General features: G+C 60.7%; 52 protein-coding genes and 1 tRNA gene (2 of these 53 cut by a window edge). 17 read left to right on the forward strand and 36 right to left on the reverse strand.

Annotation, left to right across the window (positions count from 1 at the left end; translation table 11 throughout):
• The 5 genes from sufD to GOB82_RS05200 form a co-directional block, all read right to left on the reverse strand.
• Positions 1-662 carry the 5' portion of a Fe-S cluster assembly protein SufD gene (sufD, locus tag GOB82_RS05180; RefSeq protein WP_166120585.1) on the reverse strand. The gene continues 616 nt to the left of window position 1, outside the view, so 662 of the gene's 1,278 nt are visible here — the first part of the coding sequence; it begins with the start codon at positions 660-662; its stop codon lies beyond the left edge, outside the window.
• Positions 659-1,435: a Fe-S cluster assembly ATPase SufC gene (sufC, locus tag GOB82_RS05185; protein WP_166120588.1), complete on the reverse strand. Its 777-nt coding sequence runs from the start codon at positions 1,433-1,435 to the stop codon at positions 659-661. The genes sufD and sufC overlap by 4 nt, the downstream gene beginning before the upstream one ends.
• 13 nt (positions 1,436-1,448) lie before the next feature.
• Positions 1,449-2,939 (reverse strand): Fe-S cluster assembly protein SufB, encoded by a 1,491-nt coding sequence (gene sufB, locus GOB82_RS05190; RefSeq protein ID WP_166120591.1) that lies wholly within the window; start codon positions 2,937-2,939, stop codon positions 1,449-1,451.
• 4 nt (positions 2,940-2,943) lie between these two features.
• A complete protein-coding gene (locus GOB82_RS05195) occupies positions 2,944-3,408 on the reverse strand; it encodes an SUF system Fe-S cluster assembly regulator (RefSeq protein ID WP_166120593.1) in 465 nt (154 codons plus the stop codon).
• 143 nt (positions 3,409-3,551) lie between these two features.
• Positions 3,552-4,850 carry a DUF445 domain-containing protein gene (locus GOB82_RS05200; protein ID WP_377791802.1) on the reverse strand — a complete coding sequence of 433 codons (1,299 nt, stop codon included), beginning with the start codon at positions 4,848-4,850 and terminating at the stop codon, positions 3,552-3,554.
• 133 nt (positions 4,851-4,983) lie between these two features.
• On the opposite strand from GOB82_RS05200, the gene GOB82_RS05205 reads away from it, so the two are divergent.
• Complete coding sequence (locus tag GOB82_RS05205) at positions 4,984-7,773, forward strand: phosphoenolpyruvate carboxylase (RefSeq protein ID WP_166120599.1); 2,790 nt, start codon at positions 4,984-4,986, stop codon at positions 7,771-7,773.
• Between the two features lie 493 nt (positions 7,774-8,266).
• On the opposite strand, the gene fusA is transcribed toward GOB82_RS05205, so the two are convergent.
• From fusA to GOB82_RS05225, 4 genes are all read right to left on the reverse strand, one after another.
• Positions 8,267-10,354 carry an elongation factor G gene (fusA, locus tag GOB82_RS05210; protein ID WP_166120602.1) on the reverse strand — a complete coding sequence of 696 codons (2,088 nt, stop codon included), beginning with the start codon at positions 10,352-10,354 and terminating at the stop codon, positions 8,267-8,269.
• A 215-nt stretch (positions 10,355-10,569) separates the two neighbouring features.
• Positions 10,570-10,875 carry a 50S ribosomal protein L28 gene (rpmB, locus tag GOB82_RS05215; protein WP_166120605.1) on the reverse strand — a complete coding sequence of 102 codons (306 nt, stop codon included), beginning with the start codon at positions 10,873-10,875 and terminating at the stop codon, positions 10,570-10,572.
• Positions 10,876-10,989: 114 nt separating this feature from the next.
• Entirely contained in the window at positions 10,990-11,292 is a 303-nt protein-coding gene (locus tag GOB82_RS05220; RefSeq protein WP_194300378.1) for a hypothetical protein, read from the reverse strand.
• 94 nt (positions 11,293-11,386) lie between these two features.
• Entirely contained in the window at positions 11,387-13,213 is a 1,827-nt protein-coding gene (locus GOB82_RS05225; RefSeq protein WP_166120608.1) for an ABCB family ABC transporter ATP-binding protein/permease, read from the reverse strand.
• A gap of 127 nt (positions 13,214-13,340) precedes the next feature.
• Here GOB82_RS05225 and GOB82_RS05230 point away from each other — a divergent pair, with 127 nt between their 5' ends.
• Positions 13,341-14,234 (forward strand): NUDIX hydrolase, encoded by an 894-nt coding sequence (locus GOB82_RS05230; RefSeq protein ID WP_166120611.1) that lies wholly within the window; start codon positions 13,341-13,343, stop codon positions 14,232-14,234.
• Between the two features lie 27 nt (positions 14,235-14,261).
• Here the strand turns inward: GOB82_RS05230 and GOB82_RS05235 are convergent, their stop codons facing one another.
• The 3 genes from GOB82_RS05235 to GOB82_RS05245 are packed head-to-tail and all read right to left on the reverse strand — an operon-like array spanning position 14,262 to position 21,947.
• Entirely contained in the window at positions 14,262-17,210 is a 2,949-nt protein-coding gene (locus tag GOB82_RS05235) for a [protein-PII] uridylyltransferase (protein WP_166120615.1), read from the reverse strand.
• Between the two features lie 50 nt (positions 17,211-17,260).
• Entirely contained in the window at positions 17,261-19,924 is a 2,664-nt protein-coding gene (gene mutS / locus GOB82_RS05240) for a DNA mismatch repair protein MutS (RefSeq protein WP_166120619.1), read from the reverse strand.
• Positions 19,925-19,970: 46 nt separating this feature from the next.
• A complete protein-coding gene (locus tag GOB82_RS05245; RefSeq protein ID WP_166120621.1) occupies positions 19,971-21,947 on the reverse strand; it encodes a tetratricopeptide repeat protein in 1,977 nt (658 codons plus the stop codon).
• Between the two features lie 126 nt (positions 21,948-22,073).
• On the opposite strand from GOB82_RS05245, the gene GOB82_RS05250 reads away from it, so the two are divergent.
• The 7 genes from GOB82_RS05250 (at position 22,074) to GOB82_RS05280 (ending at position 30,303) form a co-directional block, all read left to right on the forward strand.
• Complete coding sequence (locus GOB82_RS05250) at positions 22,074-23,579, forward strand: carboxypeptidase M32 (protein WP_166120623.1); 1,506 nt, start codon at positions 22,074-22,076, stop codon at positions 23,577-23,579.
• Positions 23,580-23,730: 151 nt separating this feature from the next.
• The gene (locus GOB82_RS05255; protein WP_166121078.1) at positions 23,731-24,882 is read left to right on the forward strand and encodes an L-dopachrome tautomerase-related protein; all 1,152 of its coding nucleotides are present in this window, start codon (positions 23,731-23,733) and stop codon (positions 24,880-24,882) included.
• A 58-nt stretch (positions 24,883-24,940) separates the two neighbouring features.
• Positions 24,941-26,338 (forward strand): threonine synthase, encoded by a 1,398-nt coding sequence (gene thrC, locus GOB82_RS05260; RefSeq protein WP_166120626.1) that lies wholly within the window; start codon positions 24,941-24,943, stop codon positions 26,336-26,338.
• 57 nt (positions 26,339-26,395) lie between these two features.
• The gene (locus GOB82_RS05265; protein ID WP_166120629.1) at positions 26,396-27,661 is read left to right on the forward strand and encodes a M16 family metallopeptidase; all 1,266 of its coding nucleotides are present in this window, start codon (positions 26,396-26,398) and stop codon (positions 27,659-27,661) included.
• The gene (locus GOB82_RS05270; protein ID WP_166120632.1) at positions 27,658-28,998 is read left to right on the forward strand and encodes a TldD/PmbA family protein; all 1,341 of its coding nucleotides are present in this window, start codon (positions 27,658-27,660) and stop codon (positions 28,996-28,998) included. Before GOB82_RS05265 ends, GOB82_RS05270 begins: the two co-directional genes overlap by 4 nt.
• A 24-nt stretch (positions 28,999-29,022) precedes the next feature.
• Complete coding sequence (locus GOB82_RS05275; RefSeq protein WP_166120635.1) at positions 29,023-30,015, forward strand: TIM44-like domain-containing protein; 993 nt, start codon at positions 29,023-29,025, stop codon at positions 30,013-30,015.
• A 90-nt stretch (positions 30,016-30,105) separates the two neighbouring features.
• Positions 30,106-30,303, forward strand: coding sequence for a hypothetical protein (locus tag GOB82_RS05280; RefSeq protein WP_166120638.1), 198 nt, complete (start codon positions 30,106-30,108; stop codon positions 30,301-30,303).
• Between the two features lie 149 nt (positions 30,304-30,452).
• Here the strand turns inward: GOB82_RS05280 and GOB82_RS05285 are convergent, their stop codons facing one another.
• The 4 genes from GOB82_RS05285 to GOB82_RS05300 all read right to left on the reverse strand — a co-directional run bounded on the left by GOB82_RS05285 (position 30,453) and on the right by GOB82_RS05300 (position 33,703).
• Positions 30,453-30,590, reverse strand: a complete 138-nt coding sequence (locus GOB82_RS05285) for a hypothetical protein (protein WP_166120641.1) — start codon at positions 30,588-30,590, stop codon at positions 30,453-30,455.
• The gene (locus GOB82_RS05290; RefSeq protein ID WP_166120644.1) at positions 30,590-31,549 is read right to left on the reverse strand and encodes a heme o synthase; all 960 of its coding nucleotides are present in this window, start codon (positions 31,547-31,549) and stop codon (positions 30,590-30,592) included. Before GOB82_RS05290 ends, GOB82_RS05285 begins: the two co-directional genes overlap by 1 nt.
• A complete protein-coding gene (locus GOB82_RS05295) occupies positions 31,546-32,811 on the reverse strand; it encodes a cbb3-type cytochrome c oxidase subunit I (RefSeq protein WP_166120647.1) in 1,266 nt (421 codons plus the stop codon). The genes GOB82_RS05290 and GOB82_RS05295 overlap by 4 nt, the downstream gene beginning before the upstream one ends.
• Positions 32,812-33,013: 202 nt before the next feature.
• Positions 33,014-33,703 (reverse strand): class I SAM-dependent methyltransferase, encoded by a 690-nt coding sequence (locus GOB82_RS05300; protein WP_166120650.1) that lies wholly within the window; start codon positions 33,701-33,703, stop codon positions 33,014-33,016.
• Positions 33,704-33,856: 153 nt separating this feature from the next.
• Between GOB82_RS05300 and GOB82_RS05305 the strand changes: the two genes are divergently transcribed.
• Positions 33,857-34,057 (forward strand): hypothetical protein, encoded by a 201-nt coding sequence (locus GOB82_RS05305; RefSeq protein WP_166120653.1) that lies wholly within the window; start codon positions 33,857-33,859, stop codon positions 34,055-34,057.
• A 17-nt stretch (positions 34,058-34,074) separates the two neighbouring features.
• On the opposite strand, the gene gshB is transcribed toward GOB82_RS05305, so the two are convergent.
• The 4 genes from gshB to GOB82_RS05325 all read right to left on the reverse strand — a co-directional run bounded on the left by gshB (position 34,075) and on the right by GOB82_RS05325 (position 38,242).
• Positions 34,075-35,076, reverse strand: coding sequence for a glutathione synthase (gene gshB / locus GOB82_RS05310; protein ID WP_166120656.1), 1,002 nt, complete (start codon positions 35,074-35,076; stop codon positions 34,075-34,077).
• Positions 35,077-35,178: 102 nt separating this feature from the next.
• On the reverse strand, positions 35,179-36,642 hold the full coding sequence (locus GOB82_RS05315; protein WP_265794353.1) for a glycosyltransferase family 39 protein: 1,464 nt from the start codon (positions 36,640-36,642) through the stop codon (positions 35,179-35,181).
• Positions 36,639-37,760, reverse strand: a complete 1,122-nt coding sequence (locus tag GOB82_RS05320) for a glycosyltransferase (protein ID WP_166120658.1) — start codon at positions 37,758-37,760, stop codon at positions 36,639-36,641. The genes GOB82_RS05315 and GOB82_RS05320 overlap by 4 nt, the downstream gene beginning before the upstream one ends.
• Positions 37,757-38,242, reverse strand: a complete 486-nt coding sequence (locus tag GOB82_RS05325; RefSeq protein ID WP_265794354.1) for an Lrp/AsnC family transcriptional regulator — start codon at positions 38,240-38,242, stop codon at positions 37,757-37,759. The genes GOB82_RS05320 and GOB82_RS05325 overlap by 4 nt, the downstream gene beginning before the upstream one ends.
• Positions 38,243-38,425: 183 nt before the next feature.
• Here GOB82_RS05325 and trxB point away from each other — a divergent pair, with 183 nt between their 5' ends.
• Entirely contained in the window at positions 38,426-39,376 is a 951-nt protein-coding gene (gene trxB / locus GOB82_RS05330; RefSeq protein WP_166120661.1) for a thioredoxin-disulfide reductase, read from the forward strand.
• A gap of 140 nt (positions 39,377-39,516) precedes the next feature.
• The gene (locus tag GOB82_RS05335; RefSeq protein WP_166120664.1) at positions 39,517-40,398 is read left to right on the forward strand and encodes a LysR substrate-binding domain-containing protein; all 882 of its coding nucleotides are present in this window, start codon (positions 39,517-39,519) and stop codon (positions 40,396-40,398) included.
• A gap of 115 nt (positions 40,399-40,513) precedes the next feature.
• On the opposite strand, the gene GOB82_RS05340 is transcribed toward GOB82_RS05335, so the two are convergent.
• Positions 40,514-41,971: a mannose-1-phosphate guanylyltransferase/mannose-6-phosphate isomerase gene (locus tag GOB82_RS05340; protein WP_166120667.1), complete on the reverse strand. Its 1,458-nt coding sequence runs from the start codon at positions 41,969-41,971 to the stop codon at positions 40,514-40,516.
• Positions 41,972-42,372: 401 nt separating this feature from the next.
• On the opposite strand from GOB82_RS05340, the gene GOB82_RS05345 reads away from it, so the two are divergent.
• Together GOB82_RS05345 and GOB82_RS05350 are read left to right on the forward strand one after the other, a co-directional pair.
• Positions 42,373-42,834, forward strand: a complete 462-nt coding sequence (locus tag GOB82_RS05345) for a MucR family transcriptional regulator (RefSeq protein ID WP_166120669.1) — start codon at positions 42,373-42,375, stop codon at positions 42,832-42,834.
• 223 nt (positions 42,835-43,057) lie between these two features.
• Positions 43,058-43,348 (forward strand): integration host factor subunit beta, encoded by a 291-nt coding sequence (locus tag GOB82_RS05350; protein WP_166121087.1) that lies wholly within the window; start codon positions 43,058-43,060, stop codon positions 43,346-43,348.
• Positions 43,349-43,402: 54 nt separating this feature from the next.
• Here GOB82_RS05350 and GOB82_RS05355 read toward each other — a convergent pair whose 3' ends face one another.
• Complete coding sequence (locus tag GOB82_RS05355) at positions 43,403-44,680, reverse strand: UdgX family uracil-DNA binding protein (RefSeq protein ID WP_166120672.1); 1,278 nt, start codon at positions 44,678-44,680, stop codon at positions 43,403-43,405.
• 86 nt (positions 44,681-44,766) lie between these two features.
• Entirely contained in the window at positions 44,767-46,317 is a 1,551-nt protein-coding gene (gene murJ, locus GOB82_RS05360; RefSeq protein WP_166120675.1) for a murein biosynthesis integral membrane protein MurJ, read from the reverse strand.
• Positions 46,318-46,497: 180 nt separating this feature from the next.
• Here murJ and GOB82_RS05365 point away from each other — a divergent pair, with 180 nt between their 5' ends.
• Entirely contained in the window at positions 46,498-47,619 is a 1,122-nt protein-coding gene (locus GOB82_RS05365) for an AI-2E family transporter (RefSeq protein WP_166120678.1), read from the forward strand.
• A 76-nt stretch (positions 47,620-47,695) separates the two neighbouring features.
• Here the strand turns inward: GOB82_RS05365 and GOB82_RS05370 are convergent.
• The 7 genes from GOB82_RS05370 to GOB82_RS05400 all read right to left on the reverse strand — a co-directional run bounded on the left by GOB82_RS05370 (position 47,696) and on the right by GOB82_RS05400 (position 52,221).
• A tRNA-Pro gene (locus GOB82_RS05370) sits at positions 47,696-47,769 on the reverse strand.
• 64 nt (positions 47,770-47,833) lie between these two features.
• On the reverse strand, positions 47,834-48,673 hold the full coding sequence (locus GOB82_RS13375) for a MerR family transcriptional regulator (RefSeq protein ID WP_242007214.1): 840 nt from the start codon (positions 48,671-48,673) through the stop codon (positions 47,834-47,836).
• Positions 48,666-49,010: an integration host factor subunit alpha gene (locus GOB82_RS05380; RefSeq protein ID WP_265794359.1), complete on the reverse strand. Its 345-nt coding sequence runs from the start codon at positions 49,008-49,010 to the stop codon at positions 48,666-48,668. The genes GOB82_RS13375 and GOB82_RS05380 overlap by 8 nt, the downstream gene beginning before the upstream one ends.
• A gap of 62 nt (positions 49,011-49,072) precedes the next feature.
• Entirely contained in the window at positions 49,073-50,041 is a 969-nt protein-coding gene (locus GOB82_RS05385; protein WP_377791820.1) for a beta-ketoacyl-ACP synthase III, read from the reverse strand.
• Positions 50,042-50,119: 78 nt separating this feature from the next.
• Positions 50,120-51,226, reverse strand: coding sequence for a phosphate acyltransferase PlsX (gene plsX / locus GOB82_RS05390; RefSeq protein ID WP_166120683.1), 1,107 nt, complete (start codon positions 51,224-51,226; stop codon positions 50,120-50,122).
• Positions 51,227-51,304: 78 nt separating this feature from the next.
• Positions 51,305-51,508 (reverse strand): 50S ribosomal protein L32, encoded by a 204-nt coding sequence (rpmF, locus tag GOB82_RS05395; protein WP_035380917.1) that lies wholly within the window; start codon positions 51,506-51,508, stop codon positions 51,305-51,307.
• Between the two features lie 158 nt (positions 51,509-51,666).
• Positions 51,667-52,221: a YceD family protein gene (locus tag GOB82_RS05400; RefSeq protein WP_166120686.1), complete on the reverse strand. Its 555-nt coding sequence runs from the start codon at positions 52,219-52,221 to the stop codon at positions 51,667-51,669.
• Between the two features lie 257 nt (positions 52,222-52,478).
• Here GOB82_RS05400 and GOB82_RS05405 point away from each other — a divergent pair, with 257 nt between their 5' ends.
• Positions 52,479-53,036: an outer membrane protein assembly factor BamE gene (locus GOB82_RS05405; RefSeq protein ID WP_166120689.1), complete on the forward strand. Its 558-nt coding sequence runs from the start codon at positions 52,479-52,481 to the stop codon at positions 53,034-53,036.
• Between the two features lie 14 nt (positions 53,037-53,050).
• Here the strand turns inward: GOB82_RS05405 and GOB82_RS05410 are convergent, their stop codons facing one another.
• From GOB82_RS05410 to def, 5 genes are read right to left on the reverse strand one after another with little or no spacing between them, the layout of a single operon-like run.
• Positions 53,051-54,430, reverse strand: a complete 1,380-nt coding sequence (locus tag GOB82_RS05410; RefSeq protein WP_166120692.1) for a sensor histidine kinase — start codon at positions 54,428-54,430, stop codon at positions 53,051-53,053.
• 21 nt (positions 54,431-54,451) lie between these two features.
• The gene (locus GOB82_RS05415) at positions 54,452-55,183 is read right to left on the reverse strand and encodes a response regulator (RefSeq protein ID WP_166120695.1); all 732 of its coding nucleotides are present in this window, start codon (positions 55,181-55,183) and stop codon (positions 54,452-54,454) included.
• Entirely contained in the window at positions 55,173-55,703 is a 531-nt protein-coding gene (locus tag GOB82_RS05420) for a MarR family winged helix-turn-helix transcriptional regulator (protein ID WP_166120697.1), read from the reverse strand. The genes GOB82_RS05415 and GOB82_RS05420 overlap by 11 nt, the downstream gene beginning before the upstream one ends.
• A gap of 33 nt (positions 55,704-55,736) precedes the next feature.
• Positions 55,737-56,417, reverse strand: coding sequence for a ubiquinone biosynthesis protein COQ9 (locus tag GOB82_RS05425; protein WP_166120700.1), 681 nt, complete (start codon positions 56,415-56,417; stop codon positions 55,737-55,739).
• A complete protein-coding gene (gene def, locus GOB82_RS05430) occupies positions 56,414-56,944 on the reverse strand; it encodes a peptide deformylase (RefSeq protein WP_166120703.1) in 531 nt (176 codons plus the stop codon). The genes GOB82_RS05425 and def overlap by 4 nt, the downstream gene beginning before the upstream one ends.
• Positions 56,945-57,147: 203 nt before the next feature.
• Between def and rpsU the strand changes: the two genes are divergently transcribed.
• The gene (gene rpsU, locus GOB82_RS05435) at positions 57,148-57,351 is read left to right on the forward strand and encodes a 30S ribosomal protein S21 (protein ID WP_006557524.1); all 204 of its coding nucleotides are present in this window, start codon (positions 57,148-57,150) and stop codon (positions 57,349-57,351) included.
• A gap of 224 nt (positions 57,352-57,575) precedes the next feature.
• Here the strand turns inward: rpsU and GOB82_RS05440 are convergent, their stop codons facing one another.
• A protein-coding gene (locus GOB82_RS05440; RefSeq protein ID WP_242007215.1) for a prolyl oligopeptidase family serine peptidase crosses the window boundary here: on the reverse strand, positions 57,576-57,671 show its final stretch. 2,052 nt of this gene lie beyond the right edge of the window; only the last 96 of its 2,148 coding nucleotides appear in the window; its start codon lies beyond the right edge, outside the window; the stop codon is at positions 57,576-57,578.

The raw sequence follows: 57,671 nt of genomic DNA on the forward strand, positions 1-57,671 counted from the left end.
TCTTTCTGAAGAGTAATATGCTTCAGGCTGGCATGCTCACCCACGCGCACTTCCAGCACGGGATTATGCAGATAGCGCCCGCGCCCTGCCTGAATGCTGATCAGGACAAGACTTGCGCCTTCCTCCAGCGTCACGGCATGACGGGGGTGGAAGGACACGGCCTCATCAGTCTGCCCCAGCGAAACCAGCAGGACATGGCCCACGTTTTTCCCGGCAGGCACTTGGAGCTGCGCTCCATCCTCCGCAAGAACGGTGTTCAGGGCTGTCAGCGGGTCACGGTCCGGGCTGGAGAGTGTGCCAAAGGTCTGGGCCTTTGCGAAGAAAGACACCTCAACACCCGAAGGCAGCACGGAAAACGGTGCGGCATAGCGCCCGTTGACAAAAACCAGACGCGGCAGATCAGCCAGCGGCCCGGCGGCCAGCCCCAGCTCTTCAAGCTGCGCCTGAATCTTCCCGGCATCATAGAGATCACCGGGGGCGGCCAGCGGTGTTTCATTCAGAAAACGGAGGCTGGTATAGCGCCATTCCTCCACGCGGCGGTCAGGCAACCCGCTTCTGTGCAAAGCGCCTGCCGCAGCCTTGCGAACCGGGTCTGTCACCCGGTCCAGACGTGTGCCGAACGGGGCCAGAGTTTCTGACCTGTCTTGGGTGATTGCGCTCACGCCGCTTCTGCCTCCGCAAGAAACCGGGTGTACCCCTCACGGTCAATCTGCTGGGCCAGTTCCGGCCCACCGGAATGAATAACCCGGCCTTTGGCCACCACATGAATGCGGTCGGGCACCAGATAGTCCAGCAGGCGCTGGTGGTGGGTGATAACCAGCGCCGAGAAAGTGGGAGACCGGAGGCGATTGACCCCCTCCGCCACAATCCGCAGGGCATCCACATCCAGACCACTATCGGTTTCATCCAGAATGGCGAATGAGGGCTGAAGAAGTGTCATCTGCAACACTTCATTGCGCTTCTTTTCACCCCCGGAGAAGCCGACATTCACGTTCCGCTTCAGCATCTCGGGAGACATGGAAAGCTCCTTGGCTGCGGCGCGTGCTGTCTTCAGGAAGGCCACGGCATCCAGCTCATCCTGCCCGCGCGCACGGCGCACGGCGTTCACAGCCGTCCGCAGGAAGTTGGCATTGTTCACGCCCGGCAGTTCGATGGGAGACTGGAAAGCCAGAAAGAGGCCAGCCGCAGCCCGCTCTTCCGGTTCCATATCGAGCAGGTTCTGCCCCTGAAACGTCACGCTGCCAGCAGTAACTTCATAATCCTCACGCCCGGCGAGCACATAGGCCAGGGTTGATTTCCCTGAGCCGTTCGGCCCCATGATGGCATGAACCTCACCCGGCGGAATGCTGAGATCCACACCCTTGAGGATTTCCTTTTCCTGCCCGTCAGCATCAATCCGGGCGCACAGACCGGAGATATCCAAAAACTGGGTCATGTCTTGCCCTTCCTTACCCTACGCTGCCTTCGAGGCTGATCTGCAATAATTTCTGGGCTTCCACGGCAAATTCCATGGGCAGCTCCTTCAGCACGTCACGGCAGAATCCGTTGACGATAAGCCCCACCGCATCTTCTTCGGAAAGCCCGCGCTGGCGGCAATAGAACAGCTGGTCTTCCGAGATTTTGGAGGTTGTGGCTTCATGTTCAATGCGCGCGCCCATATTGCGGCTTTCGATGTAGGGCACGGTATGTGCACCACATTGATCCCCGATCAGAAGGCTGTCGCACTGTGTGAAATTCCGCGCGCCGGATGCCTTCGGCAGCACGCGCACAAGGCCACGATACGTGCTGTCCGACCGGCCGGCGCTGATGGTCTTGGCGATGATGGTCGAGCGCGTATTCCGCCCGATATGGATCATCTTGGTGCCGGTATCGGCCTGCTGGCAGTTGTTTGTCACCGCCACGGAATAGAATTCTCCCACAGAGCCTTCCCCCTGCAGAATGCAGGACGGATATTTCCATGTGATGGCTGAGCCGGTTTCCACCTGCGTCCAGGAAATTCTGGAGCGTGCGCCACGGCATGCGCCGCGTTTGGTCACAAAATTATAGATCCCGCCCCGGCCGTTTTCATCGCCCGGGTACCAGTTCTGCACCGTAGAATATTTGATGGAGGCATCTTCCATCGCCACCAGTTCCACCACTGCGGCATGAAGCTGGTTTTCATCCCGCATGGGGGCCGTGCAGCCCTCAAGATAGGAGACGGAAGCGCCATCTTCCACCACAATCAGCGTCCGCTCGAACTGCCCGGTATTTCTGGCATTGATACGGAAATAGGTGGAAAGCTCCATCGGGCAGCGCACACCTTTGGGCACGAACACGAAGGAACCATCCGTAAACACGGCGGAGTTCAGGGCTGCGTAGAAATTATCGCCCGCGGGCACCACGCTCCCCAGATACTGGCGGACCAGATCCGGATGTTCACGCACGGCCTCGGAAATCGGGCAGAAAATCACTCCTGCCTCTTCCAGCGTCTTGCGGAAGGTGGTGACAACGGAAACACTGTCAAACACCGCATCCACCGCCACCGGCAGACGCGCCTGCTCTCCCTCCGGCACCTCCACGCCTGCCAGCATCGCCTGCTCATGCAGCGGAATGCCCAGCTTTTCGTAGGTCCGCAGCAGTTCCGGGTCCACTTCATCAAGCGATTTCGGGCCGGGTTTCTTTTTGGGAGCCGCGTAGTAATGCAGATCCTGAAAATCAACAGGCGGGTAAGACACTTTGGCCCATGTGGGCTCTTTCATGCCCTGCCAGGCGCGGAAAGCCGCAAGGCGCCAGTCCAGCAGCCACTCCGGCTCTTCTTTCTTGGCGGAAATCAGGCGAATGGTATCTTCCGTCAGCCCCTTGGGGGCGAGGTCCATATCAATCTCGGTCTCGAAGCCCCATTTATAGGAAGACTGACCGAGTTGTTCGACTGCTTCACGCGTTTCGGTGACTGCCGGCATTTGTTCAAGCCCCTTCGCGTCTTATGCTGGCGCTCATCAGCGCGTTTCTTTTCGTCATGGCTGCACCGCATGCGCTCTTCTGGCGCATGACCTCCAGCGAAATCCCTTCCAGCGTGTCCCGGATAGCCTTGTTGATGGTATCCCAGCTCCCGCACATGCCGCAGGAGATGCCGGTATCACACTCTCCCCCGTCCACACAGGCTGTCAGCGCAATCTTGCCATCCACCGCCGTAATAACGCTGGCTACGGAGATCTCCGCCAGCGGGCGCGCCAGCCGGTATCCCCCTCGGGCCCCGCGCTGGGAGAGCACAAACTTGTGCGCGGACAACACCTTGAGGATTTTCGCCACGGTGGGCTCGGGCACACCTGTCTCGGCGGCAAGGGCCGGAGACGTGACCACGCCATCCTGCTCGCCAAGATTGACAAGTATCACAACCGCGTAGTCCGCAAGACGGGAAAGTTTCAGCATGATCCTGCCATCAGGTGATTGGAGACCAGTCAGGTCCTGTTTCAGACACATGGGGCGAAGCGCGCCAAAGGTCAACCCAAAAGCATCAGCTCTGACGCAGTACCGTTATCGTGATGTCCGGACGGGATCTTGCACGGACTATCTCATTGAGCATTCAGGCCAAACAGCAGCCTCAGAAGCGCGAACAGCAGGGCCCCCACCCCAAACCCGACCAGCGTGCCGTTAAAGCGGACAAACTGCAGATCCTTGCCCACGCGCAGTTCCAGTTTTTCCGCAATCTGCACGGCATCCCACCCGGCCACAACGCGGGCAATGAAGTCTGCCATCCGCTCACGCACAAAGGGGAGCGCCTTCAGAATGGCTTTATCGACACTCTCCAGAATCCGCTGGCGCATGACCGCGTCTTCCCGCAGTTGGCCGGTGATATGGGTCAGCCCTTCCTGCACGAGGCAGGCAATGCGGCCATCGGGGTCTTCCACATCCGCTTCCACCAGCCGCCGGAATCGCTGCCAAATATCGGCCCACCAGCTCACGACACTCTCATGCGAGAGCACACCCATAATGGCCACCGAGATATCACGCCCGCGCTCGGGATCTGTCTCGATCCGGTCAATCTGGGAGCGCACCCATGCGGTGAAGCCCTCGCGCAGGGAGGAGTTCTGCGGATCAACCCGCTCAAGCTCCTTGCTGGCGGCTGTCAGCACCCGCGTGGCAATGGACCCGCCGATGGCCCACCCCAGCAGACGCCCCCCCTGCTCACGCACGCGCTCCTCAATCATGGTGCGCAGGGCCCCTTCCCGCGCCTGCAGGCCATCCTTGATCTGCTCAAGGAGGAAGGAGAGCACTTCCTGATGCCGGTCATCATCCACAAGGCTGCGGAGTGCCCGGGCGACAATGGGGGCCAGATTGCTGTTCCCCAGCAGGCGCGGGAAGATTTTGCCAATGGCGCCACTGGCCCTTCCATCTTCCAGCCGGTCCAGAATATTCGGCATGGAGGACAGAACGGAGCGCGTCAGTGTTTCCCGTGTTGCCGGGTCATCCAGCATGTTTGCCAGAAAGGTGGGAATATCGACCTGTTCAAGAACACGCGCGACCTCGGCTTCCGTAAAGACCTGCCCGGAGACAAAGCGCCCCAGCGCACGGCCCAGCCGTTCTTTCTGGGCGGGCAGAATCGCGGTGTGGGGAATCGGCAGCCCCATCGGGTGGCGGAACAGCGCAACCACCGCAAACCAGTCCGCCAGCCCGCCCACCACACCGGCCCGCGCTCCCGCTCTCAGCATTTCCAGCCAGAAGCCATCCTTCACCCATCCGGCAGCGGGTGCCGCATAGCCCGCCACAGTGAGCCCACCCATGCCCACCAGCAGGCCCGTTGCCGCACGCTGATAACGTTTGAGTGTCTTTCTGGCGGCAACATCGCCTTCGGTATCGGGGTATGACGTCATGCTATTGTGAATAGCACTCCCCTTCCTGCCCCCCAAGAGTGCGTGAGCGTGTTGCGGCGGAAGGGCAGACATGAAACTGTAAGACCTTACGCTTCAAACCCTGCCGCAATGCACAACAGAGCAAGATGCAACAATGGATTTTTCTACCCTTTCTCCTACGCTTCAAACCATTCTTGCACCCATCCTTCTCGAAACATACGCACCGCCACCCACGGAAGGTGTGAACCCCGTTCTTTCTTCAGCCCGCCAACTGGGCGATGCGCTGGAGGAAGAGCGTCTGTCTCTCGCAGACGTGACCGCCCTGATCCGGACATTGCGGGATTCCGCGTTCCTGCGCCGGGCAAGGCGGTTGCATCGCTATGTCGGCGGGGCGGACGCCGATACCACGGCAAAACGTCTGGCGGCTGTTTCCCGCCGGGTGATTGCCTCCCTGCCCGTGCCCTCACCCGAAGCCTTTCAGGCAGCGGTCAGCCCCGTGCGCTTTGCGGCCGTGTTTACCGCGCACCCGACCTTTGCTGTCAGCAACGCGGTCTATACCGCGCTGGCGGAATGTGCCTCGCACGCGGTCCTGCCGGACACAGCGCCGTTTTTTGAAACACACCGGCGGGAAGAACATCCGACGCTGGAAGAAGAATTCACCCTCGCGACACAGGCCATCATCCGTGCGCGGGATGCCATAGACCAGTTGGCCGAATCCCTGCTGGACACCGCCCGCCAGCAATGGCCCGAAGCCTGGATGAGCATCACACCGCGCCCTGTCATCGCCACAAGCTGGGTGGGGTATGACACGGATGGTCGCACAGATATCGGCTGGTGGGATACGCTCCGCCTGCGCCTGCGCATGAAGCTGTTCCAGCTTGAACGTCTGGAGGCGCAAATTGCCGCGTCCGGCGTGAGCGCCCCGGCTCTGGTCGAGCGGCTGCAGAACGCCATCACCTGCGTGCAGGCACAGATCACCGCCACGCCTACCAGTGCGGATGCAGACTCCGTCGCCCGGTTTGCTGATGCTCTGGTCAATCACCACGCGACAGCCCTGCTCAGCGCGGACGATCTGGCGGACGATCTTCAGGCCGCCCTTGATGCGGCTCCCCCCGAGGCCCGCCTGCCACTGGCTGTGGCGCGCGCCGGGTTCATGGCGCACGGGCTGGCGCTGGCGCATACGCATGTCCGCCTGAACGCCACGCAGATCCATAATTTTGTCCGCCAGAAGCTTGCCATTCCGGATGACCCGGGCAATCCCGCGCATCGGCGCGCCCAGCTCAACCGCCTGAATGACGCGCTGGAAAGCGTAACCCCCGTCCCGGTGGATTTCGGGGCGCTGATGAGTGACCCCTCCACTGCTGGCCGCCTGATGATGACGGTTGCGCAAATCACCAAACACATTGATGCGCAAACACCTGTCCGCTTCCTGATTGCCGAAACAGAGACCGGATACACCCTGCTGGCGGCACTCTGGGCGGCACGCTACTTCGGCGTGGCGGACAAGGTGGAAATCTCTCCGCTGTTTGAAACGGAAGAAGCGCTGGCCCATGGTGACCGGATTGTGGAGGAAGCTCTCCGCTCCCCCACATGGCGCGCCTACGTGCAGCGCACCGGACGAATCAGCTTCCAGTTCGGATATTCGGATTCCGGGCGCTATGTCGGCCAGCTTGCCGCAACCTATCTGATCGAGCGCCTGCGCCTGCGTATTCATGATCTGCTGGTGCGCTGGAACCTTCAGAATGTGACCGTCATTTTCTTTGACACACATGGCGAAAGCATTGGCCGAGGCGCCCATCCGTTCCGCATGGCCGGGCGGCTGAGCTATCTCTCTCCCCGCCATGTCCGTGCTGAATTCGCAAAAACCGGCATCGCCTGCCGGGAGGAAACGGCGTTTCAGGGCGGAGATGGTTATCTGCTGTTCGGCACACCGCATCTGGCCGGAGCCACGCTGGCCACCATTGCGGAAAACCTGTTCAACCCGCTGCCGCAGGAGGGAGACCCTGTTTACGAACAGCCGGTCTTCTCGGCGGATTTCTTCTCAAGCATTTCCGAAGGCATGCAGGCGCTGGTGGAAGACCCCGGCTATGCGGCGCTGCTCGGTGCTTTCGGCCCGGCACTGATTGACCGCACGGGCTCCCGCCCCCCGGCACGCGAAAGTGCCGAGGCCGCAACCCGCACCCGCCTGACCCACCCCAGCCAGCTTCGCGCCATTCCCAACAACGCCATTCTTCAGCAGTTGGGCTGGTGTGCGAATACCCTGCAAGGGCTGGGGGCCGCTGCGCGCCGCCACCCCGAAACATTTGAAATTTTCAACAGTTCCAGCCCGCGCTTTCATCGCGCACTGGATTTTGCCCGCCATGCGCTGGCCTGCTCGGATGACCGGGTCCTGCAATGCGTGATCAATCTGCTGGACCCCGGCTACTGGCTGGACCGCGCCACAGCGGAGCCCACCGCGCCACGCCGCGCCGTTTTTCTGGCCCTGATGCATGATCTGGAAAAGCTGAACCTTTCAGCGGACCTGCGCACGATGTTCCGGCGCATTCAGGCAGACCACCTCGCTCTGCGGGAAGCGTGGGAAGATGTCCCCCACGGCTCTCCCCACAACCGCGCCCTGCATGCCATCCGTATCGCGCTGATCGAGCGGATCTGGATGCTGGCCTGTCGTATCCCGTTCTTCATGCCGCGCGGCGGCTTTAATCGGGATGTGATGATGCAGCAGATCCTGTGTCTGGAAATTCCGGCGGTCCTGCAAGAGATGGTCCATATTTTCCCTTCAGGAACAGCCGCCTCCAACCTTGATTTTTATGAACCCCGCGGCCCGCGTGAGGAAAGCATCTACGGGCGCGAACATCGGGAAATCTTTATTCCCATGCAGCAGATGTTTGAACTGCTGCGGGAAATCAGTGTCGGGATCACCCACGACATTGGCGCGTTCGGCTGAACGCGCCTTTTCCCCACTACCCGGATAACGCTCCGTTGCACGGCCAAGTAGATGCGGCCTATGCAACGGGCAATGAGGCGGACGTGAACTGATGCCCTTGGGCTGATCTGTCAGCCCGCCCCCGCCTACTACCCTCGCGGCCAGAGAGGCGCACTGCCAGAGAGCGTGCTCAGCCGTCACACAACACCAACAGCCATATCCTGCACCTGCGAGGCCAGCCCGCGCCCGCTGCCATGACCACCGCGTTCACCGCATACGGCTATCAGGATCAGGACCAGCACTACCATACTGTTCACTGTTCACTGTTCACTGCTCACTGCCCATTGCTCACTGGCATAGCGGCTTGGCACTGGCACGCCACCACACAAGCGGAACACTGTCATCCGCACACACGCGCTGGCACAGCATGCAGACCAGCATACAGGCACAAAAAAAAGCCGCCTCGTAATGAGGCGGCTTTTCTGTATCCGGAGATAATCCCGAAGAAACTGGCTTATTTGGACTGAGCCATGATTTCTTCTGCCACGTTGCGCGGCACGGGGTCGTAGTGATGGAACTGCATGGTGAAGGACGCACGGCCCTTCGTCATGGAGCGCAGGTGAGAAATGTAGCCGAACATTTCTTTCAGCGGCACATGAGCGCGAACCATAACGGTGGACCCGGAGGTTTCCTGGCTCTGGATCATACCACGGCGGCGGTTGATATCACCCACAACGTCACCAACGTGATCGTTCGGGGTGGTGACTTCCACGTCCATGATCGGCTCAAGAATAACCGGACCAGCAAGCTTCATGCCTTCACGGAAGCAGGCCTTGGCCGCGATTTCGAACGCCAGAGCGGACGAGTCAACGTCATGGTACTTACCGTCGAGCAGGGTGAACTTGAAGTCCACCGTCGGGAAGCCGGCCAGCACACCAGTGGAGGACTGAACGCGGATACCCTTTTCAACCGCAGGAATATATTCCTTCGGCACGGTCCCACCGACAACCTTGTTCTCGAACTGAATGCCATCGTTCCGCTCAAGCGGTTCGAAAGAGATCTTCACTTCAGCGAACTGACCAGAACCACCAGACTGCTTCTTGTGGGTGTAGGTTTCCGTGTGCGGCTTGGAGATGGTTTCACGATACGCGACCTGCGGTGCGCCAACGTTTGCATCCACACCATATTCACGACGCAGACGGTCGATGATGATGTCGAGGTGCAGTTCGCCCATGCCGGACAGAATGGTCTGACCCGTTTCCTGATCCGTCTTCAGCTGCAGGGAGGGATCTTCACTGGCCAGCTTCTGCAGAGCCAGCGTCATCTTTTCCACTGCGTCTTTGGTTTTCGGCTCAACGGAGATGTCGATAACCGGGATCGGGAAGCTCATGCGCTCCAGAACAACCGGATCAGCCGCATCGGCCAGCGTGTCACCCGTCTGGGAGTCTTTCAGACCCACAAACGCGGCGATATCACCAGCGTGCACTTCCGTCAGTTCTTCACGCTTGTCAGCATGCATCTGGTAGATACGGCCGATACGTTCCTTGTGGCCCTTCGTGGTGTTCAGAACCGTATCACCGGTCTTGAGCACGCCACGATAGACGCGCACGAAGGTCAGCGTGCCGTACTTGTCGTTGATGATCTTGAAGGCCAGACCAGCAAACTTGCCATCCGGATCAACCGGGATAATCGGCTGGGCGGCTTCATTGTCATCTTCACCTTCCGGCGGAGCGCAACGGATGCCTTCAACGTCGTTCGGGGCAGGCAGGTAGTCAACCACGGCGTCGAGCAGCGGCTGAACGCCCTTGTTCTTGAAGGCCGTGCCGCACAGGACGGGACGGAACTCACCGGAGATGGTGCCCTTCTTGATGCAGCGCTTCAGCGTTTCGATAGAAACATCGCCGTTTTCGAAGTATTCTTCCATTGCCTTGTCATCGACAGCCAGAGCGGTGTCGAGCAGGTTCTGGCGGGCTTCAGCAGCCTTTTCCTTCAGGTCGGCCGGAATTTCCTCATCATGGAACTTCGCACCCAGTTCACCACCTTCCCAGACGATGGCTTTCATCTCGACGAGATCGACCACACCGAGGAACTGGTCTTCCACGCCAATCGGCAGCTGGAGCGGGATCGCGACGATGTCCAGCTTTTCCTTCAGCGTGTCGAATGCACGGTAGAAGTTCGCGCCGGTACGGTCGAGCTTGTTGATGAAGATGATGCGCGGAACCTTGTAGCGGTCAGCCAGACGCCAGTTGGTTTCGGACTGCGGCTGAACACCGGCAACCCCTTCAATAATGAACACGGCGCCATCGAGCACGCGCAGGGAGCGGTTCACTTCGATGTTGAAGTCGATGTGTCCGGGGGTGTCGATGATGTTGATGCGGTGGTCGTTCCACTCACAGGTCACGGCAGCGGACGTAATGGTAATCCCGCGCTCACGCTCCTGGGCCATGTAGTCGGTCGTGGTGTTACCGTCGTGCACTTCACCAATTTTGTGAGAAACGCCGGTGTAGTACAGGATACGTTCGGTCGTGGTTGTCTTGCCCGCGTCGATATGCGCGGTGATACCGATATTACGGATCTTCGAAAGGTCGGATTTAGCGGACACGAAAACCTCCAGAAAACAGGTCAGGCGCGACGGGAAGCCCTTCGCGCCTGTGGCTACCGAACACCGTGCTGATCCTTGTACAATTCAGGAAGCCCGGCTGCCGGAAACCGGCCGATAGACGAAAAGTGCCTGACACCCTGCCAGACACCTGCACAGCAAATCCGGACCGTCAGATTAGACAGGCCCGGACGGACTGTAGGTAGGAAACCCCTGAATCAGGCGCCAGCGGCAGCCTGTTTTTTGGCCTGAGCGCGCAGAACGCGGCGCTTCACGACCTGAGCTTCTTCCGGCAGCTTGCGGTTAGGCGTGCTGATCAGGAAGGCATCAAGGCCACCATTGTGTTCAATGGTGCGCAGGCCACGGGTGCTGACACGCATGGGCACGGAAGCGCCCAGGATGTCGGACATCAGGGATGCTTCCTGCAGGTTGGGCAGGAAACGGCGACGGCTTTTGTTGTTGGCGTGACTGACGTTATTTCCGGTCAGAACGCCTTTGCCGGTAATCTGGCAGCGACGGGACATTGTCTCATCCTTGTCTTGAAATAGAAACAGAGGGCCGAGACACGTTGCCCGGCGACCACATTCAGGATTGGCGCGGCTTATGGCTGAGCAAGCGCCTTCCGTCAAGGGTTGACCTCAGGCTTTCTCATTTTCCGGCGCGGACTGCGCCTGCGTTGCAGCATGAATCTCGCCGGAACGCACGCTGTGCGCTGCGGAGTCGAGAATGCTCAGGATCGTGTCCCGATCCATGCTGCGAGCCAGCAGACCCAGCGCGCCCCCCAGCAGGGCGGAGGCAACGGCCAACGGCGGATGATTTTCCTTGAGCAGGTGCTCCATCGCGCTTTCAATCACCATGGCACAGCGGGCCAGATCTTCCGGCACGGCCGGCATTTCGCTGGAGGGTGTCTCTGCGGGGGTGTTACCAGCTGTTTCTGTCATGGTTCATTCTTCCTTCACTTCCTGAAGCACCGGCTGATACGACGATGCTGTATCCGATTCGCCGGAACGGGCTTCCTCCGGAGGGGCAGCGTGCCTATCCGGCTATCCGTTCAGCAATGCTTTCAGCCCCCTGCGCTGCCCACATGGCGGCATACTGACCACCAGAAGCCAGCAGGGCCTCATGCGTTCCGCGTTCAATCACGCGCCCCTGCCCCAGCACCAGAATTTCATCCGCATCCACAATGGTGGAAAGGCGGTGTGCAATCACAAGCGTAGTGCGGCGGGCGGAAACGGTTTTCAGGGCTGCCTGAATTTCCTGTTCCGTATGTGTGTCCAACGCGCTTGTTGCCTCGTCAAGCACAAGAACGCGCGGGTCTTTTAAAATTGTACGAGCAATGGCCACGCGCTGTTTTTCGCCACCCGACAGCTTCAGCCCGCGTTCCCCCACCTGGGTCTGGTACCCGTCCGGCAGAGACATGATGAAATCATGAATCTGCGCCAGCCGGGCCGCCTGCTCAATCTCTTCCGGGCTAGCTCCCAGCCGTCCGTAGGCAATGTTGTAGCCAATGCTTTCGTTAAACAGCACGGTATCCTGCGGAACAACGCCTATGGCCGCCCGCAGGTCCGCCTGCCGGTATTCCCGCACATCATGCCCATCCACCAGCACGGAACCGGACCAGGTATCGTAAAACCGGAACAGCAGGCGGCTGATGGTCGATTTCCCCGCTCCGGTCGAGCCGACAATAGCCAGCTTCTTGCCGGGGGCCGCAACAAAGCTCACTCCGTGCAGAATTTCACGCTCAGGCCCATAGCCAAACCGGACATCCCGGAACGCAACCTCCGCCGGGGCGGACTCAGCCAGCCGGGTGGCGATGGGCAGCGGGTTTTCCGGGTCTTTCACTTCCACATGTTCTTCAATCAGGCCGAACATCTGTTCCAGATCAACCATGGCGGTCCGGATGGCGGAATACACAGACCCCAGAAAATTCAGCGGCCCGTAAAGCTGGAGCAGGTACGTATTGATCATGACAAACTGACCAACCGTAATCCGCCCGGCCTCAACATCTCGCCCGGCAAGCAGCATGATCAGCGTAAGAGCCACCGCGATAATGGCGGCCTGACCGAAATTGAGCAGTCCCAGAGAATACTGCGTTGTGCGGGCGGCCAGCTCGTAGCGCGCCTGAGCGCTGTCATACCGGGTGGCCTCGTGCGCCTCATTCCCGAAATATTTGACAGTTTCGTAATTCAGCAGGCTGTCCAGCGCCTTGCCGCTTGCCTCGCTGTTGGTTTCATTCATCCGGCGTCTGATGCCCAGCCGCCATGAGGTGAACAGAACCGTAAAGCCGATATAGGCCCCGATCATCAGCACCATCAGGCTGACATAGCGCCAGTCAAACACCCGCCAGATCACCGCCACAACCAGCAGGGACTGAAGAATGGTGGGAGAAATGGACATGCCCATGCGCAGCAGGGTTTCCACCCCTTCCGTGCCGCGCTCGATCGCGCGTGTGACACCGCCGGTGCGGCGGTCCAGATGGAAGCGGAGCGAAAGCCTGTGCATATGCTCAAAACTGCGAAACGCCGCCTGCCGCGCCACACGGAAGCGCACCGGGGCAAACAGCGAGTCCCGCAAGTTGGTCAGGGCGGCGGACAGCAGCCGCATAAACCCATACCCCAGAATGAGCGCCACAGGCGCCATGGCCAGACTGCCGGGGTGGGAGAGACGGTCCACCACCCGGCTGTACGCCGCGGGCACGGCCAGAGTGGCGAGTTCCCCCCCTACCAGCACCAGAAGCACCAGCACGACACGCCACCTCAGCCCACTGTTTTCACGCGGCCAGAGGTAGGGGAGAAGACGAGAGAGAGTGACCGAGGCAGGCTGTTTCAGCCGCCCCGACGGAGCAGAATTACGTGGTGACATAATGCCGGATGTGGCACGCCCCCATAATTTTGCAACCCCGACGCACCTTGCCTCTCCCCTGCAGACACCGGATAAACACAAACGCCTTGCGCGTTGATGGTCTCATTCAAGCACGACAGGATTTCCGATGCCGTTGGACGATACGCTTTTTCTTCGTCATCTCAGGCAATGCAACACCGCCGTCGTGCCCGGTGCGCGTTTTCCATTTTTTCTGGGTCAGGAACAGGCCGGGTGGGTTACTCCCTCCCTGATCCCCACGCTGGAACAGCGCGGGCTGGGCTCCCGCTCCAGCGGCTTTACCCTGCCGGACCCGGCGGATCTGGAAGCCTTGGGGGAAGATCTGGCCCGGGAAGGTGCTTACCGCTCTCACCATGAACTGTTTGATGTGATGGCGGATGTAGACCAGCCCGTGCTGGGCCGGATTGACCGGGGTGCTCTGCCCCTGTTCGGGCTGGTGGCGGTGGGCGTGCATCTGAATGGTCTGGTCCGCAAGACGGACGGCCTCCACCTCTGGACGGGCCGCCGCGCGACCAACAAGCGTCTGGACCCCGGCAAGCTGGACCATCTGGTGGCAGGCGGCGTTCCCGCTGGCCACACACCGTGGGAAGCCCTGCTGAAGGAAGCAGCGGAAGAAGCCAGCATTCAGGAAGAGCTTGCCGCACAGGCACAGCAGGTGGGCCGTATTGTCTACGCGCTGGACCGCCCTGAAGGGCTGCGGCGTGACATTCTGTACTGTTATGATCTGTTCCTGCCTGAGAGCTTCTCACCCATCGCGGCGGATGGTGAAGTGGAATCGTTCCACCTGATGCCTCTTCAGGATGTTTATGAACTGGTGCGCGATACGGACCAGTTCAAATTCAACGTCAATCTCGTTCTGATCGACCTGTTCCTGCGCAATGGCCTGATTGACCCGAACACCCCCGTGGGCCGCCAGCTCCGGGAGGGGCTGACACACGGACTATCCCCGGCAAGCCCGGGGTATGCGCGTGCCACCCATGCTGCACAGGCCGCCTCTTTCTGAGGCGGTCCTGCGGCGTCCTTCACTTCGTCAGGCCGGGATACGCGCGTCCAGCAAGGCTTTTGCCTCGGCCTCGGCCTCTCTCATCCCTTTGAGAAGACGGTCCCGGATTTCTTCCAGACGCTTCTTGTCGGTAATTTTCAGGCCGAACAGGTCCTTCACATAGAACACGTCCACCGCCCGCACCCCGTATGTGGTGATATGGGCTGATGCGATCTGAAGGTTTTCCTCGCTCATGGCCGCCGTGACATCATGCAGCAGGCCGGGTCTGTCCCGCCCGTTGATTTCAATCACGGTGTAGGCATTGGACGCACCGTTATCAATCACCACACGCGGCGGCACATGAATGGCGCGCATCCGCATAGGCATATGCCCGAACCCCGCCTGTGCAATTTCCGCGCCGATATCAATTTGCCCGCTCAGGGACTGCTCGATCAGCGAGCACAGCCGCGCCAGACGGTGTGTTTCTTCATAGGCACTGCCGGCTGTATCCTGAATCCAGAACGTATCCAGCGCCATGCCGTGCATCATGGTGTGAATGCGCGCATCCACAATGGACGCGCCCGCCAGCGCCAGCGCTCCGGCTATTTTGGAGAACAGGCCCGGTACGTCCACAGTATAGACCGTGACTTCCGTCACCCCACGCGCCGGCAGAGGCAGCACTTCCACTGTCAGCGGGGCATCACGCGCGTCAGCATCCCGGATCAGGCGGGCGTGGCGTTTATGGGTTTCATGGTCAAAGGAGAGCCAGTACCCCGCATAGCCCAGCCCCAGGAACCGGTCGATATCCTGAGAGGAAACGCCATCTTCCGCCAGAATTTCAGCGGTAATCTCCTTGGCGTGGCGCACACGCACGTCACGCTCCGTGGTGGCCAGACCACCGGCCAGAACTTCCGCCACGCGCACATAAAGCTCACGCAGCAGCGTGGCTTTCCATGCGTTCCACACACGGGAGCTGACAGCGCGCATATCCACAATGGTCAGCAGCAGCAGAAGGCGCAGCCGCTCGGGTGACTGAACAATATCCGCGACATCCAGAATGGTCTTGGGGTCATCAATATCCCGCTGGAACGCCGTATGGCTCAGCAGCAGATGGTGCAGCACCAGCCAGGACACCGTTTCCGTTTCCTCGCCGGACATTCCCAGTTTCGGGCACAGGTCCGCCGCGATTTCAGCCCCGATTTCGGAGTGATCTCCCCCGCGGCCCTTGGCAATATCATGCAGCAGGACAGCCATATACAGCGCCCGGCGGGAATGCAGCCCTTTGACAAGCTCATACGCCACCGGAATTTCATCCGCCATGCGGCCCGCCATCACTTCGTCCATGATGCGGACAGCTTCTATCGTGTGCTCATCCACAGTGAACACATGATAGGTGTCAAACTGCATCTGGCCGACAATGCGCGCCCAGTCCGGAATAAGCCGCCCGAAAATGCCGGTTTCATTCAGGATATGCAGCCAGTGCGCGTGGCCCGGAGGTGTATGCTGTTCATAACCGGACGAGACAGACACCGCGCCCTCTTCCGCCACGCTGCTCTCACGCCGCCGCCGTGGTGGTTCCTGCGCCTCTGTTTCCCCGCACAGCAGATCAAGAAAAATACGGGCGGCTTCCAGATTTTCCCGCAGGCTTATGGCGCGCCGCTCCCAGCGGATAAGCTGATGCCGGCCCAGCGGATGCAGGGGCCTGCGGCGCATACGCGCCCAGTCCAGCAACTGCATCATCTTGATCGGTTCCTGGTCGAACGAGATTCCGCGCTCAGGCAGAATCTGGCCATCCACCAGTGTGAACCCGGCCTCCCGCATGGCCTCATCCGCCTTGGCGGCTGTGGCGACCGGCCCTTGCGCCTGCCGCAGCACGGCAGGTTCGAGAACATGTGTCAGGCGCATGACTTCGCGCGCGGTCAGGAAGTAGTGGCGCATGAAGCGCTCCACCCCGTTCTGGCGGCCGTGACGGGTATAGCCCATCCGCGCGCCGATAACCGGCTGCATATCAAAGGTCAGGCGCTCTTCCGCCCGCCCCGCGACATAGTGAAGATGCAGGCGCACCGTCCATAAAAAGTCCCAGGAGCGGCGGGCGCGGGCGGCTTCCTGCTCTGTCAGCAGGCCCATCCAGATAAATTCCGGGGCCAGCAGATCCATCACATGGCGTGTGCCGAACGTGTTGCGGCACATCCAGTACAGTGTCTGCAAATCCCGCAGGCCGCCACGGCCTTCCTTGATATTGGGTTCCACCAGATAGGGGCTGTCCCCAAACCGGCGGTGCCGCTCCAGCCGCTCCCGCCTTTTATCCTGAATGAAGCCAGCCGCACCGGCTTCAACACACGCCACGATGTAACGGGCCTCAAACATGGCGAACAGGGCGGCATCCCCCGCCAGAAGGCGGGCATCCAGCAGGGCTGTGCGGACGGTGGTGTCCTTCCCGGCTTCCTCAATGCATTCATTGATCGTGCGGGTTGCGTGGCCGACTTTCAGGCCGAGGTCCCACAGGAAATAGAGCACATACTCCACCAGCCTGTGCGCGCTCTGCGCGTTTTCTTCCTCAGTCAGGAACAGCAGGTCAATATCGCTGAACGGAGCCAGCATACCACGCCCGTAACCGCCGGTGGCCGCAACCACAAGCCGCCCGGCAGAGGGGATTTCCACCTCACCCTGCCCGGCATTGGTTTGTGTGCCGGTTGCACGCAGGGCCAGATCAACAATGCCGCGCAGCATGACATCCGTAAACGCTGCAATCTGCTTGGCGGCCTGTGCTCCCTTGAGCACATGCGCTTCAAACTGGCCACGGATATCCGCCTGGTACCGACCAAGCTGGCGGCGAAAAATGGCCACGGCCTCATCCCGCTCAGGGATCGTGGCGTTTTCCGGTGTTGCATCCCGCAGCTCCCGCGCAAGGCAGGCGGCAAGCCCCTCCGGCGTGAGGGAGGCTAGGGTGGCGGCATCGGGCTGCTCGGGGGCAGCGTGTGCGGGGGAAGTCGACATTGCGGTCGGAATCTGCTCCTGAGAGTCGTCTAAAATTGCGTAACCCGGGTTTAACTCTGGCCTGACCATCCATCTTCCCGCGCCGCTTCCTTACGAAGCTCATACAGGATGTCCAGCGCCGCGCGCGGTGTCAGAGTATCCGGGTCTACCTCTAACAGTCGCTTTCTTAACGTATTTTCGTCTTCTTGCGGTAATATCTTCTGCGTGTCGAACAGAGGCAGGGGTTTTGGCCCTGTTGCATGATCACGCTCCAGCTCACGCAGCAGCCGCCCGGCCCGGTCCACCACGGAAGGGGGCACACCCGCCAGCTTGGCAACATGCACGCCCCAGCTTTTCTTGGCCGATCCGGCCAGCACCTCGTGCAGAAACACAATCTGCCCACGCCATTCCCGCACCGCCATGGTGTGGGGAGAAAGGCGCGGCAGGGTATCAACCAGCCCCGCCAGTTCATGGAAGTGTGTTGCAAAAATTGCACGGCAGCGCACGGTTGAATGCAAAGCCTCCAGCACGGCCCAGGCGATGGCCAGACCATCGAGCGTTGCCGTGCCGCGCCCTATTTCATCCACCACCACCAGAGAGCGCGGGCCAGCCTGATTCAGGATGGCCGCTGTTTCCGTCATTTCCACCATGAAGGTGGAGCGGCCCCGTGCCAGATCATCCGAGGCCCCGACGCGGGAGAAAAGCTGATCCACAACCCCGACATGAGCCTTTTCCGCTGAAACCGGAAAACCACCCTGCGCCAGCAGGACAGCAAGTGCTGTCTGGCGCAGGAAGGTGGATTTACCGGCCATGTTCGGGCCTGTGAGCAGCATGACGCGCCTGTCGGGCGAGAGATCACACCCGTTCGGCGTGAAGCGTGTGCCTTTGGGCAGCGCGGCCTCCACCACCGGGTGGCGGCACCCTTCCAGCACAAACGTGGTATCGTCCGTCACCACCGGACGGCACCAGTTCCCCCCGGCCGCCAGCATGGCGCAGGAGTGCAGCACATCCAGCACGGCCAGCGCGCGCGCCAGAACAGGCAGCGTCTCTTCCGCCAAAATCTGTTCGACAAGCACTGTAAAAACAGCTTTTTCCCGCGCCGCCGCCCGCTCTGCCGCCTCGGCAATGCGGGCATCAAGGGAGGAGAGTTCCTCTGTGGAAAAGCGGGCATTGCTGGCCGTGCCCTGCCGGAACATCAGATCATCCCGGTCCTTGATGCGCGCACTGGCCGCAACCGGCACTTCAATCACATAGCCGAGCTGGGCGTGATGCTTGATCTTCAGGCTGGCCACACCGAATCGGGTGGCATACTCCGCCTGCAACCCGGCAATCACACGCCGGGAATTGTCCCTCAGGCTCCGGTAGCCATCCAGTTCGCCGTCATAACCGGGGGCAATCACCCCGCCATCCTCCAGCCGGGCGGGCAGATCCTCCGCCACGGCGCGCACCAGTTCGGCTTCCAGCTCCGGTGCTGCGCCAAGGCTGAGAGCCGCCCGGGCGAGATAAGGTGGCAGAGCCGCGTGGTCCGCCCCCAGAGCCGCGGCGGCGGCGCGCGCTGCGTGCAGGGCGTCCCGTATCGCCGCCAGATCACGCGGCTGGCCGCGCCCCAGAGAAAGGCGGCCCAGCGCGCGCGCAATATCCGGCGCTTTTTTAAGAGCATCCCGCAGGGCGGCACAGCAGGAGGGCGACTCGCGCAGCCAGCACCAGCCATCCTGCCGGGCCGCAATGCGGGAGACATCTGTCAGCGGGGCAGCCAGCCATTCCGCCACCATCCGCGCCCCGGCAGAGGTGACAGTCTGGTTCATGGCGGAGAACAGTGTGTGCTCCGTCCCGCCATCCCGCGCGCGCAGGATATCCAGACTGGCGCGGGTTGCCGGGTCAATCCCCAGAATGCCGCCATCCATCTGCGGGCTTGGATGCGCCAGACGCGGCAGCTTTCCAGCCTGACTGCGCTGCACATAGTCAACCGCAGCCGCCGCTGCCACAGCCTCTTCATCCGTGAAGGTGCCGAACGCATCCACACTGGCAACATCAAAGGCCGCGGCCAGACGCTGGCGGGCAGCCTCCACACCGGGGATCAGTACCTCCGGCGCACGAGCGGCCTCATGCTCACCCAGCGCCAGCCCCTTGGGGGCCAGAATTTCCGCAGGGTCCAGCCGCCCCAGCAGCGCCGCGAGCGACATCTGGGAAACACGCGCCGTTTCAAACAGGCCCGTCGAGACATCAATCCACGCCGCCCCGATCATGGCAGTGGCCTGCGCGGGTGCTCCGGCAGCGTCTGCCGTCCGGCCCTTGCGCCCGCCGCCCACACCTTCGGCCAGCGCCAGAAGCAGGTTGGAGCGACCGGGTTCAAGCAATTCATCTTCCGTCAGAGTGCCCGGTGTCACCACCCGCACCACGGCGCGGGCCAGCGGGCCTTTGGGAGCGCCCTTGCCTTTTCGCGGGGCCTCCGTCTGCTCCGCGACAGCCACGCGAAAGCCCCGGCGAATCAGCCGCGCCAGATAGGCCGAAGCCGCGGCCACCGGCACGCCGCACATGGGAATCGGGTCACCCGCGTGGGTGCCACGGGCTGTCAGCGCGATATCAAGCGCTGCCGCCGCTGCCGTGGCATCATCAAAAAACAATTCGTAAAAATCGCCCATGCGAAAAAACAGCAGGGCTTCAGGATTTTCGGCCTTCAGCGCAAACCATTGCGCCATGGCGGGCGTGGCACCCTCGGGAGAATAACGCGTCATTTCCTTATCATACGGGCGTCATCCGCCGGGGCAACAGGCGTTCCGGTTACATCTTAACAAGTTTGCACAAAGCCTGAGCCACAGCCTCCACCGGGAGCCGCCACGGTGCAGCCCCCTCCCCCGGCTCGGGCTGTGAAAACAACCGGAGACTCGGGTACCACAGATTTTCCGCCCGCCCGTCCGGCAGATGCCGGGTTGAGCCTTCCGCCCACCGCCAGTCCCCCCCAAACCGGTTCAGCAACCAGACAGGTTTACCCAGCACTCCCGCCAGATGCGCAATGGCTGTATCCACCGTGATCACCAGATCAAGCCCGGCAATGACATGGGCCGTGGCCAGCATGTCCCCTTCCGGCAGCGGCGTTAGCGGAAACGGAGGAACATCGCTCCCCTCTGCATGCTGCAACGGCTGAGGAGATTGCAGGGACTGAAACACCACCCCCGGCACATCCGCCAACGGCGCAAGGCAGGCCAGCGGCATGGAGCGCCGGCGGTCAAACCGATACCCGGGGTTCCCGGCCCAACAGAGGCCCACCCGGAGAAGGCTTCCCTCCGTCCCGGTGCCCGCGTTCCTCTCTGGGCGTGTTTCCGGGCCGGTTTCCGGACGCATGGCACCGGGTTCGGGCAGACCGCGCTCGCTTCCCGGCAGACTGAACGCCATCCGCCACGGATACGGCGTATCCAGCCCCAGACGCGCAGGCAGGCTGAGCAGGGAGCAACTGGCCACCGCCCCGAAGGCGCGGGCCGTCTGCCCTTTGCGCAGCAGTGTCACACGCCCTTCCCGCACGCTCTCTTCCTGCGCGACCAGCGCACGCAGCCCCTCCGGCACGGATAGCAGAACCGGCGCGCGCGCCAGAGCCGGTTCCACATACCGCAGGAACTGGAGCGTATCGCCCAGCCCCTGCTCGGCATACAGCAGAACAGGCTGGCCGCCTGTGTCTGCTCCATCCCAAGGTGGCAGATCTTCGGTCTGACTGGCGGGCAGCAGGGCCTGCCGCGCCTCAAACGCCTGCCAGCCTTCCTGAAAGCGGCCTTCCGCCAGCAGTAACGTGCCCAGATTAAAGCGCGCCCGTGCCCGGTCCTGTTCCGGCGCGTCCGAGGCCTCAGCCTGCCGGAAGAGCGCCTCCGCCGCCTGCCGTTGCCCGAGGTCCGCCAGAACGGTTCCGTAATTCACCGCCAGCCGTGCATCCTGCCTGCGGAGCGCATGGGCCGCGCCCAGTTCCCGCTCGGCGTCATCCAGCGCTCCCAGAGCCATCTGCACCAGCCCGAGATTACTGCGCGTTTCAGGGGCATCAGGCACGCGACGGGCCGAGTCTTCCAGCACGCTCCGCGCCTGCTCAAACTCCCCTTTGGCAAACAAGGCGGCCCCAAAATTCGCCAACGCAGCAGCATCCTGCGGGAAGGCCGCCGCCACAGCGCCAAAAAACGGTTCGGCATCCCGCAAGCGCCCCGCCCGCTCAAGAAGCAGCGCATGCTGATTTTGTGCAAAGCTGTTTTCAGGCGCCAGACGCAGGGCTTTTTCCGAAACAGACAAGGCTTCAGCACCCTGCCCGTGCCGCGCCAGAAAAGCGGCAAGGGCGAGATGTTTTTCACAGTCCAGCGGCCGCAGCCTTAATGCCGTGCGCAAGGCCAGCTCTGCGTCGGGCACACGGTTCTGCGCTTCCAGCACGGCGGCCATGGCCTCATGCGCCCGCGGGTCTCTGGGCGTTGTCATCACCGCGACATGGGCCGCCGCACGGGCGGGTTCATCATGCCCCTGCGCCAGCAGCGCGTGAGCCAGCGTAATGTGAAAATGCCCCTCCGGCCGAAGCCCGATAGCCCGCCCGGCCAGAGCAACCGCCGCCTGCATATCCCCCCCGGCACGGGCAACACAGGCCATGGCGTGCCAGGCTTCAGCATCGGACGCATCCTCACGCAGAAGCGCGCGCAGCATGGCCGCGGCCCGTTCCGCATCCCCGGCGGAAAGAAGGGCCAGCGCCTGCGTGACCGTATCCTCCTGCTCCGCCATCCCGTTTCTGTGGGGCATATGCTTTCTTCCGTTCTGTCAGGCCGTCTTTGGCGGACGGACCATCTTCGCAAAAATTTCCGTCCTGCGAAGGGATGCACTACGCTGTGGCTCAGCCTTGCCACCTACAGGATCAGACCTTAGCTGATGAATAAAGCCTATCAGAGCCTTGAGCGCCATTTTGCCCGCCTGTCCTCCCTCAATGATGCCATCGGTATTCTGTGCTGGGACAAGGAAGTCATCATGCCGCACGGCGCGGCGGAACGCCGGGCTGAAAATCTGGCCATGCTGGAAGGGCTGCGGCATGAAATTCTCACCGCCCCCGAAATGGCGGAGCTTCTTGCCTCGGCAGATGCCGGAGATGATGTCTGGCGCCGCGCCAATCTGGCGGAAATGCAGCGCCTGCACACCCACGCCACAGCCCTGCCGGGAGATCTGGTGGAAGCCAGCGCGCAGGCCACGGCTCGCAGTGAAATGGTCTGGCGCGAGGCCCGCCAGAACAGTGATTTCAAGACGTTTCTGCCGTATCAGCAGGAAGTTCTGAACCTTACGCGGCAGATTGCCACAGCCAAAGGCGAGGCTCTGGGCCTCTCCCCCTATGATGCCCTGCTGGATTCGTTCGACCCCGGCACCCGCCAGACGGACATCGACCCGATTTTCACCCGCCTTGGCGCGGAACTGCCCGGCCTGATTGCCGCCGTGCTGGAAAAGCAGAACAGCCTGCCTGCCCCCACCCCACCGCAAGGTCCCTTTCCGGTGCCGCAGCAGGAAGCGCTGGGCCGCGAGCTGATGCAGCAGCTTGGCTTTGACATGACCCGCGGCAGGCTGGACGTGAGCCTGCACCCCTTCTGCGGCGGGGCCACGCATGATGTGCGACTGACCACGCGCTATGAAGAAGCGGACTTCCTGCCCGCCATGATGGGTGTGCTGCATGAAACAGGTCATGCCCTGTATGACATGGGCCTGCCTGCGGACTGGCTTTCCCAGCCTGTGGGGCAGGCTGGCGGCATGACGCTGCATGAAAGCCAGTCCCTGATGATTGAAATGCAGGTGTGCCGCTCCCGCGCTTTTGTGGAGTGGGTCGCCCCCCTGCTGCGCGCGAGATTCGGCACCACAGACGCCACACCGGGCTGGCAGACGGAAACCCTGCACCGCCTGATGACGCATGTTGAACCCGGCTTCATCCGCGTGGATGCGGATGAGGTGACCTACCCCGCGCATATCCTTGTTCGCTACGAGCTGGAAACCGCGATGATCAACGGGGACCTTGCCCTGAAAGACCTGCCCGCCGCCTTCAATGACAGACTCCACACCCTGCTCGGCCTGACCGTGCCGGATGACCGGCGCGGCTGCCTGCAGGATATTCACTGGCCGGAAGGGCTGTTTGGCTATTTCCCCTGCTACGCCATGGGCGCACTGGCCGCCGCACAGCTCCGCACGGCCGCCTTCGGGCAGGACAGCCGGATTGCCCCCGCCGTGGCGCAGGGTGATTTTGCCCCCCTCATGCAGTGGCTGCGCACCACTATCCACAGCCGCGCCAGAAGCGCCTCCATGCCCGAGATTATTGAAGACGCCACAGGCGCGCCGCTGGGGGCGGAGGCCTGGCAGGCGCATATCCGCCGCCGGTATCTGGACCGCGCGCCAGACGCCTGAAATCCTGCCCGCCGTCCGCTTTCTTCGCAGGGCTCTTCAACGGGTTCCTGCGGCCATGCGCAGAACGCGGTTGTCGGGTTTACTCAAAAGGGGGGAAACTCCCCCCATGTTTTCGCCGCACATGTTCAGCAAGGCTGCCAGAAATTTCATGATGACCAGACGTTCCCGGCCTTTTGCAGGGCCAACCCGCGCCCTTGCCCTTGCAACTCTCACCGCAGGCCTTGCCCTCGCCCTGCCTGCTCCCGCCGCATGGGCCGTGCATATGCCCAAGGTGCCGGAACTCTCCGCCTCGGCCCTGACACCCTTCACTCAGTCAGACAGCCAGATCTGGGATGCGGTGGTGCCTCTGCCCGATGGCCGGATGCTGTTTGAGGCCCCGGCGTGGATTGGCAATCCCGGCCCGCAGCTTTCCATCCGCACCGCCGATGGCCGCTTTACCCCCTATCCGAACGCGGAGTGGAACGCCGCGACGGGTGACGCCGCAAAACGGATTGTGGCCGCGGCCGGGCTGACTCTGCTGCCCGATGGCACGCTCTGGGTGCTGGACAGTGGCGTGCCAGACCGCAAGGCTCCGGCGGTTGCCCCGCCCAAGCTGATCCATATTGATACCCGCACCAATACGGTGCTCGGCACTGTCGCCATCGAGAAAAGCGCCCTGCACCCGCAGAGCATTCTCTCCGGCGTGGCCGTGCATGGAACGACGGCATACGTGGCGGATTCCGGCGTGGCCGGGGTGCTGGTGGTCGATCTGCCCTCCGCCTCCACCCGCCGCTTTCTGGACCGCCATCCCGCCCTTATCGCCACACGCCCCATCCAGATTCCGGGCGGCACGCTCAACTGGGCGGATGGCCATGCCGCAGCCATTGATTCCAGCATGATCGCCATCAGCCCCGATGGCCGCTGGATTGTGCTTCAGGCTCCGGGCAACTACCTCGCCCGAGTGGACACCAGCACGTTTTCAGACCCGGACATCACGCCTGCCGCCATGGAGGAGATTGTCACGCAGTGGTACAAAACGCCGTCCCTCGGCGGCATGACAATCGGGCCGGATGGCACGCTCTACTGGTCCGATGTCAGCACCGGCAGCATTCTGAGCTACAGCACCGGGCGCATTCCCCGCAGGCTGATAACAGACCCACGCCTGAAATACCCCGGAACACCGGGGCTGGACATGCACGGGCATCTGTTTGTGCCCACCCTGCAGCTTGACCACAGCGCTGCGTTCCAGAATGGCCATGCAACCGTCACATGGCCGGTCACGGTCTATCAGCTCACACTGCCCACCACGCCGCCCCCGCCCTGAGCAAACGGATGCAGAAGGCTACTTCGCGCCGTCTTCCATTCAGGGTATAAGTCTGGCCATGCGCTATATCTCGACCCGGGGGAAGGCTCCCGCTCTCTCGTTCTCTGATGTCCTGCTGACAGGCCTTGCCGAAGATGGCGGCCTGTATCTGCCGGAAACATGGCCCAGCTTCTCGCTCTCCGAGTGGCAAGACATGCGGGGTCTGCCGTATCCGGAGCTTGCCGCCCGGATCATGACGCCGTTTGTCGGAGGGGATATCGCCCCCGCAACGCTGCGCGACCTGTGCGAGAAAGCTTACGCCGGGTTTGACCACCCTGCCATTGTCCCGCTGACACAGGTGGAAGATGGTCTGTTTGTGCAGGAACTGTTCCACGGCCCCACTCTGGCCTTCAAGGACATGGCCATGCAGTTGCTCGGCCAGCTCTTCGAACATGTGCTGACCGAGCGCAACAGCCATGTCACCATCGTGGGCGCCACCTCGGGCGATACCGGCTCTGCCGCCATTGAAGCCTGCCGTGGGCGGGAGCGCCTCTCCGTTGTTATCCTGCACCCCAAGGACCGTACCTCCGAAGTGCAGCGCCGCCAGATGACCACGGTGCTGGAACCCAACGTGACCAATCTGGCCGTTGAGGGCACGTTTGATGATTGTCAGGATCTGGTCAAAGCCCTGTTTGCTGACATGCCCTTCCGCAAGGAGATGCATCTCTCGGCCGTCAATTCCATCAACTGGGCGAGAATTGCCGCACAGATCCCCTATTATGCCTATGCAGCCCTGAACTTTGGCGCACCGGAGCGGGAGGTGTCCTTTGCGGTGCCCACCGGGAATTTCGGAAATATTCTGGCCGCATGGGCCGCGCGGAAAATGGGGCTGCCGGTGCGGCACCTGTGCGTGGGCTCCAACCGCAATGATATCCTGACCCGCTTCCTGAACGCGAATGACATGACCATGAAGTCCGTCATGCCCAGCCTTTCGCCTTCCATGGATATTCAGGTCTCCTCCAACTTCGAACGTCTGCTGTTCGAGCTGCTCGGGCGCGATGCCGAAGCCTGCGCCCGCATCATGACCGGCTTCCGCACCACCGGGCACATGGATGTGCCGGCGGAAGCGTGGGAGGCGGCCCGCACGCTCTTTTCCGGCCTGGCGCTGGATGACGCGGAGACCGAAGCGGAAATCAAATCCCTGCATGACCGCTCCGGTTATCTGGCGGACCCGCACAGTGCCATTGGCATTGCCGCAGGCCGCCGCTTCCGGCAGGCTGGCGTGCCCATGGTGGCCATGGCCACAGCGCACCCGGCAAAGTTCCCCGATGCCATGGTGGCCGCCACCGGCATCCGCCCCGCCCTGCCCGCCCATCTGGCAGACCTCTATTCGCGCGAAGAGCGTTATCGCACCGTTTCGGCCACGGCCGGGGCTGTGAAGGATGCCGTGCGCGCCGCAGTCCTCTCCAACGCCTGATACTCTCCGGCTTCCTTTTTTCAGGCCGCACATGCGGCCTTTCTTTTCAGGACAAGAATGACCGATCCGATCCAGCTGACCCGCCTGCCCTCGGGCCTGATTGTTGTTACAGAACGTATGGAGCGCGTCGAAACCGTTTCCTTCGGTGCTTATGTTTCCACCGGCACACGGGATGAAAGGGCTGAAGAAAACGGTGTTTCCCATTTTCTGGAGCACATGGCCTTCAAGGGAACAGAGCGCCGCTCAGCCCTTCAGATTGCCGAGGAAATTGAAAACGTGGGGGGGCATATCAATGCCTACACCGCGCGGGAGCAGACCGCCTTCTACGTCAAGCTTCTGAAGGAAAATCTGGATCTCGGGGTGGATATCATTGGTGATATCCTGACACACTCCACGTTCGACCCGGCAGAAATCGAGCGCGAGCGCGGCGTGATTCTTCAGGAAATCGGGCAGGCGAACGATACGCCCGATGATGTGGTGTTTGACCATTTTCAGGCCGCTGCCTACCCGAACCAGCCGATGGGCCGCCCCACGCTGGGCACGGAAGAGCTGATCCGCACCATGAGCCGTGACACGCTGATGCGCTACATGAGCGCGCATTACACCACGGGCAACATGGTGGTGGCCGCCGCTGGCAACCTGCATCATGAAGACGTTGTGCGGCAGGTTGAGCGGCACTTTGCGGACCTTGGCCGCACGCCGCTTATCCCCGGTACGCCCTCCGTCTACAAGGGGGGTGAGTTCCGGCAGGAGAAGGAGCTTGATCAGGCCCATGTGGTTCTGGGCTTCCCCTCCGTGGGGTATAATGACCCGGATTACTACGCGACGCTCATGCTCTCCCTCCTGCTGGGCGGAGGGATGTCCTCCCGCCTGTTCCAGGAAATCCGGGAAAAACGGGGGCTGGTCTATTCCGTCTATTCTTTCAATGCCCCGTTCCTTGATGGCGGTGTGTTTGGCATTTACGCTGGCACCGGTGAAAAGGAATGCGCGGAGCTGATACCCGTCACGCTGGAAGAGCTGAAAAAAGCTCAGAAGAGCATTGGGGAAGAAGAGCTGGCCCGCGCCCGTGCGCAGTTGAAGGCCTCTCTCCTGATGTCTCTGGAAAGCACGGGCAGCCGGTGTGAGCAGATTGCCCGCCAGCTCCAGCTTTTTGGCCGCCTGATCCCTGTTGAGGAAACGGTGGCCCGCGTGGAGGCCATTACCACGGAAGATATCCGCCGTGTGGCCGCCCGCATTTTCACCCAGCGCCCCACTCTGGCGGCACTCGGGCCTGTCAGACACGTCCTCTCTCTGGACACTATTACGGAGACACTTGCGGCATGAGTGAACAGACCCTCGAAAAGATCTCTGATCTTGTCAGCCGTGCGCGCAAGGCCGGAGCCGATGCCGCTGATGCCGTTTTCATCTCCGGCACCGCACTCGGCGCGGGGGTTCGTAACGGTGTGACGGAAGAGCTGGAACGCTCTGAAACCACAGATCTCGGCCTGAGGGTTTTTACAGGCCAGAAAACCGCCATTGTTTCCACCACCACGCTGGACCCGGCTCGGTTTGACGGCCTGATTACGCAAGCCCTGGCCATGGCCCGCATGCTGCCGGATGACCAGTATACCGGCCTCTCCCCACAAGCACTCACCGGCACGTTCACCCAGAACACGCTGGACCTGACAGACACGGCTGAACCGGATGCCAACGCCCTTCTGGCCCGCGCCCGCGCGGGGGAGGAAGCGGCTCTGGCGGTTGCTGGCGTGACCAACAGCGCAGGCAGCAGTGCCTCCTTCGGGCGCACGGATGTCATGCTTGTCACCTCTGAAGGGTTTGCCGGGCGCTATGCCCGCACCCGCCATTCCACCTCTGTCTGCGTTCTGGCGGGCAAGGAAAGTGGCATGCAGCGGGATTATGACCATCACAGCACCGTCTATCTGGCTGATCTGGATGATGCGGCCACACTGGGCCGCAATGCAGGGCACAATGCCGTAGCCCGCCTCAACCCCATCCGCCCGCGCACCGGCAAATATCCGGTTGTGTTCCACCCGCGTATTGCCAGCAGCTTTCTGGGGCATCTGGTGGGGGCCATCAGCGGCTCCGCCATTGCGCGGGGCACGTCCTTCCTGAAGGACAAAATGGGGCAGCAGATTTTTGCGGCGGACATCACCATCACGGATGACCCAACCCGCCCGCGGGGCCTGCGCTCCCGCCCGTTCGATGGTGAGGCCGTGCAGGGCAAGCCCCTCACCCTTGTTGAAAATGGCGTTCTTCAGAACTGGCTTCTGGACACCCGGAGCGCGCGCCATCTGGGCCTGACAGGCAATGGCCGCGCCGCGCGCGGGGCATCCGGCCAGCCCGCCCCTGCCCCGAGCAACCTTGCCTTCCAGCCCGGCAGTGTCACGCCGGAGGCCTTGATGGCCGACATCAAGGAAGGAATTTTTGTCACGGAAATGATGGGCTCCTCCCTCAATGGCCTGACCGGGGATTACAGCCGGGGGGCTTCCGGCTTCATGATCCGCAATGGCCAGATTGCGGAGGCGGCCGAAGAGTTCACTCTGGCGGGTAATCTGCTGGAAATTTTCGCCTCCATGATTTTAGCGGACGATTTGCAGTTCCGTTTTGGCACTGATGCCCCCACATTAAGAGTGGATGCCCTGAGCCTTGCCGGGGCCTAACATTGTGCGGAGAGACCAGACACCGTGAAAACGCGTTTCCTTACGCCAGCCTTAACCGCTCTTCTGACTGTCAGCCTGCTTGGTGGGCCGCTGGCCCCTCAGGCTGATGCCAGACCGGGCCAGGGTGGCTCTATGGGTAGCCGTGGCAGCCGGACATGGAGCGCCCCCCCCACAACCAGCACCTCGCCCTTCGGCGCGGCCCCCATGGACCGTTCCATCACGCCGCGCACGGCTCCGGGCTATAACGGCTATGCCGCCCAGACCCCTTACGGCACCCCCCTCAATCGGGGCATGGGCATGGGCATGGGCACAGCCTCCCGCCACCCGTTTCTGACAGGGCTTGCTGGAGGCATACTGGGCGCTGGCCTGTTCGGCATGCTGAGCGGGCATGGCTTTATGGGCGGTGTGCATGGTCTGTTCAGCTTTATCGGACTGCTGATCCAGATCGGGCTGATTGCGATGGTCGTGATGTGGCTGATCCGGCGTTTTTCAGGCCAGAGCCCCTCACGCAGCGGCGGGTCCGGCTTCAGCCTGAACCCGGCAGCTTCCGGCCCGGCTCCCGGCGGTTCGCCCGTCGGCCTGCCCGGCGCTGGCAGTTCCGGCGCACTGACCATTACCAGTGCTGATTATCAGGCCTTCCAGCAGACCCTGCTGGATATTCAGACGGCGTGGAACCAGCAGAACATTCCGGCTCTCCAGCAGATGGCCACGCCGGAAATGGTCTCCTATTTCAACCAGCAGCTTGCCACTCTGGCCAGCCAGGGTGCCCGCAATGTGGTGTCTGATGTCCACTTCATTCAGGGGGATCTGGCGGAGGCCTGGCAGGAAGCGGGGATGGATTACGCGACTGTGGCCATGCGCTACAGCCTGATTGATCTGACAACCAATGCCACCGGGCAGGTTATTGATGGCAGCTCCACAGAGCCTGTCACCATCACAGAACTCTGGACCTTCACCCGCCCTTCACGCGGGGGCCGCTGGCTTCTCTCCGCCATCCAGCAGGGCCGCAACAGCTAACCCTGCTGCTACTGCTTCGGTCTGCATGCATGTCTCACACGCATGCAGACCTTTTTTCACCAAAACAGTTTCAGCACCGGGATTTTGATCATGCTTTTTCTGGAAGTCGCCGCTGCAGGACTAGCCGTGTCCGCCACAGCTTTTGGTATTTTCCTGCACTTCTGGAACAAGCGTAAACTGGCTGACCTTGAGGCAGAAATTCTGAAGCTTCAGGAAAAAGGGATTCACATCGGGATGGACACCCTGCTGCAGACAGTCAGCGCCAAGCCGGAACCGGAGAAAGTCTGACCGACCCTGCCTCTTTCTTTCCCGAGGCTCTCTCCTGCCGACACATCCCCGCGCTAACGCCTGCCTGCCTGCCTGCCTGCCTGCCTGCCTGCCTGCCTGCCTGCCTGCCTTGGGGCAACATCATTCGGGCAGCATAGTCCAGCCGCTTTCTAAAAATGCGTGAATGTCAGCCCGTACATGACGCCGGCAATCATCAGCATGAACACCAGCATGGCGCGCAGGCGCTCTTTCTGGCGGCGCTGCTTCTCCGCAATTTCCTGCGGACTGAGCACAGTCTGGTTTTCCATCAGCCCCTCCACACCATCACCATATGGTCGGCCAGCATCCCGCAGAACAACAGGAACAGATAGGCCAGAGAAAAGCGGAAGGAGAGCCGTGCGGCTTTATCACCCGCAAGGCTGATCCCGCTTTCATCCTGCGGCTCACGCAGCACCCGCACCGCGCAGGCCACAAACCCGAGCCCCAGCACTACAGCACACCCCGTATAGAGCCAGCCGCACAGATGCAGGACAGACGGCACGAGTGAAACCGCCAACAGCACAAGCGTGTAAACAAAGATATTCCAGCGCGTATGCCGTGCGCCTTTCACAACAGGCAGCATCGGAATACCGGCCCGGCCATAATCCTTGCAGGCATACAGGGCGAGCGACCAGAAATGCGGTGGCGTCCAGAAAAAGACGATGCCGAACATCACCACGGGCAGAACAGCCATATGGCCTGTGGCCGCTGCCCAGCCGATCATGGGAGGGAACGCCCCCGCTGCCCCGCCAATCACAATGTTCTGCGGCGTGGAGCGCTTGAGCCACATGGTGTAGATCACGGAGTAGAAGAAAATGGAAAATGCCAGAATGCCAGCTGCCAGAGTGTTGGTGGCCATCCACATCAGGCAGACAGACAGACCGGAAAGCCCTACGCCATAAGCCAGTGCTTCCTGCGGGGGGATACGCCCCCCCGGAATGGGCCGGGTGATGGTCCGCTGCATGACGGCATCAATATCGCGGTCATACCACATATTGATCGCGCCGGCGGCGCCGGATGCCAGACAGATGCACAGAATGGACACCGCCGCCACAAACAGGTTCAGATGCCCAGGCGCCATGATCATCCCGGCGGCACCGGTAAAGACCACCAGAGAGATCACGCGCGGCTTGAGAAGCTGAACCCAGTCCTTTGCTGTGGTGCCAACCCGCTCTGTTTTGAAGCGGACACGGCCTTCTGTGGGAAGACCTGCAACACTCTCACTCATGACTGCACCGTGCCTTCAACCGCACGCGCGGAAACCGGGGCCGCCTGTTCAGGCTGTGCGCCACCGTCCGGCATCTGGCGGTTCTGCGTGAAGCTCATCACCATTGTGACGACAAAACACAGGAGAGACGCACCAAGCAGACCGCCGCTCCAGATTTGCCCGACACTGGAAAGAGGAAGAAAAGACAGGCCTGTTGCCGCAGCCATCAGCCCAAACTGCAAGAGAGCCAGCGGGCGAGGGTACCAGTATCCGCCATTTTCCCCGCGCCACAGATAAAGGCCGCAGAACGCAGCGTAAACCGCTCCCATTTGCAAGGCGGAGTGAAGCCCCTCTCCCCGCAGGAGTTGTGCAACCCACCCCGTGGAGACAACGGCCAGAAACCCGAGCCCCCAGAGCACGGGAATGCGCAGGGAAAGGCGGCTGCGCCATGTGCCTGCCATCCACAGACCTGCCAGAAGAACGGACGCCAGCGTGGAGGTAAACAGCACAGTGCTTTCACTATGCAACACACTGCCAGCCTGCTGTGCCGTTGCGGCCAGCCCATATGCAAAAACACCCCGCACCCACACAATAGAGGAGGCGGCGGCTGTCACGCTCATGATTGCGATCACGGGCTTTTCTGAAAAACGGCCACCCCGCGCCCCGGTCTCAAACACCAGACCAAACCCTGCCAGCAAGGTTACGAGCGTGACGGGTTCCGCAAATCCATCCAGCAGAGGCAGCACATCGGTCTGCGCACCAGACAGAAGCTGATGCGTCATAAACGCGGCCAGCACCGGCACGGCCAGAAGCAGAACGGCGGATGCCAGCATTTCCCCCCACACGAAGGGAGAAAACGGCCGTTTTTCTTCCGTATCAGCCCGGCTGTCAAAAAGGGTTGCGAGCACCACCATAACAGACAGAAGGATGCCCACACACCAGAGCAGAACCGCCGGAGCCTGCGCACCTGTGGTGATCACCATCAAAAGGGACACCGCAACAAGGCCAAGACCACCGTAATTCAGCGCGGGCAGCGCCATTCCGGCACGCCCCAGAGCGCGAGGCAGCCAGAGCGTGCTGAACCCGCAGACCAATGCGGGAATAACCACAAACAGAAGCATCAGGGGGGCATGAATTTGTTCAAGAAGAGGCCAGAGCCCCCTGTCCGGCAGGAGACCAGCCTGACGCAGCACGGAGGCTCCTCCGCCAAGCAGACCAGCTACAGCGGCAACAAGCAGATATCCTGCACCCACACCTGCGCCCGATGCTGCCTGCCTGTTCATGCGTTATCTTCCCGTTCCGGCTTTCCTGTCCAGCAGAGGCGCTATCCTGCGCCTAGCTTCGGCCCCGATATACCACGGAACCTGCGGACTCTGTAAAAGGCTTATAATAACGGTTTTTCCAGAGACGGGCGACCCACCCAGTCCCGCGCCGCCGTCTGCCCTGCCCTGTTCAGAAAGGGCGACGGAACGGGCCGAAAAAATCTCAGATCCGGTCGAGTGTCACGAGTGTGAAAAGACCAAGCGGAGGCACCGGCTGAATGCAGGCCCGCGCCAGATCTTCCGGCGGCAGCAGGGATTCCATAGCGAAATCAGGATGCCACCCCAGAGAGCGTGAAGCCCGCGCCATGCCGCGCTCAACCGCGCCCCGCACACCGGTGGGGGCCAGAAAGTGATTCACAAAGAGAATATGGCCGCCGGGACGCACAACACGTTTCAGCTCACGCAGCAGCTTGCGCGGATGCGGAACCACTGAGGCCACGAACATGGCCACCGCGATATCGAAAGAGGCATCAGCAAAGCTGGTCTCTTCCGCATCCATCTCCAGCAGACCGTCCACATTGGTCAGATGCTCTTTCTGCACGCGCTCACGGGCGCGGGCGAGCATGTCACCAGAAAGGTCGATGCCGGTAATGCATTTGTCCTGAGTGTAAAACGGCAGGGCAAGGCCCGTGCCCACGCCCACTTCCAGCACGTTACGGCCAGACAGGGCGTTAACAGCCTCAACCGCACGCCGACGGCCCACGCCTGAAATACCGCCAAAAACGGTATCATAGACGCCAGCCCAGCGGCGATAGGCAACTTTTACAGCCTCTGCATCCAGCGCTGAGCGTGAAGGGGGCGGAACCTGATCTTCACCCTGACCGGGCGGGCATTCGTGGAGAACGTCACTCATGCTCTCTCTGTGCCTGCTCGCGGTAATTTCTTCAAGAGCCACAACGCATCTTCCCTGTATTAAATAAAACGCGCCATAAAAGCGCCCTTGTCTCAGGCCCCACTGTGCCCTTACCTTCCGCCCAGAACGAACGGATTAAAAAGAAAGCGAGCCATGCTGAATCTGTTTATTGCCTTCCTCAGCCTGATCATCTGGTCATCTGTCGTGATTTACTACTTCCGCGCGCCCCTGTTCAGCTGGCTTGACAACCGCTTCGGCAAGGACCCCGTCCTTCCTGACGCAGAAGAAGACGAGCCCGCGCACGAGCCGGAAAACCACGCGCCCCCCGCGCCAGATACCCATACACCAGACTGAGAGAAGCCCCGGCCCTGTCAGCCTGCCTTTGCTGACAGTTTCGCCTCAATGCAATCCCAGATCAGTCCTGCGCCGTTAATCCCGTCAAACCGCTCCAGTTCCTGAAGCCCTGTGGGGGATGTCACGTTGATTTCCGTCAGGTAATCCCCGATCACATCAATCCCGACAAAAATCAGACCGTGATTTTTCAGGAACGGTCCGATCGCGGCGCAGATTTCCTTGTCCCGCTCCGTCAGCCCAACGCGGTGTGCCACACCTCCCACATGCATGTTGGACCGGTGATCTTCCCCGGACGGCACACGGTTGATCGCCCCGACAGGCTCACCATCAACCAGAATAATCCGTTTATCCCCTGCTTTGACGGCAGGTTCATACCGCTGGATCATCAACGGTTCACGCGAGCGGGCAAAGTGCATTTCCAGCAGCGCATTCAGATTCTGGTCATCCTCACGGATGCGGAAAATCCCGCTCCCCCCGTTCCCGAACAACGGCTTGACAATAATATCACGCCATTTCCGGCGGAAAGCGCGGATTTCTTCCACATCCCATGTCACCAGCGTGGGCGGCATCAGATCCGGAAAATGCGTAACCAGCAGCTTTTCGGGAGAATCCCTCACCCATCTCGGGTCATTCACCACCAGCGCCTTGCCCGGCCCCGTGCCATGCACATGGTCCAGCAGATGCGTTGCGGTGATATACGCCATATCAAACGGGGGATCCTGGCGCATCAGCACCACATCCATCTCCCCCAGAGAGCGCCGGGCCACAGGCCCAAACGTGGCATGCTGCCCACGCACCCGCTGCACCGTAACAGGGCGCAGCGCGGCACTCACCTGAGTTCTGGCCACGCCACCGGGTTCCGCCACACCTTCACCCAGCGCCATGGAGGCCACTTCATAAACAAACAGCGCATGCCCGCGGGCCTGCGCTTCCAGCATCATGGCGAACGTGGAATCACCATCAATATTGATGTGCTCCAGAGGATCCATCTGGACAGCCACATTCAGTGGAGATGACATACGCCCCCGCTTTCCTTTTGCATTACTCGTTTCGCACCGTAATCCCGTTCCCGCCCTCTTGTCCAAAAAGGCACCCTCAGGCCGGAACGGACAGACACTTTTTCAGGGCACGATCACAGCGTTCAGGCTGTGCCCCGCGCTATCACACCGCATCCGGACATGAAAAACCGCGTATGTTTCCGCCACGGCACCGCGCCGCTCGCGCACGGCGTCCGCCTCCTGCCCCAGCACGATAAAGCTGGCGGCGTCAGGTGGCTCATGCCGCCTGTGGCTGCGAATCAGATACCCTTCCGTGCAGGCCGCCGCTGGCAGGGCAAACAGCGCCCAGCGCGGCTCCACCGCCATCACCTTGCGGTTTTCAGGCGCATAAAAGGACAGTTCGGACGCCAGACCATATTCATCCGCAATCAGCACGGAAGACGCCGGCGTGCGGGCGGCAAGCGCCTGCGCAAACGTCTGCCAGCCGCCCATCTGCCGCAAGGTCATATCGAAATGCGGAGAGAGCGTGACCGGAGAGAAGGCCGCCTGCACCACAATCACCCCGACCAGCGCCATACCGGTCAGGCTGGAGGCCATCCAGCCGCGCCAGACAACGCGGCCCGCCGCAACCGCCAGAACCGGATACAGCACAACAGGCCAGTTCGCCTGCACGCGCGCGCCAAAGGCATGCTGCACAAAAACCGCCGCAGGCAGCAGCACCATCAGCAGGAGCAGGCGGGAGAACCCTTCTTTCCGCCGCCACAGCAGCCAGACACCGCCCAGAAAAAACACAAACACACCCGGTGAGGCCAGACCGACCTGCCCGCCCAGGAGCTCACCAAAATAGGTGAACATTTTTGCCGGATGCCAGTCCCCTGTTCTGCCCCCCTGCTTGAGGAAGCTTGCCCAGCCATGTGTGGCATTCCACCAGACAACCGGCGCGGCACACAACGCCGCCACACCGCCACCGGCCCACGGCCACAGTGTTTTCAGCCAGCCGCGCCCCGCACGGGTCAGGACCAGCCAGAGCACCATACCGGAAACAGGCAGCAGGGCGGTGTATTTGCTTTCAAACCCAAGCCCTGCGGCCAACCCGACAAGGAGCCAGCAGCGCCCCTGCCCCAGCAGACAAACACGCCCCAGACTCCACACCAGCAACGCCATGAAAAACAGGAGCGGTGTATCCGGTGTCATGATCAGCGTGCCGACACCCAGCGCAATCGTGCCGTTCAGCAGCAGCCCCGTGCGCAGCATCGCCCCGCGCGGTGTCAGGCCGAATGGCTCCGCCCGCGCCCAGTCCCGCGCGGCAAACGCCAGCAGAAGCGTGCCCGCCAGAGCTGAAATCGGCCCCATGGCCCGCACGCCCAGAGCGGTATCCCCAAACAGCGCCATTCCAGCGCGGATCCACACGGCCACCAGCGGCGGGTGATCCAGATACCCGGCCGCAGGAACCAGCGCCCAGACGCGATAATAGGCTTCATCCGGGGTCAGCGGCACCCATGCGGCCATGAAAAGACGGAAGAGCGTGAGCACCACCAGCGCCACGCCCCACCACCACAAACCCGCCTGTTTTCCGCGTGTACTCACAACCGCCAGACAACCGTGGAGGACATGGCGTAGTTCCACACCACTGCAATCAGGGCACCGGCGATGCTGGCTTCATTAAACCGGCGACTCTGGTCATAGACCATGTCCGCCACCCCGACATTGGCCAGCGCCCCCACGGAGCAGACCAGCATGAACAGCACCAGCCCCCACACGCAGCGCAGGCCGCGCAGGCGCCTGTCGCGGTAGGTGATGGTGTTATCGAGCATGAAATTGACAATCATGGCGACAAGAGTTCCGGCCCCCTGCGCCACGGAAAACCCGGCCCCCAGAGCCCGCAGGGCCTGCATGACGAGCAGATTGGTGCCAACGCCGATCACGCCAATACTCGCGAACGCAAGAAAGCGCAGCGGCAGCCAGCCACGGCAAAGTTTGTCCAGCAGCAGTGCGAGGAACTGGAGCATAACCAGTGCATCCAGCTTGCTTTCCCCGGCCTGCCGCGCCCGGAACCCACACGGAATTTCCTGCACGCGCAAACGCTGTGGGGAGGACAACAGAAGATCGACCAGAATTTTAAAGCCGGTGCCGGACAGATGCGGGGCAATCCGGGCAAATGTCTCCTGCCGCAGGGCAAAGAAACCGCTCATCGGGTCTCCCAGCCGGACGGGCAAAATCATCTGCGCAAGTTTGATCCCTCCATCTGAAAGGGCGTGTCGCCAGGCGTTGGCCAGGCCGGAATTGTCCCCCCCTTCAACATGGCGGCTGCCTACCGCAATGTCACAGCTCCCATCCAGCACGGCATCCACCAGCGCGCCAAGGCGGCTTTCATCATGCTGGAGATCACCATCCATCACGGCCACAACCTGCGCGGAAGAAGACAGCGCCCCTTCAATCACCGCGGAAGACAGCCCCCGGCGGCCAATGCGGCACACCCCGCGTACACGGGCGTTCTGCTGTGCGAGAGCCTTCACGGCGGCCATTGTGCCGTCCGGGGAATTGTCATCCACAAAAATGACTTCCCACCGGCGGCCCGCAAGCGCGCGCTCAAGAGCTGCTACCAGCGGGCCAATATTCCCCACCTCATTGTAGCAGGGTACAATAACACTGATATCGGGGCCAACCTGCACTCCGGTCTCCTGCGCCACAGTCGGCTCAGTCACGCACCACCGCTCTCGCTGCCGGGGAAAATCGGCACACCTGTCCGGTCAAGGCTTGTGCGTATGGTTTGCAGTGTCTGCACGCGGATAACGTGCGGCCCTTCCGTCAGGCGGCGCGTGAGGGAGTTTTCATGTGCGGCATCACGCGCAATCAGGCGGACCAGAAAGTCCCCTCCCCCGCGAATCATGTGGCACTCCCGCACTTCCGGCCAGTGGCTCAGCTCCTCCTCAAATGCGCAGAGCACGGCGTCTTTCTGGCTATCAAGGCCGATCAGCGCAAAAAAGGTGATCGGCCAGCCCAGCGCCCCGGCATCCGGGTCCGCATGATAGCCACGAAGGACACCAAGCTCTTCCAGCCTCCTGACACGCCGCAGGCAGGGCGGGGCAGAAATTCCCACACGGCGGGCCAGTTCGACGTTGGTCATGCGCCCGTCTTCCTGAAGTTCCGCCACAATACGAAGGTCAACAGCGTCGAGTTCCGTCACCTTGCCTGATCCATTTTTCGCCGCAGCCTTTTTCTGAGTAATCTCACGTGTATATGCCACGCACCCGCACACGCCGCAAACGGCTTCCGCTCTTGCCCAAAATGCACGCACCCTCCATATCGCAAGGCAGGACAGGGCGTACCCACGCCATCATGACTTCCATCATGCAAGAGGCCACCCATCATGACAGAAACCATCACCACTGATCTGCTCGTTATTGGCGCGGGCCCTGCAGGCTACACTGCCGCCATTTATGCCGCACGCGCCAATCTGGCCCCTGTGCTAGTGGCGGGGCTTCAGCCCGGCGGCCAGCTGACCATCACGACGGATGTGGAAAACTATCCCGGCTTTGCCGAGGCCGTTCAGGGCCCCTGGCTGATGGAGCAGATGGAAGCACAGGCCCGAAATGTCGGGACACGCATTGAATACGACATCATCACTTCTGTTGATTTCAAATCCGGCTCCCCCTTTCGCATGCAGGGGGATTCCGGGAGGGAATACATCGCGAAATCCGTGATCATCGCCACGGGGGCACAGGCCAAGTGGCTTGGCCTGCCCAGCGAGAAAACATTGCAGGGCGCTGGTGTTTCCGCCTGCGCGACGTGTGACGGATTCTTCTACCGCGGAAAGAACGTCGTCGTGGTGGGCGGCGGCAATACCGCTGTGGAAGAAGCCCTGTATCTGACCCACCACGCCGCACATGTTACGCTGGTGCACCGGCGCGACACGCTGCGCGCCGAGAAAATTCTTCAGGACCGTTTTTTCAAGAACCCGAAAACCTCCATCCTGTGGAACACGACGGTGGAGGATATTCTGGCCGAAGGCACCCCGGCCACCGTCAACGCGGTGCGTGTGCGCAACACGCAGGATGGCACCACGCAGGATATCCCGGCAGACGGTATTTTCATTGCCATCGGCCATGCGCCCAACACCGGCATTTTCAATGGGCAGATTGAACTGGACGCCGAAGGGTATATCCAGACCACCCCCGGCACCCCGCGCACGTCCATCCCCGGTGTATTCGCCGCGGGGGATGTTCAGGACAAAATCTACCGTCAGGCCGTGACTGCGGCTGGCAGCGGATGCATGGCCGCGCTGGATGCCGAACGGTACCTGGCTGAACTGGGGAACTGACAAGCGCCGGGGCCGGGAGATGGCCGGAGAGCCGATAGCAGCCATCTCTTGACCAGCCCCGACAATTACTGCACGTAATGAAATTCGAAGCATGACAAGTATGCTCTTGATAACTTCTTTCAATTTTGCAGGAGGCGTGCGTGGACTGGGACAAACTCCGGGTATTCCATGCTGTGGCGGAAGCCGGTTCCTTTACCCACGCGGGAGATGTGCTTAACCTAAGCCAGTCTGCTGTTTCACGGCAGATTTCCGCGCTGGAGGACGTCCTTCAGGTGCCTCTTTTTCATCGTCACGCCAGAGGACTGATCCTTACCGAACAGGGCGAGACGCTGCACAAGACGGTGCGCGAGGTCTTTTCAAAACTCGAAATGACCCAGACGCTTTTAACCGAGAGTAAGGAAAAAGCCGCAGGACGCCTGCGGGTTACGACAACAACAGGCTTTGGCAACTGCTGGCTCATGCCCCGGTTGCACAAGTTCATGGCAGCCAACCCGGACATCGATATCTGCCTGATTATGGAAGACAGCGATCTTGATCTGGGCATGAGGGAAGCTGACGTTGCCGTGCGGATGCACGCGCCCCGCCAGCCGGACCTTATCCAGCGCCATCTGGCTGATTTCCATCTGCCGATTTTTGCCGCACCGCTCTATATCGAGAAACACGGCGCGCCAAAATCCCTTGATGATATTTCAGCGCACCAACTCGTGCTTTTTGGGGAACACCACCCGCCGGTCGGCCATATCAACTGGCTGGCTGAACATGCACGGCACGGCTCCGCCCGGCAGAATGCACGTCTGGAAGTGAACAGCATGGCCGCCATGGCTGCTGCTATCGCCGCCGGGCTTGGCATCGGATCAATCCCGACTTATGCCGCAGCCCAGTTCCCCGACCTTGTCCAGATTTTGCCGGACGTAACAACCCCGACGGTGGATGCCTACTTCGTCTACCCGGAAGAACTGCGCAGCTCCAAGCGCGTTGCGGTTTTCCGTGATTTTCTGATGAGCGAACTCGGTATTCGCTGAAATCAGATTTTTCAGGCCCGTTTGCTGACAGGGCAAATGTGCGAGTCGGACTGACATCACAAAAAAAGCTCCCACTCCGGGAGCTTTTTTTGTGCTTTTACACAGCATTTATCTATCAGTTTCTATTATAACTGTCTTCCATCCTGATAATATCATCTTCCCCAAGATACGCACCGGACTGCACTTCAATCAGTGTCAGCGGAATTTTGCCGGGATTCTCCAGGCGGTGCACACACCCCTGCGGCAGGTAGATACTCTCATTCTCACGCACCAGAAGAACCTCCTCCCCGCGCGTGACAAGGGCAACACCTTCCACAATCACCCAGTGCTCAGCCCGGTGAAAATGCTTCTGGAGAGAAAGTTTGCCCCCCGGAGCCACCACAATACGCTTGACCTGAAAGCGCTCACTACGGATCAGCCCCTCATAAAATCCCCAAGGCCGATAGTTCTTCTGATGAACAGATGCTTCTGAACGTCCCTCTTTCTTCAGGCGCTCCACCAGCTTTTTCACATCCTGCGCACAGTCCTTACGCGTAACCAGCACCGCATCGCGGGTCACGACAACCACAACATCATCCAGCCCCATCACTGTTGTCAGAGGGCCTTCGGAGCGCACATAGCATCCGTGCGCGTCCTCTGTCAGAACATCCCCCACCAGCACGTTATTCTCTGCATCCCGAGGGCTGATCTCCCACAGGGAGTCCCAACTTCCCACATCGGACCACCCCAGATCAGCCGGGATAACGGCTGAAACCTCCGTCTTTTCCGCAATCGCATAATCGATGGAAATATCAGGAGATTGCGCAAAAGCTTCCTTGTCGAGCCGGATGAAATCAAGATCCGTCTGCCGTTTTTCAACAGCATTTTTCACATTTTCCAAAACATCCGGCGCATAGCGGCGCATTTCTTCAAGAAGCACATCTGCCCGGAAGACAAACATTCCGGAGTTCCAGAAATAGTTGCCATTTTTTACAAATTCTTCCGCCGCATCCCGCGCAGGTTTTTCACGGAACGACCGGATCGTAAACGCCCCTTCCACACCAGGAAGCGGCTCACCTTTTTCAATATACCCATAGCCGGTTTCCGGGCGGTCGGGCGTCATGCCGAATGTAACAATCCGCCCCTGCTCCGCTGCCTCCACAGCTTTTTTCATACCCTGCGCAAGTGCTTCGGTTTTCTTGATATCCGCATCCGCCGCCATCATCCACAACACGGCATCCGGGTGTGTCTGGGCGACAAGCAAGGCGGCCGCCGTAATAGCCGGAGCAGAATTCCGACCCACCGGCTCCAGAACAATCTTGGGGTGGCTGACTGAAACCTCACGGAGCTGCTCGGCAATCAGAAAACGGTGCTCTTCATTGCACACCACCACAGGGGGCGCGAAACCAGCCGCTTTCCCCCGCAGAACGGTTTCCTGCAACATGCTGCGCTCACTCACCAAAGACCAAAGCTGTTTGGGGAAGCTGGTGCGGGACATTGGCCACAACCGGCTACCCGTCCCGCCAGACAACACAACAGGAACGATTATCTTGCTGCCCGTGTGTATCTTGCTGCCAGTGCGGCGTGAGGTCATTTCCAGCAGTCCCTATTCCAAGTTCTTACAAATATTAAAGGTTATAACAGGCATGTCATACCTGCCACAGCCGCTTTTCTGGCCGGGCATTTCCACTTTGGATAATAGCCTGAAGTGTAAAGTCAATTGTAACATTTCTAAATACCAGCAGCGTAAAAGCAGATTGTGGCAGCATACTTCATCTTGCGGACGAGCGAACCTCAAGAGAGAATTTACCCAGAAAAAAAGATTACCGTTTTTTTATTTTACTTGCGGATACCCTCTTTACACTCCCCTTATCTGATCCCTTTTCCTGAGAAATTGGATTTTGTTCAATCAAATCCGGATATTCTCTATTCACAAAGAAGAAACGCAATAGTATAGGGTGAAACCATTCAGCCCGACAAATAAACGGAATTGTCATGACCGAGAACCAGAGTTATCCCAATATTCTTGATTTGGCCGCAGAAATCGTTTCTGCCCATGTTTCCAATAACCAGACAGATCCCGCCCTTATCCCGGCTCTTATCCGTGATATTTATCAGGCGCTGAAAACAGCTGACCAGCCGCAGAACGAGCCGGAAAAACTCCAGCCCGCCGTTCCCGTGAAGCGCTCTGTTTTCCCGGATTACATTGTCTGTCTGGAAGACGGCAAGAAACTGAAAATGCTCAAGCGCCACCTTCAGAGCGCCTACGGCATCACGCCGGAACAGTACCGTGAACGCTGGGGCCTGCCGGCTGACTACCCCATGGTCGCGCCGAACTATGCTGAACGCCGCTCCACACTGGCCCGCGAAATTGGCCTGGGCCGTAAAATCCACGCAGCACCGGAAGGTGAGGAAGCAACGGCCCGCGGCCGCCGGGGCAAAAAAGCCTCAGCCTGAGGCCTTCATAAGGTCTGGCAGCATCATTCTGGTTCGTGCTGCCAGACCATTTATATATTGACTGATCATACCGGGTTGGTGAATTTTGAAGTGCGTGCTGGCTTAACCGCCGGTGACGCACTTTTTTATTCTGGTTTCCTGCACTGTCATTCATATCCACTGGCAGTTCCACTGGCAGTGTTTTGTCCGGCAGGCTGATGTTCCCGGCTTTGGAAGGTGGACCATGACCAAGTCTGAGCTAATCGTCGCGCTTATGCAGAAGCATCCGCATCTTCAGCTCAAAGACATCAATCTGATCGTCAATACTGTTTTCGAGTCTATTTCCAGCAGTCTGGCAGAAAATAACCGCGTGGAACTGCGCGGTTTCGGTGCGTTTTCCATCAAGGCACGAGACCCGCGCGTGGGCCGTAACCCGAAAACCGGTGAACAGGTTCTGGTGTCCAAAAAGCACATTCCCTTTTTCAAAACCGGGAAAGACCTGCACGCCCGCATCAACAAGGGCCGGAAAGCCTGAGCAGCCACCGGGCTCGCTCTGGCGCGCCCCACAAGCACAGAAACGCTCCAGCCCTCAGGCCGGCGCTTCGATAAAGTCTCTCGCGCGCCGCAAATCTTCAACAAACCGGGCATACTCCCGCGCTTTCTCTGCCTCATCAGGGAGTCGCAGCAGATAGGAAGGGTGCACCGTCACCAACCCCTGACGTCCTTCCGCCAGCGGAAAAATCCGTGACCGTTCCCGAGAAATCGTCACCGGTCGCCGCAACAGGCTTTGTGCCGCCGTAACGCCCATCATGACAATCAAGACAGGCTGCACCAGCCGCTGCTCAGCCTCCAGCCAGAGCCGGCAGGCCTGAACGGAATCCGGCTCCGGCTTCTGGTGCAAACGCCGCCCATTCCGCCACGTAAAATGGAAATGCTTCACCGCATTAGTCACGTAGACTGAATTTCTGTTTAGCTCGGCTTCTTCCAACGCGCGATCCAGCACCTGCCCGGCTGGGCCTACAAACGGGCGGCCAGCCAGATCTTCCTGATCTCCCGGCTGTTCCCCCACCAGCATCAGCCGGGCTGTGGGCACCCCTTCCCCAAAAACTGTGCGCGACGCGGGCTGCCACAGGGAACAGGCCCGGCAATCCATGGCTTCAACGCCCAGCATCTCCACTGTTGTCGTGTGCTGCACCTCCGCCAGATCCGGAACCAGAACGGTACGAGGCCAGTCCTGCCAAGGCCCCTGCCCCGCCTGCTGCCAGCCCTCTTCTTGTTCGGCACCACCTCCTCCTGCATGCGTCTGGCCAGCGCCAAACCAGAGCGCCCGACCGTCCCACCGCATGCGTCGGTAAGGAGTTCGCACCTCCCACGGGCGGGCATACCGGGCCATGCAATAGGCGGCATTGCCTTCCACAACATAAGCGGACGGCGCGTCCTGCCACACCGAGCATGCAGGGTCCGCAAACGCCTGAGTAAACCCAAGCCGGAAGCGTGCCGCTTCAGTTTTCACGGACTCTACAAGGGACACCACAGACCGTACATCAGGGTCTTCGGGCATGGTCACCGGGTCCAGATGCTCATGCACCACACGAAAAACCAGACGATACAACACCGCAAACCGTTCAGGCTGATGCGCCTGAAGGGCAAGAACAATCCACGCCACCACCCGGCGCGGCAGGTGCAACACGGCCTCCGGGCCGGTCTGGAGGGAAGATGTTTCCCGAAATACGCTCTGGAGATCACCGGGAGACTGCGCCACCCGCCAGGACAAAGAGTCGGGGGGCGTGCCTGCCAGAACATGCTGCCGGGCTGCCTGCCGCCATGTTTTCAGATCAACCTGATGAGCCAGAACAACGTCTGTCATTGGGCTTCCCCTTTCTTCTCCGGCTCATAACAGGCTCGGGCGCAGTGTATACTGCCAGAAGCGCCGGTTCTCCCTTCCTCCCGGCTTCAGCTCCGGCGTTTACGAAAACGCCGCTGAAGGCGCGCCAGTATATCCGCTCCGTTCATGATTCCGAATACATGCAGCAGGAGGCCATACAGAACAGCCCCGCAGCCTACCATGCCGCCCAGCCACAGGACCCGCAGCATCAGACCCATCGGGAATGCCAGAACCCTCTGCGCAGCGAGCAAAAACAGGCCCATGAGAAGTGCCGCGCATGTTGTCTTGAACAGTCTGAACTGCTCGCTGCCGGAAACCCGCAGCGCCTGCCGCCGCATGAGCAGCACAGCCAGACACGCCACGTTCGCACAGGCGGCCAGACTACTGGCCAGCGGTGGCCCCATATGCGCCAGAGGCTTCATAAACAGCAGGTTCAGGGCAAAGTTCAGCACCAGAATGCCAATCCCGATATAGACCGGAGTCCGGGTGTCGCCCCGCGCAAAAAATGCGGGAGAAAAAACTTTCACCAGAACAAAAGCCGGAAGCCCGAACGCATAGGCACGCAGAGCCTGTGCCGACAAAAGAGCATCCTGCTCCGTAAAGGACCCATGCCCGAACAGCACGATCATGATCGGCCCGGCCAGCGCCAGCAGCCCGGCCACGGCGGGCAGTGTCAGAATAAGCACATACTCCATGGCCCGGTTCTGGGCGGAATGTGCGGCCTCCTGCTCTCCGGCGGCCAGATGTCGGGTCAGCACCGGCAGCAGGGTGGTTCCCGCCGCGGCGCCCAGCACACCGAGAGGCAACTGGTTGATACGATCAGCAAAATACATCAGTGAAACGCTGCCCGGCGGGAGCAACGTGCCGATAATCGTATCAATCGTGAGATTGATCTGCCCCACCCCGCTGCCCACCAGCCCCGGCACCATGCGGCGCACCAACAGACGGATACGCGGTGTGAGAGAAGGCCAGAGCGGCATCAACCCGAACTGCGCCCGATGTGCGGCCCAGAGCAGCAGTCCAAGCTGCGCCACGCCGGAGGCTGTCACACCCCATGCCGCCGCGTAGGCCACGTTCGGCAGGAAGGGAGAGACAAACAGAATGGCCGCAATCCCGACCACATTGAACGCCAGATACGCGGCGGCGGCCATGCCAAACCGGTGCAGACCGTTCAGCACCCCCGCCACCAGCGCCGCCGCACAGATCAGAACCAGATAGGGAAAGGTAATGCGGCTGAGGCTGACACCCAGAGCGTAACGCTCGCCGCTTTGCAAAAAGCCCGGCGCAATCAGCCGCAAGACCTGCGGCATGAACACTTCCCCCAGCACGCACAGGAACAGCAGCCAGACCAGCATGACACCCAGCGCACGGCGGGCGAATGTCCGGGCCTCGTCCTCCCCTTCCTTTGTCAGGATAGAGGAAAAAAGCGGGACAAACGCCGCATTGAAGGCGCCTTCCCCAAACAGCCGCCTGAACATGTTGGGGAGCCGGAAGGCAACCTGATACGCATCCTGCAGGGCACCCGCCCCCATGAACGCAGCCAGAAGCTGATCCCGTACCAGACCAAGGATGCGGCTGAGCATGGTCCAGCCGCCAACAGTAAGAAAATTTCTGAGCATGACACACCGCTTATACGGTCAGCCCTCCCTCCAGAGATAGAGGGAGCAGGGGCTAAATCTCAAATAAAACGCCTCTTTACTGAGACTATGCACCGCTATTTTTTGCTCGACCGGAGGCGTATGAACGCGCAAACTTGCGCCCTGATCATGTTTTTACGGCAAAGAAGAGACCAGCCCCCTATGCCAGACACCCTTAGTCAATCCTCTGCTTCCGGGCACCCGCGCTGCCTTCTGGTCAAGCCAAGCCAACGCTCAAGGAAGGGCCAGGATACAGCACGCAACGTTCTGGCTCTTTTTATTTTCGCCCTTGCACTCTACACAATTCATGGATTTCTGCCCGCGCTGGTGTGGGGGGGAGTGTTTGCCATCGCAACATGGCCGCTCTACACGCGTGCCCGCACGGCGTGGCCTGAAGCCGGCAGCGGCACCGTTCTGCCCTTCCTCTTCACCGCCGCCATGGTGCTGATTTTCGTCATCCCGCTTATGCTCATCACACTTGAAGCCGTGGGAGAAGCACAGAGCGCCCTGAGTTGGCTGGAAGAGGCCCGCCGCTCTGGTGTGCCCGTTCCAGACGCCGTAACGCATCTGCCTTTTGTCAGCGAGACTCTCACCAAATGGTGGCAGACTCATCTTTCCAACGCGGAAGATGTCTCCAGTCTCACCGGCGCTCTGGACAGCAAGGGCATGGCCATCACCAAAGCCCTTGGCTCCCAGATTGCCCACAGGGGCACGCTGTTCTGCTTTTCAATCATCACCCTGTTTTTTCTTTATAAGGACGGTACTTCCGTTATCCGCCAGTGCCGTGTGGCGTCCCGCCGCGCGTTTGGCAAACGCGGGGAAACCATTGCCCGCCAGATTATTGCCTCCGTGCATGGCACGGTGCTGGGGCTGGTGCTGGTTGGCATTGCTGAAGGCGTGCTGATGGGCATTGTCTACACTTTTGCAGGGGCCCCTCACCCCGCCCTGTTTGGTGTCATTACAGCAGTCGCCGCGATGATCCCGTTCTGCGCCATGATTGCTGTCGGGCTGGTGTCCCTGCTCATCCTGATGAAGGGCGCATCTCTGGCTGCCATCGTGACATTCGGCATCGGGGCGGTGATCATTTTTGTAGCAGACCATTTTATCCGCCCGGTTCTGATTGGCGGCAGCACACAGCTCCCCTTCCTGTGGGTGCTGCTGGGAATTCTCGGTGGTGCGGAAACATGGGGTCTGCTGGGCCTGTTTGTCGGGCCGGCAGTTATGGCGGCACTCAATCTGCTCTGGCGCAGATGGACCGCTGGCGAGAATGGTGTGGCGGCCTGAACAGCAAAAAACGGTGTTCAGGGTCTGAACACCGTATACTGCTCTGAAAATTTTTCAGGACCCAAATGAACAGATATCGGGCAGGCGGGATTCGAACCCACGACCCCCAGTCCCCCAGACTGATGCGCTACCAGGCTGCGCTACTGCCCGTTCATTTGGTGAGAGGGTCTTTAGCAGGCCCCTTTACAACGCACAAGCCACCTTGCGCATTTTTTCACGCCATCAGGCGGTTACGGAACGCCTCAAGCTCAACCAGAATATCCGCCAGATCGGTTTTCAGCCGCAGTGTCTGCTTTTCCAGCCTGCGAAGTTGCTCACCGGAAGCCGCTTCCGGAACAGGTGCGGGCATAGCGCCCCCCTGATCAGGAGTGAAAGCCCCAGCGCCTTCACGAAGCTGAATGCGTTGCTCCGCCAGCACGGCATCAACAGCTGACACAGTCTCTTCAGGCTGCATCTCAAATGACCCTTCAGAGGAAGCAGACTCCGGCGTTTCAACGGAGAGGTGCTCTCCCCCACCGTCATGCCTGACAGGTTCGTCCACCACCAAAGTGGGATTGAATGCCTCCGAGCCTGCCGCTACGGGAGCTATCTCCTCGAATGGCGTCTCTTCTATAGAGGCTGCCTCCGTGGAAACTGCCTCTGTGGAGACGGCTTCTGCCGGAGGAGCGTCTGCCTGAACCTCTGCCGGAGCAGCCTCCTGCGTCAGCACAGTCTCCTGCTGCGCAGCCAGCCCCTCACCTTCACGCAGAAGCCGCTGAACACCTTTAACGGTGTAGCCCTTTGCATAGAGGAGATCAGCAATATGCCGCAGAAGGTCAACATCGACAGGACGGTAATAGCGCCGCCCTCCGCCTCTTTTCAGAGGGCGGACCTGCTCAAAGCGTGTTTCCCAGAATCGGAGGACATGCTGTGGTACATGCAGTTCATCAGCCACTTCACTGATGGTGCGAAAAGCATGCGGCCCTTTTTCATGCCGGGCGGCAAGAACGCCGCTTTCGTCCTCAGCCAGAATGGAAAGATCCTCAACGGAGGATGATCGATCGGTTTCACTCATCGCCATAGGCCTCGCCGCCATCACCTGTTTCATGATTAATGGCCGCACGCAGCAACTGGCTTGGGCGGAAGACCAGCACGGAACGTGGAAGAATCGGGACTTCCTCGCCTGTCTTGGGGTTGCGTCCGCAACGCTGCCCCTTTTGTCTTACGGAAAATGTGCCAAAACCGCTGATTTTGACACTTTCACCTTGCTCCAGCGCAAGCATGACTGTTTCCAGAATGTCTTCCAGAAGTACAGCTGATTCCTTACGGGACAGCCCGACCTGCTGATAGATCTGCTCGACCAGAGTGGCACGTGTGACAGTTTCCATACTGATGAAAGTAACATGTTGCACGGCCTCGTCAATTCACTCTTGAGGCCGGAAACACTCCTGTCGTCAGAAATATGAAAACGCCCTTAGAAACGGGCCAGCGCCGAACCCCATGTCAAACCGCCGCCAAGGGCTTCCATCAGCACCAGATCACCCGGTTTGATGCGGCCATCCCGCACGGCTTCATCCAGAGCCAGCGGAATGGAGGCTGCCGAGGTATTGGCATGCCGGTCTACCGTGACCACCACCTGCTCAGGCGGAAGGTCCAGCTTTTTCGCCACACCTTCAATAATGCGGATGTTGGCCTGATGCGGGACCAGCCACGCGACGTCTGAATACTCCAGACCTTCGGCCTTCAACGCCTCATCAACAGAAGAGGAGAGTTTGGCAACGGCATGCCGGAAGACATCCCGCCCGTTCATTTTCAGGAATCCACTTTTATCGCGGCGGCCCACAGCGCCGTCCACATACAGCAGATCCCCCGTCGTGCCGTCTGAATGCAGGTGCGTAGAGAGCAGACCCCGCTCACCCGGCGTATCAGACCCGGAGAGAACAACAGCTCCGGCGCCATCACCAAACAACACGCAGGTCCCGCGGTCGGACCAGTCAACAATCCGGGAATAGACTTCACTGCCGATAACCAGAATATTCCGCGCCTGCCCTGAGCGAATGAAGGCATCCGCTGTAGAGAGCGCGTAAATAAAGCCGGAACAGGCGGCCGCCAGATCAAACCCGAAGCCCTGCTTCATGCCGAGTTCGGCCTGAATACGCACCGCCGTGGCGGGGAAAGCCTGATCGGGCGTGGATGTCGCAACAATCACGGCGTCAATGTCATCAACACTCAGCTTGGCGTAGTCCAGCGCCTTGCGCGCGGCGGCCGCCCCCATGCTGGTTGCCGTATCATGCTCGCCCGCAATATGACGGCGGGTGATGCCGGTGCGGGTTCTTATCCATTCATCCGAGGTTTCAAGGCGGCCCGCCAGCTCATCGTTGGACACGACCCGATCAGGCAGAAACCCGCCAAACCCTACCAGAAGCGAACGTCTCGCCATCACCGTTCTTTCATTCTCAAACACCGGCTTCAAACCCGGCTTTCTAGGCTGCCTGACGAACAGTGGCCCGAACCTGTCTGGTCAGGACGCTGTCTCCTCAGACTCACGCTCCAGCGAAGCCTGATGCCGGGAAAGAAGCGCCCCCATGTGGGTCAGACGCTCACGAATACTCTCGTTAAACCCATGCGTGACCATGTCCATGGCCACATCCACAGCCGCGGCAAACCCCTCGGCATCCGTGCCGCCATGGGATTTCACCACCACGCCATTCAGGCCGACAAACACCGCGCCATTATAGCGGCGCGGGTCAAGCCATTCCTTCATGCGCTCAAGGCCGGGGCGAACGAGCAGATAACCGATTTTGGAAATAATGCCGCGATTGAAAACCTGCCGAAGCAGAGAGCTGGCCATTTTCAGCGCGCCCTCACCCGTCTTGAGCGCCACGTTCCCGGTAAAACCGTCTGTCACCACCACATCGGTTGTACCCGCTGTAATGTCATGACCTTCGATAAACCCATGGAACTGGGCGGCAAGGGGGCTTTCACGCAGGGCTTCCGAGGCCACGCGCAGCTTCTCATCCCCTTTCAGTTCTTCCGAACCGATATTGAGAAGCCCGATACGGGGAGCAGGAAGGCCGAGAACAGCCTTCGCAAAGGCTTCCCCCATCACGGCAAATTCAACCAGATTGCGCCAGTCACAGGACACATTGGCCCCGAGATCCAGCATGACCACATCACCCTTGATCGTCGGGCTGATGGCCGCCATGGCCGGGCGGGAAATGCCGGGCATGGTTTTCACGACAATCTTGGCCAGCGCCAGCATGGCGCCACTGTTCCCTGCGGAAACAACGCCTTTGGCGCGGCCACTCGCCACGGCATCCATCCCCAGACGCATGGAAGACTGGCGCACACGCAGGGCTGCGGTGGGTTTCATATCCATGGGGATGGAGGCATCTGTATGCCAGATGGTGCAGATGGCTTCCGCCTTGGGATGCTTCGCCAGAAGTGGGCGAAGCTGTGCTTCATCACCAATCAGAAGCACACGCATCCCGGGATGGCGATCAGCTGCAATGGCAAGCCCGGCAACGACCACATCGGGAGCTCCGTCCCCCCCCATCCCATCAACCGCGAGGCTGAAAACCTCACTCTGCGCAGAAAGGGGATTATCGGAAATCTCTCTATTGCTCATGCCTGCTTCTCTGCCATGCCGCAGATGCCTTACTCCCGTACAACTGCATTACCTTATGGCAATGCACGCCGCATGCCATCAGGCGCGAACAGCGACTTTCAGTGCCTTGCCCGCAGCAATCACTTCACGACCATCATAGTGGCCGCAGTGGCTGCAGATGTTGTGCGGGCGCTTCAGCTCACCACAGTTGGAGCATTCGGCATAAGCCTCCACACGCAGAGCCTCATGGCTGCGACGCATGCCACGACGTGAAGGCGAAGTTTTTCTTTTGGGTACAGCCATGGGACCGAGCCCCTCCAAACAGATCAAAGACTACCGGCACCATGGACAATCCATACCACCGACAAGACAAAACAGGTTAATCACCAGATTGAGGGCGGCCTCTAGCAGAGAGCCGCCCCTTTCGCAAGCAAGAGCGCAATAAAACCTGCCGTGGCAGCTCAGCCATCTTTCCGGCGCAGCCGCGCAAGATCGGCAAACGGATTCACTTTTTTCTCCGCTGCCGCCTGCTCAGCAAGCTTTTCAGCCTCTTCCTCACTGATCACAAGCCCTGCTGGCACACTGGCGTCCGGAGCATGAGGGTATGGCTCCAGATCCAGTGCAAACTGCTCAACCGCAGCTTCACCAAGGTCTATCGATTCTCCTTCATAGGGAATCTCATCCAGAGCTTCCAGATCAGGGGCAGCACTTTCTTCAAAATGCTCTTCGGGCACAAACTGCACGGCAAAGGAGCCTGCGAGCATATCCTCAAACGGCTCAAGCGTGAGCACGCAGGTCTGCACGAAGCGCACGGCAAGGGCACCGTGAGCCGAAACAATATCCCGCCGCCCCAAAGACAACGTATATTTGCAGCGAAACATGCTGATTTCAGGCAGCCCCAGCCGCCTGGCAATCTGCCCGCATTCCTCGGGGGTTGCCTCTACCGTGATATCCATTCCTGCCGCACCGATTCGACGCACGGCAACGGGGCGGGAAAATTCCGGCTTGTGGAGCATGGAAACCTCCTGAAACAGTCGCTTCTGAAAAAACAGATCAGGCCTCCGGCATGAAATTTGCACGAAGGCCTCCCGCAGCCCTAACATAAAGCGCCCGCAGCGCAATGATCTGCTTGCAAACTGTGCCCCCGCGCAATTCAGGAATTGACGCACAGGGCCTGTTCGGGCATCGGACAGGGTAGGTCTTCCTGCATGCCGCAGCCTGAAAGATCATACCTTCTCAGAGTGACCGCAAGATTTGGGGATGCCTTACTGACATGACACCGCACCGCAAGAAAAGCATGACGCGCCTCAGCACCACCTGTGGTGCGCTGGCTGCTGCGTTTGTTATTTCGGGGTGTTCCGTGTTCGCGCCCACGCCCATTCCGCGCGGCTCCCTGATTGAGGCGGATGACTACAACCAGCTTACCCCCGGCACCAGCACACGGGCCGATGCGGTGGATCTTCTGGGCTCCCCCACCACCAAGGGCGCTTTTGACGATAACACATGGATCTATATTTCCATGACCACCTACATGAAGCCGCTGGACTTCCCCGGTATCGACAAGCAGCAGGTGGTGGTTCTCAAATTTGATGGCGCAGGCATGCTGCAGAGCCTGCGCACCCTGAACCGCAAGGACAGCCGCCCTGTCACCATGATCAGTCAGGTGACGCCCACACCGGGCACAAGCATCAACATCCTCCAGCAGATTCTGGGGAATGTGGGCCGCTACAACCCGATGCAGAACATGATGAATTCCGGTGGTGGCGGCGGCACCGGCATGATGGGTGGCAACAGTGGCCCCGGCCACTTTGGCTCAGGCAACACGCTCTAACCTGCCCTGCCCCCTCAGGGCAGGCTGATTTTCACACGCAGCCCCCCAGTGGGTGCGCTTTCCAGTTCCATATCCCCGCCGTGGGCGCGCACAATATCGCGCGCAATGGTCAGGCCCAGGCCGGTACCGCCACCCCGGCCGCTTTCAAATGCCCGGAAAGCGGATTCGCGCCGCTCAGGGCTGATCCCCGGCCCGTCATCATCCACCAGAATGCACACGCCGTCCTGCACGGCATAAGCCGTGACGGCAATGGCCCCGCCATGCCTGCGGGCATTGTCCAGCAGATTGCTCAGGGTGCGCTTCATGGCGTCCGGGCGCATATGAACATGCAGTCCCGGCTGCACCATGACAGCCTCAACCCGAGCCCCGGCCCTGCGCGCGGCCGTCACAACATCCTCAATGAACGGCTGCATCTCCACATCTTCCGGCGTTTCGGCTCCCTCACCACGAGCAAAGGCCAGATAACTGCCAATCATGTGTTCCATCTCGGCCACATCACCAATCATGTCATCCACGTCCTGCTTCAGGTCCTCCCCCCTCACCGTGCCGTGGCGCGGCATCATGGCCAGAGAAAGACGCAGCCGGGTGAGCGGCGTGCGCAGATCATGCGAAACCCCGGCCAGAACGCCCGTACGCTGGGAGACAAAGCGGTAGATGCGGTCCTGCATGCGGTTGAAGGCCACAGCCGCCTTCCGCACCTCCTGCGCCCCTTCCGGGCGGATAGGGCCAATGTCCCGCCCCAACCCGAACTGCTCCGCCGCCCGCGCAAGGCGGCGGATGGCCCGCACCTGATTCCGCATGAACAGGCTGGCCACCACAAACAGCAGGATGGAGCTGCTGAGCGCCCACCCCACAAACAGCCAGATCTGCCCCATATCAAGCCGCTTGCGCGGGGCATCTACCTCCAGCACGCCATCGGGCAGCTGAATGGCAATTTTCACCGTATGCGGGTCATTCTTCCAGTTCACAAAAAACGGATAATCAATGGCTGCATCAAGCGCGTGGGCCAGATCATCATCCATCGGGCCGGTAATGTGATTGAAACCGAAGCGGTGCAGGCGGGCACCGGGGCGCCATGTTTCCACCAGTTGCAGGTGGTCCCGCGCCTGCGCGACAAACCAGTCCTTGTCACTGCGTTTCTGCAAATGCTCCAAGGCATTGAGGGAGAGCACGATGTCCGATGTCACGCTATCAGACAGACGCCGGGAAACAACCTTGAGAAAGTTTCCGTAGAACAGTTCCAGCGAGATTGCCTGAGTCACGAGCAGCGGAATCAGCACAATCAGCAGGGAGCGCCCCAGCATGGAGCGCGGCAAGACACGCCGCACGGATTTTTCCATCGTGCGGGATGTCAGCACCCGTGCCGGGAACAAGCTGAGTGTGCGCTTTTTCATGCCCGCTGCCCCGGGCCTCCCTTACTGCACGCCGGGCTTGAGCACATAGCCGCGCCCACGAATGGTGTGCAGAAAGCGCGGTTCACGCGGGTCTGGCTCAATCCGCCGCCGCAGGCGCGTAACCTGCACATCCACCGCCCGTTCCCCAATTTCCGCCATATCCAGCGCGCGAGCTATTTCTTCGCGCGTAAAAACCTCATTCGGCCGCCGTGCCAGCACAGACAGAAGCGCGGCCTCCCCTCCTGTCAGATGCACATTGCCAGCCGGACTGGACAGCAGGGCGCGGACGGGATCGAACTCCTTCTCACCCAGTCTGATAATCCGCAGATTATCAGACGCAGGAACCGGGGCCAGCCGCCGCAAATGCGCCTTGAGCCGCAGCAGCAGTTCGCGCGGTTCAAAGGGTTTGCCCAGATAATCATCCGCCCCGGCTTCCAGCCCGGAAATCCGGTCGGCAGGTTCCCCCCGCGCTGTCAGCAGGACAATCGGCAGGTCCTGCCCCGCCTCCCGCAGGGCGCGTGTAAGCTCAAGCCCTGTCTCCCCCGGCATGGTCACATCCAGCACCATGGCGTCCGGCTGGATACCCTGCAAAGCCTGACGGGCTTCCGCAGCACTGGCCGCCACGCTGATGCGAAACCCCTGCTCGGACAGATAGCGTTGCAGCAGGCGCCTCAGCCGTGGGTCATCATCCACCACAATCACATGCGGAGCCATTCCATCTTCGGGCACAATATCGTGGTGGTTACGTGCCATTGCGTCCCTTCCTCCGTCCTGCCGCATCATCGGCCATCATGGCCCGGCTGCTCTCGGAAAGCATCCCCCGCATCACCCGGCGGAAGCCTTCCACCGCAGGACCTCCCGCCTCCCGATACGCCGCACTCAGCCTTTGCCGCACCACGGCAAAAAGCCGTGCCTCAACAGCCTGCCCTTCCTTGCTGAGCCGCAAGAGCCGCTGCCTCCGGTCCCGCAGCGCGGTTTCACTCTCCAGATAGCCTCGCTCCTGCAATTCCCCCAGCGTGCGCCCAAGGCTCTGCTTTGTCACACCCAGACTCTCCTGCAGGCGGTTGACCGGAATACCGGGGCTGAACGCCAACACCTGCAAAACCCTGTAATGAGCGCTCCCGAGCTTTTCTTCTGTCAGAATCGGTTCAAGGGCTGCGGCCATATCGCGCGCGGCCAGAAACATCATGGTCTGGGCCAGACGCAACTGCTCTTCCCGCAGAAAGAGCAGACCGGCTCCGGCCTCATCATGCGGGCGAAATCCGTTATTCATGCAGCACGCGCCACCCCATGCACCCGCCTGCTCTTATGCCGTGGCAGAGTGTGCGGAGGCAGGCCGTGGGGGAGCAGAGCGGCCACTCAGCCGTGCGCGCCATTTACCCAGACGCAGCACACCGGCCAGACGGCGGTCCACAAACGCTGCCATTGCGGCTTCATCCTGCCCGCGCGCCAGCCAGAACAGCAGAGTCGCACCATAAACGCCCCCCAGCGTGAGGCGCTTGGTCACATATGTCAGCCCCTCAGACTCGTCCTGCGCCGCCTGCCAGAACGCATTGACGGTCCGCATCAGGCTGCGGCGCAGCCCGCCCCGCGCGCAGGGCGTTGCCAGCACGGCCAGGCCGCTTCTGGTTGCGGCCCGCATGGCCCTGTCCGCCGGCAGGCGCAGCAGAAGCGCCTGCCGCACACGCTGGCTCAGGCGCGGTTCGGTGGTGCCCAGCATGGCCGCAACCATGTCGCGATCACACAAATCGGACCAGTATTCGACCATTTCCGCCGGTCCGCCCGGGAAAAACAGGTCTGCTTCCAGCCCGGCCACCTCACGCAGCACGGCCAGACTCCACCCGCGCTCCCCGGCGACTGCCGCCAGCTTTCTCACAGCCTCATCCCGCACGGAGTCACGCGCTATGGGCGCTGGCATGCTACCGGTGGCAAGCCCTGCCACGGCAAGAGAAACAGCCTGCTCGACCCTGCCCCATCCTGTGATCATGTCCGCACTCCGTATCGCATTATTTCGGTGTCAAATCCGAGCTTTCCCAGATCCTTCATTCGCATGGGATAAAGAATCCCGTCCAGATGATCCATTTCATGCTGCATGACATTCGCCCGAAACCCGGACGCAATGCCTTCCACCGGCTTTCCCACGTGGTCATATCCCGCATAGCGGACCTGCCTGTAACGCGGAACTTCTCCACGCAGGCCGGGAATAGACAGGCATCCTTCCATCCTCTGGACCCTCTCATCCCCCACCGGTTCCAGAACGGGGTTGATGAGAACCTGCACGCCACAGGGCGGGTCATCCTCCCCCTCACTCCGCCCTTCGGGCACGGAATAGAGAAAAAGTCTTTTTGCAACATGGACTTGCGGAGCAGCCAGCCCGACACCCCCGGCATCCTCCAGCGTTTCCATCATATCAAGAACAAGGCGCCGGACCTCAGGGCCGTTAACATCCTCAATCTCATCCGCCCGCCGGAGCAGAACCGGGTGCCCCATCCGGGCAATTTTCAAAACAGCCACGCCGCTCTCCTTGCCGTCCTGCCAAATAACTCACAGGAGTTTGTTATCCAGAGGCAAGAACGAATTGTGTCTTTATGCAAGCCCGTGCTATAGACGCCGCCAATAGAGGAATCGGCAGCGTGAGAGTGCTGCATCGATTCTTTTTCCATATCACTTCAAAACCGGGTTTATCCGGGTTTTCTGAAACAGGGGTTAGTGGCCAAGTGCACGTTCTCGTCCGTGACAACAATGTCGATCAGGCTCTTAAAGCGCTCAAGAAGAAAATGCAGCGTGAAGGCATCTTCCGTGAAATGAAGCTGCGTCGTCATTTCGAAAAGCCTTCCGAACGCAAAGCGCGTGAGTCTGCCGAGGCCGTGCGCCGCGCCCGCAAGATGGAACGCAAGCGTCTGGAGCGTGAAGGCTTCTAAAGCTTCCGCACACAACGTTTTAAAAAGGCCGGGACACAGCATGTGCTCCGGCCTTTTTTATTGCCCGGCGGCCTCTTGCCCAACAGGCGCCTGCACGCCTCCCCCCACCAGACGGCTCCAGTCAGACTGCCCCTCCAGCCCCGGAGCACATCAGGAACAGCCACGGCCTTAGCCCTGCCTGCCCCTGATACGCCCGGCACCGCCAAACGCTGGTCAGGCCGCGCTTAGTCCGCATCCATCAGATGATGAGAGAGATAGACGGCTTCCAGCGCCCGTTCATGCGCCACTTCCGGTGCGTTCACCGTGCCGGAATGCCCACC

Origin of the sequence: Acetobacter farinalis, from assembly GCF_011516935.1 — a bacterium.
Taxonomy (GTDB): domain Bacteria; phylum Pseudomonadota; class Alphaproteobacteria; order Acetobacterales; family Acetobacteraceae; genus Acetobacter; species Acetobacter farinalis.

What these genes read in the sequence shown, in the direction of transcription:
- GOB82_RS05265 (WP_166120629.1), top strand. Translation starts at nt 26,396, where the DNA reads ATGACCGATCCGATCCAGCTGACCCGCCTGCCCTCGGGCCTGATTGTT.
- GOB82_RS05410 (WP_166120692.1), bottom strand. Translation starts at nt 54,430, where the DNA reads ATGAAAAAGCGCACACTCAGCTTGTTCCCGGCACGGGTGCTGACATCC.
- GOB82_RS05305 (WP_166120653.1), top strand. Translation starts at nt 33,857, where the DNA reads ATGCTGAATCTGTTTATTGCCTTCCTCAGCCTGATCATCTGGTCATCT.
- sufB (WP_166120591.1), bottom strand. Translation starts at nt 2,939, where the DNA reads ATGCCGGCAGTCACCGAAACGCGTGAAGCAGTCGAACAACTCGGTCAG.
- plsX (WP_166120683.1), bottom strand. Translation starts at nt 51,226, where the DNA reads ATGAGCAATAGAGAGATTTCCGATAATCCCCTTTCTGCGCAGAGTGAG.
- rpmB (WP_166120605.1), bottom strand. Translation starts at nt 10,875, where the DNA reads ATGTCCCGTCGCTGCCAGATTACCGGCAAAGGCGTTCTGACCGGAAAT.
- trxB (WP_166120661.1), top strand. Translation starts at nt 38,426, where the DNA reads ATGACAGAAACCATCACCACTGATCTGCTCGTTATTGGCGCGGGCCCT.
- thrC (WP_166120626.1), top strand. Translation starts at nt 24,941, where the DNA reads ATGCGCTATATCTCGACCCGGGGGAAGGCTCCCGCTCTCTCGTTCTCT.
- GOB82_RS05350 (WP_166121087.1), top strand. Translation starts at nt 43,058, where the DNA reads ATGACCAAGTCTGAGCTAATCGTCGCGCTTATGCAGAAGCATCCGCAT.
- GOB82_RS05340 (WP_166120667.1), bottom strand. Translation starts at nt 41,971, where the DNA reads ATGACCTCACGCCGCACTGGCAGCAAGATACACACGGGCAGCAAGATA.
- GOB82_RS05255 (WP_166121078.1), top strand. Translation starts at nt 23,731, where the DNA reads ATGACCAGACGTTCCCGGCCTTTTGCAGGGCCAACCCGCGCCCTTGCC.
- GOB82_RS05235 (WP_166120615.1), bottom strand. Translation starts at nt 17,210, where the DNA reads ATGTCGACTTCCCCCGCACACGCTGCCCCCGAGCAGCCCGATGCCGCC.
- GOB82_RS05250 (WP_166120623.1), top strand. Translation starts at nt 22,074, where the DNA reads ATGAATAAAGCCTATCAGAGCCTTGAGCGCCATTTTGCCCGCCTGTCC.
- GOB82_RS05270 (WP_166120632.1), top strand. Translation starts at nt 27,658, where the DNA reads ATGAGTGAACAGACCCTCGAAAAGATCTCTGATCTTGTCAGCCGTGCG.
- GOB82_RS05200 (WP_377791802.1), bottom strand. Translation starts at nt 4,850, where the DNA reads ATGACGTCATACCCCGATACCGAAGGCGATGTTGCCGCCAGAAAGACA.
- GOB82_RS05355 (WP_166120672.1), bottom strand. Translation starts at nt 44,680, where the DNA reads ATGACAGACGTTGTTCTGGCTCATCAGGTTGATCTGAAAACATGGCGG.
- GOB82_RS05220 (WP_194300378.1), bottom strand. Translation starts at nt 11,292, where the DNA reads ATGACAGAAACAGCTGGTAACACCCCCGCAGAGACACCCTCCAGCGAA.
- GOB82_RS05300 (WP_166120650.1), bottom strand. Translation starts at nt 33,703, where the DNA reads ATGAGTGACGTTCTCCACGAATGCCCGCCCGGTCAGGGTGAAGATCAG.
- GOB82_RS05295 (WP_166120647.1), bottom strand. Translation starts at nt 32,811, where the DNA reads ATGAACAGGCAGGCAGCATCGGGCGCAGGTGTGGGTGCAGGATATCTG.
- GOB82_RS05425 (WP_166120700.1), bottom strand. Translation starts at nt 56,417, where the DNA reads ATGATCACAGGATGGGGCAGGGTCGAGCAGGCTGTTTCTCTTGCCGTG.
- GOB82_RS05290 (WP_166120644.1), bottom strand. Translation starts at nt 31,549, where the DNA reads ATGAGTGAGAGTGTTGCAGGTCTTCCCACAGAAGGCCGTGTCCGCTTC.
- murJ (WP_166120675.1), bottom strand. Translation starts at nt 46,317, where the DNA reads ATGCTCAGAAATTTTCTTACTGTTGGCGGCTGGACCATGCTCAGCCGC.
- GOB82_RS05345 (WP_166120669.1), top strand. Translation starts at nt 42,373, where the DNA reads ATGACCGAGAACCAGAGTTATCCCAATATTCTTGATTTGGCCGCAGAA.
- rpmF (WP_035380917.1), bottom strand. Translation starts at nt 51,508, where the DNA reads ATGGCTGTACCCAAAAGAAAAACTTCGCCTTCACGTCGTGGCATGCGT.
- GOB82_RS05400 (WP_166120686.1), bottom strand. Translation starts at nt 52,221, where the DNA reads ATGCTCCACAAGCCGGAATTTTCCCGCCCCGTTGCCGTGCGTCGAATC.
- sufC (WP_166120588.1), bottom strand. Translation starts at nt 1,435, where the DNA reads ATGACCCAGTTTTTGGATATCTCCGGTCTGTGCGCCCGGATTGATGCT.
- GOB82_RS05245 (WP_166120621.1), bottom strand. Translation starts at nt 21,947, where the DNA reads ATGCCCCACAGAAACGGGATGGCGGAGCAGGAGGATACGGTCACGCAG.
- GOB82_RS13375 (WP_242007214.1), bottom strand. Translation starts at nt 48,673, where the DNA reads ATGAGTGAAACCGATCGATCATCCTCCGTTGAGGATCTTTCCATTCTG.
- GOB82_RS05365 (WP_166120678.1), top strand. Translation starts at nt 46,498, where the DNA reads ATGCCAGACACCCTTAGTCAATCCTCTGCTTCCGGGCACCCGCGCTGC.
- GOB82_RS05420 (WP_166120697.1), bottom strand. Translation starts at nt 55,703, where the DNA reads ATGAATAACGGATTTCGCCCGCATGATGAGGCCGGAGCCGGTCTGCTC.
- GOB82_RS05415 (WP_166120695.1), bottom strand. Translation starts at nt 55,183, where the DNA reads ATGGCACGTAACCACCACGATATTGTGCCCGAAGATGGAATGGCTCCG.
- GOB82_RS05285 (WP_166120641.1), bottom strand. Translation starts at nt 30,590, where the DNA reads ATGGAAAACCAGACTGTGCTCAGTCCGCAGGAAATTGCGGAGAAGCAG.
- gshB (WP_166120656.1), bottom strand. Translation starts at nt 35,076, where the DNA reads ATGTCATCTCCACTGAATGTGGCTGTCCAGATGGATCCTCTGGAGCAC.
- GOB82_RS05225 (WP_166120608.1), bottom strand. Translation starts at nt 13,213, where the DNA reads ATGTCACCACGTAATTCTGCTCCGTCGGGGCGGCTGAAACAGCCTGCC.
- GOB82_RS05280 (WP_166120638.1), top strand. Translation starts at nt 30,106, where the DNA reads ATGCTTTTTCTGGAAGTCGCCGCTGCAGGACTAGCCGTGTCCGCCACA.
- GOB82_RS05205 (WP_166120599.1), top strand. Translation starts at nt 4,984, where the DNA reads ATGGATTTTTCTACCCTTTCTCCTACGCTTCAAACCATTCTTGCACCC.
- GOB82_RS05230 (WP_166120611.1), top strand. Translation starts at nt 13,341, where the DNA reads ATGCCGTTGGACGATACGCTTTTTCTTCGTCATCTCAGGCAATGCAAC.
- mutS (WP_166120619.1), bottom strand. Translation starts at nt 19,924, where the DNA reads ATGACGCGTTATTCTCCCGAGGGTGCCACGCCCGCCATGGCGCAATGG.
- GOB82_RS05195 (WP_166120593.1), bottom strand. Translation starts at nt 3,408, where the DNA reads ATGCTGAAACTTTCCCGTCTTGCGGACTACGCGGTTGTGATACTTGTC.
- GOB82_RS05405 (WP_166120689.1), top strand. Translation starts at nt 52,479, where the DNA reads ATGACACCGCACCGCAAGAAAAGCATGACGCGCCTCAGCACCACCTGT.